Source organism: Streptomyces sp. NPDC053665, from assembly GCF_055585285.1.
Genome location: NZ_JBVJKK010000003.1, coordinates 390,803 through 446,579, shown reverse-complemented (window position 1 = coordinate 446,579; position 55,777 = coordinate 390,803). Strand labels below are relative to the sequence as shown.

53 protein-coding genes (1 of these 53 only partly in view) are annotated in these 55,777 nt (G+C 72.6%); 27 read left to right on the top strand and 26 right to left on the bottom strand.

The genetic code is table 11. The features are described 5' to 3' along the window. The first annotated feature begins 203 nt into the window (after positions 1 to 203). Positions 204 to 1,043, top strand: coding sequence for a hypothetical protein (locus ACZ6ZN_RS15020; protein WP_469646311.1), 840 nt, complete (start codon positions 204 to 206; stop codon positions 1,041 to 1,043). Positions 1,044 to 1,055: 12 nt separating this feature from the next. Here ACZ6ZN_RS15020 and ACZ6ZN_RS15015 read toward each other — a convergent pair whose 3' ends face one another. Next, a complete protein-coding gene (locus ACZ6ZN_RS15015; protein ID WP_469646309.1) occupies positions 1,056 to 2,162 on the bottom strand; it encodes an adenylate/guanylate cyclase domain-containing protein in 1,107 nt (368 codons plus the stop codon). A gap of 235 nt (positions 2,163 to 2,397) precedes the next feature. After that, a complete protein-coding gene (locus tag ACZ6ZN_RS15010; RefSeq protein WP_469646307.1) occupies positions 2,398 to 3,261 on the bottom strand; it encodes a biotin--[acetyl-CoA-carboxylase] ligase in 864 nt (287 codons plus the stop codon). A 110-nt stretch (positions 3,262 to 3,371) separates the two neighbouring features. Between ACZ6ZN_RS15010 and ACZ6ZN_RS15005 the strand changes: the two genes are divergently transcribed. The 4 genes from ACZ6ZN_RS15005 to ACZ6ZN_RS14990 all read left to right on the top strand — a co-directional run bounded on the left by ACZ6ZN_RS15005 (position 3,372) and on the right by ACZ6ZN_RS14990 (position 6,103). Further along, positions 3,372 to 4,973: an acyl-CoA carboxylase subunit beta gene (locus ACZ6ZN_RS15005; RefSeq protein ID WP_398106862.1), complete on the top strand. Its 1,602-nt coding sequence runs from the start codon at positions 3,372 to 3,374 to the stop codon at positions 4,971 to 4,973. Positions 4,974 to 4,990: 17 nt separating this feature from the next. Then, positions 4,991 to 5,200 carry an acyl-CoA carboxylase epsilon subunit gene (locus ACZ6ZN_RS15000; RefSeq protein WP_398106863.1) on the top strand — a complete coding sequence of 70 codons (210 nt, stop codon included), beginning with the start codon at positions 4,991 to 4,993 and terminating at the stop codon, positions 5,198 to 5,200. A gap of 122 nt (positions 5,201 to 5,322) precedes the next feature. Beyond that, positions 5,323 to 5,451: a morphogenic membrane protein MmpB gene (gene mmpB, locus ACZ6ZN_RS14995; protein ID WP_333932515.1), complete on the top strand. Its 129-nt coding sequence runs from the start codon at positions 5,323 to 5,325 to the stop codon at positions 5,449 to 5,451. A 31-nt stretch (positions 5,452 to 5,482) separates the two neighbouring features. After that, complete coding sequence (locus tag ACZ6ZN_RS14990; protein ID WP_451876636.1) at positions 5,483 to 6,103, top strand: Maf family protein; 621 nt, start codon at positions 5,483 to 5,485, stop codon at positions 6,101 to 6,103. Here ACZ6ZN_RS14990 and ACZ6ZN_RS14985 read toward each other — a convergent pair. Further along, positions 6,072 to 6,548 (bottom strand): hypothetical protein, encoded by a 477-nt coding sequence (locus ACZ6ZN_RS14985; protein ID WP_469646303.1) that lies wholly within the window; start codon positions 6,546 to 6,548, stop codon positions 6,072 to 6,074. The genes ACZ6ZN_RS14990 and ACZ6ZN_RS14985 overlap by 32 nt on opposite strands. 334 nt (positions 6,549 to 6,882) lie before the next feature. Between ACZ6ZN_RS14985 and ACZ6ZN_RS14980 the strand changes: the two genes are divergently transcribed. Beyond that, positions 6,883 to 8,655 (top strand): acetyl/propionyl/methylcrotonyl-CoA carboxylase subunit alpha, encoded by a 1,773-nt coding sequence (locus ACZ6ZN_RS14980; RefSeq protein ID WP_469646300.1) that lies wholly within the window; start codon positions 6,883 to 6,885, stop codon positions 8,653 to 8,655. A 481-nt stretch (positions 8,656 to 9,136) separates the two neighbouring features. On the opposite strand, the gene ACZ6ZN_RS14975 is transcribed toward ACZ6ZN_RS14980, so the two are convergent. Further along, a complete protein-coding gene (locus ACZ6ZN_RS14975; protein ID WP_398106867.1) occupies positions 9,137 to 10,114 on the bottom strand; it encodes a DeoR/GlpR family DNA-binding transcription regulator in 978 nt (325 codons plus the stop codon). Between the two features lie 167 nt (positions 10,115 to 10,281). Next, positions 10,282 to 11,730: an NAD(P)H-quinone dehydrogenase gene (locus tag ACZ6ZN_RS14970; RefSeq protein WP_451876634.1), complete on the bottom strand. Its 1,449-nt coding sequence runs from the start codon at positions 11,728 to 11,730 to the stop codon at positions 10,282 to 10,284. A gap of 95 nt (positions 11,731 to 11,825) precedes the next feature. Here ACZ6ZN_RS14970 and ACZ6ZN_RS14965 point away from each other — a divergent pair, with 95 nt between their 5' ends. The 3 genes from ACZ6ZN_RS14965 (at position 11,826) to ACZ6ZN_RS14955 (ending at position 15,103) form a co-directional block, all read left to right on the top strand. Then, positions 11,826 to 12,263, top strand: a complete 438-nt coding sequence (locus tag ACZ6ZN_RS14965; protein ID WP_398106868.1) for a gamma-glutamylcyclotransferase — start codon at positions 11,826 to 11,828, stop codon at positions 12,261 to 12,263. 104 nt (positions 12,264 to 12,367) lie between these two features. After that, on the top strand, positions 12,368 to 13,192 hold the full coding sequence (locus ACZ6ZN_RS14960) for a purine-nucleoside phosphorylase (protein ID WP_376328833.1): 825 nt from the start codon (positions 12,368 to 12,370) through the stop codon (positions 13,190 to 13,192). A 279-nt stretch (positions 13,193 to 13,471) separates the two neighbouring features. Beyond that, on the top strand, positions 13,472 to 15,103 hold the full coding sequence (locus tag ACZ6ZN_RS14955) for a phospho-sugar mutase (protein ID WP_469646296.1): 1,632 nt from the start codon (positions 13,472 to 13,474) through the stop codon (positions 15,101 to 15,103). Between the two features lie 135 nt (positions 15,104 to 15,238). On the opposite strand, the gene ACZ6ZN_RS14950 is transcribed toward ACZ6ZN_RS14955, so the two are convergent. Both ACZ6ZN_RS14950 and ACZ6ZN_RS14945 read right to left on the bottom strand, forming a co-directional pair. After that, positions 15,239 to 15,598, bottom strand: coding sequence for a DUF6204 family protein (locus tag ACZ6ZN_RS14950; RefSeq protein ID WP_451876630.1), 360 nt, complete (start codon positions 15,596 to 15,598; stop codon positions 15,239 to 15,241). A gap of 821 nt (positions 15,599 to 16,419) precedes the next feature. Next, positions 16,420 to 17,106, bottom strand: coding sequence for a PH domain-containing protein (locus ACZ6ZN_RS14945; RefSeq protein ID WP_469646291.1), 687 nt, complete (start codon positions 17,104 to 17,106; stop codon positions 16,420 to 16,422). Positions 17,107 to 17,263: 157 nt separating this feature from the next. Here ACZ6ZN_RS14945 and deoC point away from each other — a divergent pair, with 157 nt between their 5' ends. From deoC to ACZ6ZN_RS14930, 3 genes are read left to right on the top strand one after another with little or no spacing between them, the layout of a single operon-like run. Continuing rightward, positions 17,264 to 18,226, top strand: coding sequence for a deoxyribose-phosphate aldolase (gene deoC / locus ACZ6ZN_RS14940; protein ID WP_398106872.1), 963 nt, complete (start codon positions 17,264 to 17,266; stop codon positions 18,224 to 18,226). A gap of 30 nt (positions 18,227 to 18,256) precedes the next feature. Further along, on the top strand, positions 18,257 to 19,714 hold the full coding sequence (locus ACZ6ZN_RS14935) for an aldehyde dehydrogenase family protein (protein WP_469646287.1): 1,458 nt from the start codon (positions 18,257 to 18,259) through the stop codon (positions 19,712 to 19,714). Then, positions 19,715 to 20,605 carry an aldehyde dehydrogenase family protein gene (locus ACZ6ZN_RS14930; protein WP_451876628.1) on the top strand — a complete coding sequence of 297 codons (891 nt, stop codon included), beginning with the start codon at positions 19,715 to 19,717 and terminating at the stop codon, positions 20,603 to 20,605. 71 nt (positions 20,606 to 20,676) lie between these two features. Here ACZ6ZN_RS14930 and ACZ6ZN_RS14925 read toward each other — a convergent pair whose 3' ends face one another. After that, entirely contained in the window at positions 20,677 to 21,084 is a 408-nt protein-coding gene (locus tag ACZ6ZN_RS14925) for a hypothetical protein (RefSeq protein ID WP_398106875.1), read from the bottom strand. Between the two features lie 56 nt (positions 21,085 to 21,140). Here ACZ6ZN_RS14925 and ACZ6ZN_RS14920 point away from each other — a divergent pair, with 56 nt between their 5' ends. After that, entirely contained in the window at positions 21,141 to 21,845 is a 705-nt protein-coding gene (locus tag ACZ6ZN_RS14920) for a uridine kinase (protein ID WP_398106876.1), read from the top strand. Positions 21,846 to 22,018: 173 nt separating this feature from the next. Here ACZ6ZN_RS14920 and ACZ6ZN_RS14915 read toward each other — a convergent pair whose 3' ends face one another. After that, a complete protein-coding gene (locus ACZ6ZN_RS14915) occupies positions 22,019 to 22,777 on the bottom strand; it encodes a SigE family RNA polymerase sigma factor (protein WP_398106877.1) in 759 nt (252 codons plus the stop codon). A 232-nt stretch (positions 22,778 to 23,009) separates the two neighbouring features. On the opposite strand from ACZ6ZN_RS14915, the gene afsQ1 reads away from it, so the two are divergent. The 5 genes from afsQ1 (at position 23,010) to ACZ6ZN_RS14890 (ending at position 26,903) form a co-directional block, all read left to right on the top strand. Next, on the top strand, positions 23,010 to 23,687 hold the full coding sequence (afsQ1, locus tag ACZ6ZN_RS14910; protein ID WP_158101933.1) for a two-component system response regulator AfsQ1: 678 nt from the start codon (positions 23,010 to 23,012) through the stop codon (positions 23,685 to 23,687). Beyond that, complete coding sequence (locus tag ACZ6ZN_RS14905; protein WP_469646284.1) at positions 23,684 to 25,282, top strand: ATP-binding protein; 1,599 nt, start codon at positions 23,684 to 23,686, stop codon at positions 25,280 to 25,282. Before afsQ1 ends, ACZ6ZN_RS14905 begins: the two co-directional genes overlap by 4 nt. A 53-nt stretch (positions 25,283 to 25,335) precedes the next feature. Next, positions 25,336 to 25,950, top strand: a complete 615-nt coding sequence (locus ACZ6ZN_RS14900) for a hypothetical protein (RefSeq protein ID WP_469646281.1) — start codon at positions 25,336 to 25,338, stop codon at positions 25,948 to 25,950. 95 nt (positions 25,951 to 26,045) lie between these two features. Then, positions 26,046 to 26,627 (top strand): VanZ family protein, encoded by a 582-nt coding sequence (locus tag ACZ6ZN_RS14895; RefSeq protein ID WP_469646279.1) that lies wholly within the window; start codon positions 26,046 to 26,048, stop codon positions 26,625 to 26,627. A gap of 63 nt (positions 26,628 to 26,690) precedes the next feature. Next, positions 26,691 to 26,903: a PspC domain-containing protein gene (locus tag ACZ6ZN_RS14890; protein WP_369197003.1), complete on the top strand. Its 213-nt coding sequence runs from the start codon at positions 26,691 to 26,693 to the stop codon at positions 26,901 to 26,903. A gap of 88 nt (positions 26,904 to 26,991) precedes the next feature. Here ACZ6ZN_RS14890 and ACZ6ZN_RS14885 read toward each other — a convergent pair whose 3' ends face one another. Both ACZ6ZN_RS14885 and ACZ6ZN_RS14880 read right to left on the bottom strand, forming a co-directional pair. Further along, positions 26,992 to 27,345 carry an ATP-binding protein gene (locus ACZ6ZN_RS14885; protein WP_398106881.1) on the bottom strand — a complete coding sequence of 118 codons (354 nt, stop codon included), beginning with the start codon at positions 27,343 to 27,345 and terminating at the stop codon, positions 26,992 to 26,994. A gap of 139 nt (positions 27,346 to 27,484) precedes the next feature. Then, positions 27,485 to 28,642, bottom strand: coding sequence for an adenosine deaminase (locus tag ACZ6ZN_RS14880; protein WP_469646275.1), 1,158 nt, complete (start codon positions 28,640 to 28,642; stop codon positions 27,485 to 27,487). Between the two features lie 122 nt (positions 28,643 to 28,764). Between ACZ6ZN_RS14880 and ACZ6ZN_RS14875 the strand changes: the two genes are divergently transcribed. Next, entirely contained in the window at positions 28,765 to 29,523 is a 759-nt protein-coding gene (locus ACZ6ZN_RS14875; RefSeq protein ID WP_469646272.1) for an alpha/beta hydrolase, read from the top strand. Between the two features lie 7 nt (positions 29,524 to 29,530). Here ACZ6ZN_RS14875 and ACZ6ZN_RS14870 read toward each other — a convergent pair whose 3' ends face one another. Next, positions 29,531 to 30,493, bottom strand: coding sequence for a LysR family transcriptional regulator (locus ACZ6ZN_RS14870; protein ID WP_469646269.1), 963 nt, complete (start codon positions 30,491 to 30,493; stop codon positions 29,531 to 29,533). A 63-nt stretch (positions 30,494 to 30,556) separates the two neighbouring features. Between ACZ6ZN_RS14870 and ACZ6ZN_RS14865 the strand changes: the two genes are divergently transcribed. Both ACZ6ZN_RS14865 and ACZ6ZN_RS14860 read left to right on the top strand, forming a co-directional pair. Next, on the top strand, positions 30,557 to 31,828 hold the full coding sequence (locus ACZ6ZN_RS14865; RefSeq protein WP_469646266.1) for an MFS transporter: 1,272 nt from the start codon (positions 30,557 to 30,559) through the stop codon (positions 31,826 to 31,828). A gap of 148 nt (positions 31,829 to 31,976) precedes the next feature. Next, on the top strand, positions 31,977 to 32,993 hold the full coding sequence (locus tag ACZ6ZN_RS14860; protein WP_398106886.1) for a sigma-70 family RNA polymerase sigma factor: 1,017 nt from the start codon (positions 31,977 to 31,979) through the stop codon (positions 32,991 to 32,993). Here the strand turns inward: ACZ6ZN_RS14860 and ACZ6ZN_RS14855 are convergent. Further along, positions 32,877 to 33,263: an STAS domain-containing protein gene (locus ACZ6ZN_RS14855; RefSeq protein WP_451876621.1), complete on the bottom strand. Its 387-nt coding sequence runs from the start codon at positions 33,261 to 33,263 to the stop codon at positions 32,877 to 32,879. The genes ACZ6ZN_RS14860 and ACZ6ZN_RS14855 overlap by 117 nt on opposite strands. A 156-nt stretch (positions 33,264 to 33,419) precedes the next feature. Between ACZ6ZN_RS14855 and ACZ6ZN_RS14850 the strand changes: the two genes are divergently transcribed. Beyond that, a complete protein-coding gene (locus tag ACZ6ZN_RS14850) occupies positions 33,420 to 34,340 on the top strand; it encodes an AEC family transporter (protein WP_469646262.1) in 921 nt (306 codons plus the stop codon). A 66-nt stretch (positions 34,341 to 34,406) separates the two neighbouring features. Here the strand turns inward: ACZ6ZN_RS14850 and ACZ6ZN_RS14845 are convergent, their stop codons facing one another. From ACZ6ZN_RS14845 to ACZ6ZN_RS14790, 12 genes are all read right to left on the bottom strand, one after another. Continuing rightward, positions 34,407 to 35,684 (bottom strand): thymidine phosphorylase, encoded by a 1,278-nt coding sequence (locus tag ACZ6ZN_RS14845; RefSeq protein ID WP_469646911.1) that lies wholly within the window; start codon positions 35,682 to 35,684, stop codon positions 34,407 to 34,409. Between the two features lie 91 nt (positions 35,685 to 35,775). Beyond that, on the bottom strand, positions 35,776 to 36,180 hold the full coding sequence (locus ACZ6ZN_RS14840; protein ID WP_398106889.1) for a cytidine deaminase: 405 nt from the start codon (positions 36,178 to 36,180) through the stop codon (positions 35,776 to 35,778). Further along, positions 36,177 to 37,451, bottom strand: coding sequence for an ABC transporter permease (locus ACZ6ZN_RS14835; protein ID WP_398106890.1), 1,275 nt, complete (start codon positions 37,449 to 37,451; stop codon positions 36,177 to 36,179). Before ACZ6ZN_RS14835 ends, ACZ6ZN_RS14840 begins: the two co-directional genes overlap by 4 nt. Then, entirely contained in the window at positions 37,448 to 38,566 is a 1,119-nt protein-coding gene (locus ACZ6ZN_RS14830; RefSeq protein ID WP_398106891.1) for an ABC transporter permease, read from the bottom strand. Before ACZ6ZN_RS14830 ends, ACZ6ZN_RS14835 begins: the two co-directional genes overlap by 4 nt. Next, positions 38,566 to 40,137: an ABC transporter ATP-binding protein gene (locus ACZ6ZN_RS14825; RefSeq protein WP_469646258.1), complete on the bottom strand. Its 1,572-nt coding sequence runs from the start codon at positions 40,135 to 40,137 to the stop codon at positions 38,566 to 38,568. Before ACZ6ZN_RS14825 ends, ACZ6ZN_RS14830 begins: the two co-directional genes overlap by 1 nt. A 212-nt stretch (positions 40,138 to 40,349) precedes the next feature. Then, positions 40,350 to 41,399: a BMP family lipoprotein gene (locus ACZ6ZN_RS14820; RefSeq protein ID WP_398106893.1), complete on the bottom strand. Its 1,050-nt coding sequence runs from the start codon at positions 41,397 to 41,399 to the stop codon at positions 40,350 to 40,352. 295 nt (positions 41,400 to 41,694) lie between these two features. Further along, complete coding sequence (locus ACZ6ZN_RS14815) at positions 41,695 to 42,738, bottom strand: BMP family lipoprotein (RefSeq protein ID WP_469646255.1); 1,044 nt, start codon at positions 42,736 to 42,738, stop codon at positions 41,695 to 41,697. Between the two features lie 704 nt (positions 42,739 to 43,442). Then, positions 43,443 to 44,675: a M20 family metallopeptidase gene (locus ACZ6ZN_RS14810; RefSeq protein WP_451876663.1), complete on the bottom strand. Its 1,233-nt coding sequence runs from the start codon at positions 44,673 to 44,675 to the stop codon at positions 43,443 to 43,445. Between the two features lie 284 nt (positions 44,676 to 44,959). Continuing rightward, on the bottom strand, positions 44,960 to 46,102 hold the full coding sequence (locus tag ACZ6ZN_RS14805) for a hypothetical protein (RefSeq protein WP_469646253.1): 1,143 nt from the start codon (positions 46,100 to 46,102) through the stop codon (positions 44,960 to 44,962). Between the two features lie 43 nt (positions 46,103 to 46,145). Next, on the bottom strand, positions 46,146 to 47,084 hold the full coding sequence (locus ACZ6ZN_RS14800; protein ID WP_469646252.1) for an N-acetylneuraminate synthase family protein: 939 nt from the start codon (positions 47,082 to 47,084) through the stop codon (positions 46,146 to 46,148). A 14-nt stretch (positions 47,085 to 47,098) separates the two neighbouring features. After that, positions 47,099 to 48,367: a cytidylyltransferase domain-containing protein gene (locus ACZ6ZN_RS14795; RefSeq protein WP_469646249.1), complete on the bottom strand. Its 1,269-nt coding sequence runs from the start codon at positions 48,365 to 48,367 to the stop codon at positions 47,099 to 47,101. 35 nt (positions 48,368 to 48,402) lie between these two features. Next, positions 48,403 to 49,749: a DUF6716 putative glycosyltransferase gene (locus ACZ6ZN_RS14790; protein ID WP_398106898.1), complete on the bottom strand. Its 1,347-nt coding sequence runs from the start codon at positions 49,747 to 49,749 to the stop codon at positions 48,403 to 48,405. Between the two features lie 198 nt (positions 49,750 to 49,947). On the opposite strand from ACZ6ZN_RS14790, the gene ACZ6ZN_RS14785 reads away from it, so the two are divergent. The 4 genes from ACZ6ZN_RS14785 to ACZ6ZN_RS14770 all read left to right on the top strand — a co-directional run bounded on the left by ACZ6ZN_RS14785 (position 49,948) and on the right by ACZ6ZN_RS14770 (position 54,609). After that, the gene (locus ACZ6ZN_RS14785; RefSeq protein ID WP_469646246.1) at positions 49,948 to 50,934 is read left to right on the top strand and encodes a glycosyltransferase family 2 protein; all 987 of its coding nucleotides are present in this window, start codon (positions 49,948 to 49,950) and stop codon (positions 50,932 to 50,934) included. After that, positions 50,934 to 52,265 (top strand): alpha-2,8-polysialyltransferase family protein, encoded by a 1,332-nt coding sequence (locus ACZ6ZN_RS14780; RefSeq protein WP_469646244.1) that lies wholly within the window; start codon positions 50,934 to 50,936, stop codon positions 52,263 to 52,265. The genes ACZ6ZN_RS14785 and ACZ6ZN_RS14780 overlap by 1 nt, the downstream gene beginning before the upstream one ends. 178 nt (positions 52,266 to 52,443) lie before the next feature. Beyond that, a complete protein-coding gene (locus ACZ6ZN_RS14775; protein ID WP_398106901.1) occupies positions 52,444 to 53,598 on the top strand; it encodes an acyltransferase family protein in 1,155 nt (384 codons plus the stop codon). A 63-nt stretch (positions 53,599 to 53,661) separates the two neighbouring features. Further along, entirely contained in the window at positions 53,662 to 54,609 is a 948-nt protein-coding gene (locus ACZ6ZN_RS14770) for a class I SAM-dependent methyltransferase (protein WP_469646239.1), read from the top strand. On the opposite strand, the gene ACZ6ZN_RS14765 is transcribed toward ACZ6ZN_RS14770, so the two are convergent. After that, complete coding sequence (locus ACZ6ZN_RS14765; protein ID WP_451876606.1) at positions 54,604 to 55,254, bottom strand: TetR/AcrR family transcriptional regulator; 651 nt, start codon at positions 55,252 to 55,254, stop codon at positions 54,604 to 54,606. The genes ACZ6ZN_RS14770 and ACZ6ZN_RS14765 overlap by 6 nt on opposite strands. Before the next feature lie 75 nt (positions 55,255 to 55,329). On the opposite strand from ACZ6ZN_RS14765, the gene ACZ6ZN_RS14760 reads away from it, so the two are divergent. Then, positions 55,330 to 55,777, top strand: the beginning of a protein-coding gene (locus ACZ6ZN_RS14760; RefSeq protein WP_469646237.1) for an FAD-dependent oxidoreductase. It continues 956 nt past the right edge of the window; the window shows 448 of its 1,404 coding nt (coding positions 1-448); its start codon is at positions 55,330 to 55,332; the stop codon falls past the right edge of the window.

The following is a 55,777-nucleotide window of genomic DNA, read 5'->3' as shown; positions in this document are numbered from 1 at the left end:
TAACGCGGGTTAACAAGACACCGCTCCGATCATCGCAGCCGTGCCCCACCGGCGGAAGGCCCGACCCGTCCGATCCCGCCCCGGCCCGCCCACCCGTTCGAGTGAAGTCCTCGCCACTCGGGCCCGGTCACCGGGAGCAGCGCATAACGTGCGTCAGCCACGGCGCACCCGGGGGCGCGGGGCATCGGGGAGGGACCGACCGCATGACGACGAAGAGACCGGCGACACCACAGCCACGACGGAACACGGCCACCACGACGGCACAGCGCCGTCACCGCCCGGCCACCCCGCGCGAGCCCGCCACCCCGCCGACCGCACCCGCACTCGGTCACCGGCCCGTACGGGAACCCGGACACGGACGGGAACCCGCACGCGCACCGGCAGCCGCGAGCGGTCGCCTGACGGCCCGGGTGCGCGGGCGGCACCGCAAGCCCCGTCCCCGCAAGGTGCTGCTCGCCGCCGGAGGGCTCGCCCTGGCCGCCGGCGCGCTGAGCCCGCTGCGCCTGTCCTCCGAGCCGGTCCCGGACGGCACCGGTGCCCACGAGGCGGGGCCCCTCCCCGGCCCGGCCACGACCGGCGCGGACGGGACCGGCGGCACCGCCGCGACCACTCCCGCCGCGCCCGAGGCGGGCCCCTCGTCGCCCACTGCCCTCGGCGGCCTGACCCCGTCACCGTTCACGAAGGGGGCGTCACCGGCCGCGACCTCCGCCGCCACCGCCGGCGGCCCGCAGGGCGCGGAGGCGCCCGGTGCGGCTGCCACGGCCCCCGGGGCCGGGTACGGGCCCGGCACCGGGTCCACGGGCATCCCGGAGGAGCCGAACGCGCCGGACACACCCCGCGCCCCGGGCCCGGCCGCCCCGACGGGCGCCCCGGAGCCCGCCCCGGCCCCGCCCGCACCACCGGGCCGGACCACCCCCGCGCCTCCGCCGCCCCCTCGCGAGGAGCCGGAGAGGCCGGAGAGGCCGGAGAAGCCGCGGGATCCCGGGCTGTGCGTGCCGATCATCGGCCTGTGCGTCGACACCCCGCTCGCCGCCCGCCCCTGAGGGGCGGCGCGCCTACGGCGTGTCGTCCCGGCGCGTGAGCAGCCACGGCTCCACGACGCCCAGGCCACGCACGGGCCGCTGCCACATCGGCTGGAGGGCGAACCGGTACGACGGGGGCTCCTCGCCCTCCTTCTCCGCCGCCGCGGCCTCCTCGGCGGCCTCCGCCTCCGAGGACGGCGCGTCCTGCGTGCGGATGAGTTCCTCCGCGAAGGCCGTGTCGACCAGGACGGCGTCCTTGGGCGCTATCGACGTGAGCCGGGAGGCGAGATTCACGGTCGTGCCGAAGACATCGCCCATGCGGGTGGTGACCGTGCCGAACGCCATGCCGACGCGCAGCTCCGGCATGGTCTCGTCGTTCGCCATCGTCTCGATCAGGCGCAGAGCGATCTCGGCGGCCGTGCCGGCGTCGTCGGCCGCGTAGAGCACCTCGTCACCGAGGGTCTTGATCAGCCGGCCGCCGTTGGCCGCTACCAGGTCGGCGGCCGTGGTCTCGAAGGCCTCGACCAGCTCGCCGAGCTCCTCCTCCTCCATGCGCCGGGTGAGCCGGGTGAAGCCGACCAGGTCGGCGAAGCCCACGGCGAGCCGCCGGTCGACCATCTCCTCGTCGTCGGCGGCCTGCACGACCCGCCCGGCCGAGGCGGCGAGCTGCCGGCGCCAGACGTAGACGAGGAACTCCTGGAGCTCGGGCAGCAGCAGCTCGACGATCGGGTACGTGACCTCCGTGCGGGTCATGCCCGGCTCCGGCGGCTCGGTCAGCCCCTCCAGGAAGGAGTCGATCTGCCATTCGGCGAGCCGCGCGGTGGTCTGCCCGGTGGACCGGGCCACCTGCACGGCCATCGCCTCGCTCAGCAGGCCCGCCTCGACCAGACCGGCCAGGCGGCGCAGCGCGAGGACGTCCGCCTCGGTCAGGGCCTTCGCCTGGCCGATGTCGGCGAAGCCCATGGCCCGCCAGAAGCGGGAGGCCAGTTCCATGGAGACGCCGGCGCTGCGGGCCGCCTGGAACGGGGTGTAGCGGCGCTCGGCGCCCAGGATGAGCCCTTCGAGGCGCAGGGCGAGCGGATCCTCGCCGGAGTCGGCGCCCTGCGCGTCCGTGCCGGAGCCCGAGTCGTCGACGGTCACGCGTGCTGCCCTTCCGATCTGTCACGGTCAGGTATCGACCGGCCTCAACTCTACGGCAGGTGTGCGCCAGCTCACTCCGTCAGGTTCGGCCGGTGGGTGCGGGGCCGGGCCCTGTCCGGCCGGAACGCCCTCTCGTCGAGCGCCGGACGGGCCGGGCACCCCCGGCCGGCCGTTCAGCCGGTCCGCGACCCGCGGGGGCCCGAACTCGGCCCCGGCCCCGGCCCCCGGCTCCGTCTCAGGCCGGCCGCAGGTGCACGATGTCCCCGGCTCCCACCGGCTCCACGCCCGCCTCCGTCGCCAGCACCAACCGCCCGTCGCCGTCCACGGCCACCGCTTCCCCGCGTACGGCCCGGTCCCCCGGCAGCTCCGCCCGCACCACCCGCCCGAGCGTCGCGCACCCGGCGGCATACGCCTCCTGCAACCCGCTCACGCCGGGGTCGCCCTCCGCCGCACGCCACGTGCCGTACCAGTCCTCCAGGGACCGGAGGACGCCCCGCAGCAGCGGGTCCCGGTCGGTGCTCACCGCGCCGGCCAGCGCAAGCGACCCGGCCGTCGGCACGGGCAGCTCGTCCTCCCTCAGCGTGACGTTGATGCCGACGCCCATGACGACCCCGCCGTCACCGGCCCGCTCGGCGAGGATGCCGCCGGCCTTGCGCTCCTCGCCGCCCACCGTGACCAGCACGTCGTTGGGCCACTTCAGGGCCGTGTCCACGCCGGCGGCCCGGGACAGGCCGGTGGCCACGGCGACGCCCGTGAGCAGGGTCAGCCAGCCCCAGCGGGCCACCGGCACCTCGCGCGGGGTGAGCAGCACGGAGAAGAACAGGCCGGAGCGCGGGGGCGCCGTCCACTGCCGGTCCAGGCGCCCGCGTCCGGCGGTCTGCTCCTCGGCGATCAGCACCGCGCCCTCCGCCGCCCGGCCCTCCTCGGCGCGGGCGACGAGGTCGGAGTTGGTGGAGCCGGTGCGCTGCACCACGTCGACCCCGGTCCACAGCCCTCCCTCCCGCACCAGGCCCCGGCGCAGGGCGGTGACGTTGAGGGGCGGCCGGTCCAGGTCGGACCAACGGCTCCCGTTCGGCTCTGATGCATCTCGCGGCGTCATGCAAGCCACCCTAGGTGTGGTAAACGCCGCACTGCCGATGCGGAGGCACCCCACTACTCTACGGATGAGTAACCGTCCCCCCTTTTGAGCAGGCAGGGAGCCGCATCCCGATGTCCGAGCCGGAAGAGCAGCAGCCCGACATCCACACGACCGCGGGCAAGCTCGCGGACCTGAAGCGCCGCATCGAGGAAGCGACACACGCCGGATCCGCCCGTGCGGTGGAGAAGCAGCACGCCAAGGGCAAGCTGACGGCCCGTGAGCGGATCGAACTCCTGCTGGACGAGGGCTCCTTCGTCGAGCTCGACGAGTTCGCCCGGCACCGCTCGACCAACTTCGGCCTCGACAAGAACCGCCCGTACGGCGACGGGGTCGTCACCGGTTACGGCACCGTCGACGGCCGGCCGGTCGCCGTGTTCTCGCAGGACTTCACCGTCTTCGGCGGCGCGCTGGGCGAGGTCTACGGGCAGAAGATCGTCAAGGTCATGGACTTCGCGCTGAAGACCGGCTGCCCGGTCATCGGCATCAACGACTCCGGCGGCGCGCGCATCCAGGAGGGTGTGGCCTCGCTCGGCGCGTACGGCGAGATCTTCCGCCGCAACACCCACGCCTCCGGTGTGATCCCGCAGATCAGCCTGGTCGTCGGGCCGTGCGCGGGCGGGGCGGTCTACTCCCCGGCCATCACCGACTTCACGGTGATGGTCGACCAGACCTCGCACATGTTCATCACCGGCCCCGACGTCATCAAGACCGTCACCGGCGAGGACGTCGGCTTCGAGGAGCTGGGCGGCGCCCGGACCCACAACGCGACCTCCGGCGTGGCCCACCACATGGCGGGCGACGAGAAGGACGCGATCGAGTACATCAAGCAGCTGCTGTCCTACCTGCCGTCCAACAACCTCTCCGAGGCGCCGGTCTTCCCCGAGGAGGCCGACCTGGAGGTCGGCGACGAGGACCGCGAGCTGGACACGATCGTCCCGGACAGCGCGAACCAGCCGTACGACATGCACGCGGTGCTCGAGCACGTCCTGGACGACGCCGAGTTCTTCGAGACGCAGCCGCTGTACGCGCCGAACATCGTCACCGGCTTCGGGCGCGTCGAGGGCCGTCCGGTCGGCATCGTCGCCAACCAGCCCATGCAGTTCGCCGGGTGCCTGGACATCAAGGCCAGCGAGAAGGCGGCCCGCTTCGTGCGGACCTGCGACGCCTTCAACGTCCCGGTGCTCACCTTCGTCGACGTCCCCGGCTTCCTGCCGGGCGTGGACCAGGAGCACGACGGCATCATCCGGCGCGGCGCCAAGCTGATCTACGCCTACGCCGAGGCGACCGTCCCGCTGATCACGGTGATCACCCGCAAGGCCTTCGGCGGCGCCTACGACGTCATGGGCTCCAAGCACCTGGGTGCCGACCTCAACCTGGCCTGGCCGACGGCCCAGATCGCCGTCATGGGCGCCCAGGGCGCGGTCAACATCCTGCACCGCCGCACGCTCGCGGAGGCGGAGGCCGCCGGGGAGGACCTGGAGGCGGTGCGGGCCCGGCTGATCCAGGAGTACGAGGACACCCTCCTCAACCCCTACGTCGCGGCCGAGCGCGGGTACGTCGACGCCGTCATCCTGCCGTCCGAGACGCGCCGGCACATCGTCCGGGGCCTGCGTCAGCTGCGCACGAAGCGGGAATCCCTGCCTCCGAAGAAGCACGGCAACATCCCCCTCTAGGCCTGCTGGGAGCCGCCATGAACATCAAGGTCCTGCGAGGCAACCCGACCCCGGAGGAGCTGGCCGCCGCCCTGGCGGTGGTCAGGGCGCGCGCCGCGGCGGCCGCCGCGGCGCCGTCCGGCGCGCCCGCGCCGCGCGACGCGTGGTCCGACCCGTCCCGGATCACGGCCCACCGCCTGCCCCAGCCGGGGCCGGCCGCGTGGGGCCGCACCTACTGGCCGGGGTGACCCGCCCCCTCGGCCGTACGAGGGACTCACGGCAGCGGATGCGGATGCGTAGCGGAACGCGGGGCGCCGATTTGAGTACGCCTACTCAGGCGCCCCGCCCCGCTGGGCCGCACGCTGGAGTCATGCTGTGGTCCGACCCCGAGAACGAACCGCCCGAGGAACTGCGTGACATGCAGGGCATGCTGCGGCGGCTGAGCGTTCTCCTGGCGGTGGCCATGGTGCTGGTGATGATCGGGATCGGCGTGAGGTGAGCCGGCCCGCCCGGGTGACTAATCTGACGGCATGACCGCTCAGCGCAGCAGGCGACTCGTCCTCGCCTCCCAGTCCCCCGCCCGGCTCGGTCTGCTCCGCCAGGCAGGTCTCGCCCCCGAGGTGATCGTCAGCGGCGTCGACGAGGACGCCGTCACCGCCCCCACCCCCGCCGAACTGGCGCTCGCCCTCGCCGAGGCGAAGGCCTCCGTCGTGGCCGCCCGCCCGGAGGCCAAGGGCGCGCTGGTCATCGGCTGCGACTCCGTGCTCGACCTGGACGGCAAGGCGCTGGGCAAGCCCGCGGACGCCGAGGAGGCCACCGCCCGCTGGACGGCGATGCGCGGCCGGGCCGGCACCCTCCAGACGGGCCACTGCGTCTACGACACGGTCACCGGACGGTACGTCTCCGCCACCGCGTCGACCGTCGTCCATTTCGGTGAACCCACCGACGAGGAGGTCGCCGCCTACGTGGCCTCCGGCGAACCCCTCCACGTCGCCGGGGCGTTCACCCTGGACGGCCGTTCCGCGCCGTTCATCGACGGCATCGACGGCGACCACGGCAACGTCATCGGCATCAGCCTGCCCCTGGTCCGGCGGCTGCTGAAGGAACTGGGCGTGGGCATCACGGAGTTGTGGGCGCCGGCGGAGAGGTGACCGCGTCCGCGCCGCCGCCCGGGCCGTCCTCGGGCGCGGCGCCGGCGGGCCCGGCGGGACGGTCGTACGTCATCAGCAGCAGGACGATCAGGGCGAGCACCAGCACCATGAAGAGGAACGCCGGCGGGCCCACCGGGCCCCAGGTGAACGCCCCGAGCAGCCCGTGCACCACGGCCGCGCTGACCAGCAGCACCCGTCCGAAGCCGGCCGGGCGCTGGTCCCGCAGCGCCACGAGCAGGGCGACCAGGCCGCACAGCGCGAAGTAGAGGCCGAAGACGATCCCGCCGATCTTCGAGGACACCGACATCATGTGCGGGTCGAGCCCGGCCAGCGACATGTCCTGCCGGTCGACGGCGATCCCGAGGATCCAGTTCAGCGCGGCGATGCCGAACGCCTCGGCGAACAGCACGACCGCCACGACCCACGCCACCGGCCTGCGCACCACGCGCCCCCTTCCGCCGTTCGGGACACCGCGAAGGCTACTCACGGGTAAACGAGGGAACAAGGGTCCGGCGGCAAGCAAAGAATCATTGGGCCATTCGTAGGGACTCCACAAAGAAACAGAGTGGCCCGCAGCACGTGATGACAGAGACCTTGACCACAGGAGACGGCTAGGGTTTCCCGGAGGAGTACTGCGTTCTGCGGTGCGACAAGGGATTTCGCAGGTCGAGCGAGCCTCGAATCACGCTCCGTGTGGGCAAGCTCACCATTGGGGACGGGTCGAAGTGCCGTGTCGGCTGTCCCTAAACTCGGCTTGTTTCAAGGAGGGAGCCTCAATCGTGCGCAAGGTGCTCATCGCCAACCGTGGCGAAATCGCTGTCCGCGTGGCCCGGGCCTGCCGGGACGCCGGGATCGCGAGCGTGGCCGTCTACGCCGACCCGGACCGGGACGCTCTGCATGTCCGCGCCGCGGATGAGGCGTTCGCCCTGGGCGGTGACACCCCGGGCACCAGCTACCTCGACATCGAGAAGGTGCTGAAGGCCGCCCGGGAGTCGGGCGCGGACGCGATCCACCCCGGGTACGGCTTCCTCTCCGAGAACGCCGAGTTCGCCCAGGCGGTGCTGGACGCGGGTCTGATCTGGATCGGCCCGCCGCCGCAGGCGATCCGCGACCTCGGTGACAAGGTGGCCGCCCGGCACATCGCCCAGCGCGCCGGTGCCCCGCTGGTGGCCGGCACGCCCGACCCGGTCTCCGGTGCGGAGGAGGTCGTCGCCTTCGCCGAGGAGCACGGCCTGCCCATCGCCATCAAGGCGGCGTTCGGCGGCGGCGGCCGCGGCCTGAAGGTCGCCCGCACCCTCGAAGAGGTGCCCGAGCTGTACGACTCCGCCGTCCGCGAGGCCGTGGCGGCCTTCGGCCGGGGCGAGTGCTTCGTCGAGCGCTACCTCGACAAGCCCCGCCACGTGGAGACCCAGTGCCTGGCCGACCAGCACGGCAACGTGGTCGTCGTCTCCACCCGTGACTGCTCGCTGCAGCGCCGCCACCAGAAGCTGGTGGAGGAGGCCCCCGCGCCGTTCCTGTCCGAGGCGCAGATGGAGGAGCTGTACTCCGCCTCCAAGGCGATCCTGACGGAGGCCGGCTACGTCGGCGCCGGCACGGTGGAGTTCCTCGTCGGCCTCGACGGCACGATCTCCTTCCTGGAGGTCAACACCCGCCTCCAGGTGGAGCACCCGGTCACCGAGGAGGTCGCCGGCATCGACCTGGTGCGCGAGATGTTCCGTATCGCCGACGGCGAGGAACTCGGCTACGGCGACCCGGAGCTGCGCGGCCACTCCTTCGAGTTCCGCATCAACGGCGAGGACCCGGGCCGCAACTTCCTGCCCGCGCCCGGCACCGTCACCACCTTCGCCCCGCCGTCCGGCCCGGGTGTCCGGCTGGACGCGGGCGTGGAGTCCGGCTCGGTCATCGGCCCGGCGTGGGACTCGCTGCTGGCCAAGCTGATCGTCACCGGCCGTACGCGCAAGGAGGCCCTGGAGCGGGCCGCGCGTGCGCTGGAGGAGTTCCAGGTCGAGGGCATGGCCACGGCCATCCCGTTCCACCGCGCGGTGGTGAAGGACCCGGCGTTCGCGCCCGAGCTCACTGGCTCCTCCGAGCCCTTCACGGTCCACACGCGGTGGATCGAGACGGAGTTCGTCAACGAGATCAAGCCGTTCGCGGCGCCCGCGGACGCGGAGGCGGACGAGGAGGCGGGCCGCGAGACGGTCGTCGTCGAGGTCGGCGGCAAGCGCCTCGAGGTCTCCCTGCCGTCGTCGCTGGGCATGTCCCTGGCCCGTACGGGCCTCGCGGCGGGCGCCAAGCCCAAGCGCCGCGCGGCGAAGAAGTCCGGCCCCGTCGCCTCCGGTGACACACTGACCTCGCCGATGCAGGGCACGATCGTCAAGGTCGCGGTCGAGGAGGGCCAGGAGGTCAAGGAGGGCGACCTGGTCGTCGTCCTGGAGGCCATGAAGATGGAGCAGCCCCTCAACGCCCACCGCTCCGGCACGATCAAGGGCCTGTCGGCGGAGATCGGCGCGTCGGTGACGTCGGGCGCGGCGATCTGCGAGATCAAGGACTGATCCACGAGAACCACCGGCTGCGGCGCGTCCCCGACCCGGGGACGCGCCGCAGCCGTTTCCGTCGCCCCCCGTCCGGCCCATCCGGTCCCGGCCGGGCTGACGGGCGATCACGACCCGCCCCGCCGCCCGCTGACGCCGGCGCCGCCGCACGTCCGGCCTAAGGCGCGCCGCAGGTGTTTCGGCCGGCTCGGGCCGCTCGGCACAGCGTCACCGGTCACGGCCCGAGCCGGACGGCCGACTGCGGCTCGACGAGCGTCGGCGCCGCTGTCCCGCCCGCAGACGCCCGTGTCGGCTGGGCGCGCGGGTCACCCCTACCGGCCCACCGGCCCACCGGCCCACCGGCCGACCGGCCCACCGGGTGACGGGACCACCGGCCCACCGGCCCACCGGCCCACCGGGTGACGGGACCACGGGCCCCCCAGGTCACGACCTCGGTCGGCGGCCGGCCGTGACGTGCGGCGCCTCCCGGCCGGCCCCGGTGTCAGCGGCGGCGCAGGTCCGCGACCCGGGCCCGTTCGGCTCCCGGGCCCTGCTCGCCGAGCATCGCGGTGGAGCGCAGGGCGCCGCCCCCGCCGCCCGGCACCTGCCGCCGGGGTCCCGGCAGCGGCACGTCCCGGCGCTGCTGGCGCGCCGGGACGGCATCACCCCCGGAGCCTGCCGCTCCCGTGGCACCTCCCTGCCCGCCGGCCACGGCGATCTGCACGCCCTGGTCGGCAAGGGCCTGGAGCTCCGTCCCGGCGCGGTCGTCGTGCGCGGGCGGCTCGTCCGTCACGAGGCGGGTGATGAGGTCCGTCGGCACGGTCTGGAACATGGTGTCCGTGCCGAGCTTGGTGTGGTCCGCGAGGACCACGACCTCCGCCGCGGCCTGCACCAGCGCCCGGTCGACGGACGCGGACAGCATGTTGGACGTGGACAGCCCCCGCTCGGCGGTGAGCCCGCTCCCGGACAGGAACGCCCGCGACACCCGCAGCCCGTGCAGGGACTGCTCGGCCCCGCTGCCGACGAGGGCGTAGTTCGAGCCGCGGAGTGTCCCGCCGGTCATCACGACCTCGACCCGGTTGGCGTGGGCCAGTGCCTGCGCCACCAGCAGCGAGTTGGTGACGACGGTCAGGCCGGGCACCCGGGCGAGCCGGCGGGCCAGCTCCTGGGTCGTCGTACCCGCCCCGACCACGATCGCCTCGCCCTCTTCCACGAGATTCGCGGCGAGGTCGGCGATGGCGGTCTTCTCGGCGGTCGCGAGGTGAGACTTCTGCGGAAAGCCGGACTCCCGCGTGAAACCGCCCGGCAGTACCGCACCGCCGTGCCGGCGGTCGAGGAGTCCTTCTGCCTCCAGCGCGCGCACGTCCCGCCGTACGGTCACTTCGGAGGTCTGGACGACGCGGGCGAGCTCACGGAGCGACACGGCCCCGTTCGCTCGCACCATTTCGAGGATCAATTGGCGACGTTCTGCAGCGAACACGAAACTGACAGTAACGCCAGCGACCGTCTGCTTTCAGCAGTTTGCGCTGAATAGCAGAAGATGTTCGCAGCGGACCCCGCGCAGTGGTATAAGGCCTAGTCCCGCCGCCTATGCCGTCCGCACGGTCGGACACTCCTCGTGAGCGGCGACGGGACGGAACCGGCCTCTCAGCCCTCCGCAGACTCCTTGCGCGTGTGCAACTGCCGTGCCACCTCGGCGATCGAGCCCGACAGGGACGGGTAGACGGTGAAGGCGTTCGCGATCTGTTCGACCGTCAGATTGTTGTCGACCGCGATCGAGATGGGGTGGATCAGTTCCGAGGCGCGCGGGGCCACGACCACGCCGCCGACGACGATGCCCGTGCCGGGGCGGCAGAAGATCTTGACGAAGCCGTCGCGGATGCCCTGCATCTTGGCGCGCGGGTTGCGCAGCAGCGGCAGCTTCACGACCCGCGCGTCGATCTTCCCGCCGTCGACGTCGGACTGCGTGTAGCCGACGGTCGCGATCTCCGGGTCGGTGAAGACGTTCGAGGAGACGGTCTTCAGGTCCAGCGGCGCCACCGCGTCACCCAGGAAGTGGTACATGGCGATGCGCCCCTGCATGGCCGCGACGGACGCGAGGGCGAACACCCCGGTCACGTCACCGGCCGCGTACACGCCGGGAGCGGTCGTGCGCGAGACCTTGTCGGTCCAGATGTGCCCGGAGTCGCGCAGCCGGACACCGGCCTCCTCCAGCCCCATGCCGGCGCTGTTGGGCACGGCGCCGACGGCCATGAGGCAGTGCGAGCCGGTGATGACCCGCCCGTCGGACAGGGTCACCTCGACCCGGTCCCCCACCCGCTTGGCCGACTGCGCGCGGGTACGGCCCATCACGTTCATGCCGCGCCGCCGGAAGACGTCCTCCAGCACGGCGGCGGCGTCCGGGTCCTCACCGGGCAGCACGCGGTCGCGCGACGACACGAGCGTCACGCGGGAGCCCAGCGCCTGGTAGGCGCCGGCGAACTCGGCGCCGGTCACACCCGAGCCGACCACGATCAGTTCCTCGGGCAGCTCGTCGAGGTCGTAGACCTGCGTCCAGTTCAGGATGCGCTCGCCGTCGGGCTGGGCGTCGGGCAGCTCGCGGGGGTGCCCGCCGGTGGCGATGAGGACCGCGTCGGCCGTGAGGGTCTCCTCGCTGCCGTCGGCGGCGCGCACGACCACCTTGCGCGACCCGTCGAGGGCCTGCATGCCCTCCAGCCGCCCGCGCCCGCGCACGACACGCGCTCCGGCACGCGTCACGGAGGCCGTGATGTCGTGCGACTGGGCGAGCGCGAGCCGCTTCACACGCCGGTTGACCTTGCCCAGGTCCACGCCCACCACCCGGGCGGCCTGCTCGATGTGCGGGGTGTCGTCGGCGACGATGATCCCCAACTCCTCGTACGAGGAGTCGAAGGTGGTCATCACCTCGGCCGTGGCGATGAGAGTCTTCGACGGGACGCAGTCGGTCAGCACCGACGCCCCGCCCAGGCCGTCGCAGTCGACGACGGTCACCTCCGCGCCGAGTTGAGCGGCCACCAGCGCCGCTTCGTATCCGCCGGGTCCGCCACCGATGATCACGATCCGAGTCACGTACTCCATTGTCCCGCACCCAACAAGGGGACACCGCCCGGGGGCCCGCCGACGGGCCTGTCGTTACCCGAGTGACGCCGGAGCACCTGCCGTACCCTTCCCCCATGTCGCTCTACGCCGCGTACGCCGGCAACCTCGACGCGCGGCTGATGTCCCGCCGCGCCCCGCACTCGCCGCTGCGCGCCACCGGTTGGATGAACGGCTGGCGGCTGACGTTCGGCGGCGAGCACATGGGCTGGGAGGGCGCGCTGCCGACGATCGTGGAGGACCCCCTCTGCCAGGTCTTCGTCGCGCTGTACGACATCGCCCCGATGGACGAGGAGTCGCTGGACCGCTGGGAGGGCGTGGGGCTGGACATCTACCGCCGGACTCGGGTCAGGGTGCACACCCTGGACGGCGAGGAGTCCGCGTGGGCCTTCACCCTGAACGCGTACGAGGGCGGGCTGCCCTCCGCCCGCTACCTGGGCGAGATCGCCGACGCGGCCGAGTCGGCCGGGGCCCCGCACGACTATGTGATGGAGCTGCGCAAGCGCCCCTGCTGAGGGCCGACCCGGGCCGCGCTCGTCGGAAACGACAAGACAACGATCGCCACCCCGTGAGCTATGACATCTACGCGCGTAGGCAATCAGCGGCTACCCTCATGCGCGTGAACGCATCTCTTCTTCCGGACGACATCCAGGGCGACCCGCACGCGGCCGCCGACGCCGCCGCGGCCCGCCTGCGCGAACTGACGGGCGCCGAGACCCACGACGTCGCCCTCGTGATGGGCTCCGGCTGGGCCCCGGCCGTGGACGCGCTGGGCGCCCCCGAGGCCGAGTTCCAGGTCACCGAGCTGCCCGGCTTCCCGCCGCCGGCGGTGGAGGGCCACGGCGGCAAGATCCGCTCGTACCGCATCGGCAACAAGCGGGCGCTGGTCTTCCTGGGCCGTACGCACTACTACGAGGGCCGCGGCGTGGCGGCGGTCGCGCACGGCGTGCGCACCGCGGTCGCCGCCGGTGTCAAGACGGTCGTGCTGACCAACGGCTGCGGCGGCCTGCGCGAGGGCATGCGCCCCGGCCAGCCGGTCCTGATCAGCGACCACATCAACCTCACGGCGACCTCCCCGATCGTCGGCGCGAACTTCGTCGACCTGACCGACCTCTACTCCCCGCGCCTGCGCGCCCTGTGCAAGGAGGTCGACCCCACGCTGGAGGAGGGCGTCTACGCCCAGTTCCCCGGCCCGCACTACGAGACCCCGGCGGAGATCCGCATGGCCCGGGTCATCGGCGCGGACCTGGTGGGCATGTCGACCGTCCTCGAGGCGATCGCCGCACGCGAGGCGGGCGCGGAGATCCTCGGCATCTCCCTGGTGACGAACCTCGCCGCCGGCATGACGGGCGAGCCGCTGAACCACGAGGAGGTCCTCCAGGCGGGCCGCGACAGCGCCACCCGTATGGGCTCCCTGCTGGCCCAGGTCCTGGGCCGCCTCTGAGGGACGCTTCCGCAGGTCGTCCGGCGGCTGCGGGCATCGGGACGCAGCCGCATCCGCCGGACGACGCAAGGGGTCGCGTCGGGGGGTGTCCGCCCGCAGCGGTCGGCGCGTCGACGGACGGTTGGTCGGTATCCGACCCCATCGCGCCGTTCCGAGGACGGACACCCCCCGGGGCGGCCCCGACCCACCACCCGGCGCCACGCGCGACGCGCACATCCCCCGAAGCGGCACAGGCCGCCGCAGGCACACCACACACGACGGAGAGGCCGACACCGAACCGTGTACGAAGAACTCATCGCACAGGCCCAGACCTGGCTCACCGAGGACCCCGACCCGGACACCCGCGCCGAACTCGCCCGCCTCATCGACGCCAGGGACGAGACCGAGCTCGCCGCCCGCTTCGCCGGCACGCTCCAGTTCGGCACCGCAGGCTTGCGCGGTGAGCTGGGCGCCGGCCCCATGCGCATGAACCGCACGGTCGTCATCCGCGCCGCCGCGGGCCTGGCCGCGTACCTCAGGAAGCAGGGCCACGGCGACGGCCTGGTCGTCATCGGCTACGACGCCCGCCACAAGTCGGCCGACTTCGCGCGCGACACCGCCGCCGTCATGACCGGCGCCGGCCTGCGCGCGGCCCTGCTGCCGCGCCCGCTGCCCACGCCGGTGCTCGCGTTCGCGATCAGGCACCTCGGCGCGGTCGCGGGTGTCGAGGTCACCGCCAGCCACAACCCGCCCCGCGACAACGGCTACAAGGTCTACCTCGGCGACGGCTCCCAGATCGTCCCGCCCGCCGACGCGGAGATCGCCGCCGAGATCGAGGCGATCGGCAGCCTGACCGACGTCCCCCGGCCCGACGGCGGCTGGGACACACTCGACGACGGCGTCCTCGACGCCTACCTCGCCCGCACGGACGCGGTCCTGGCCGAGGGCTCCCCGCGTACCGCCCGCACGGTGTACACGGCGATGCACGGCGTCGGCAAGGACGTCGTGCTGGCCGCGTTCGCCCGCGCCGGCTTCCCGGAGCCGGTCCTCGTCGCGGAGCAGGCCGAGCCGGACCCGGAGTTCCCGACCGTCGCGTTCCCCAACCCGGAGGAGCCCGGCGCGATGGACCTGGCGTTCGCCAAGGCCCGCGAGACCGGCCCGGACCTCGTCGTCGCCAACGACCCGGACGCGGACCGCTGCGCCGTGGCCGTGCAGGACGGCGACGGCTGGCGCATGCTCCGCGGCGACGAGGTCGGCGCGCTCCTCGCCGCCCACCTGGTCCACCGCGGCGCGACCGGCACCTTCGCCGAGTCGATCGTCTCGTCGTCGCTGCTCGGCCGCATCGCCGGGAAGGCCGGCCTGCGGCACGTGGAGACCCTCACCGGGTTCAAGTGGATCGCCAGGGCGGAGGGCCTGCGCTTCGGCTACGAGGAGGCGCTGGGCTACTGCGTCGACCCCGAGGGCGTGCGCGACAAGGACGGCATCACGGCCGCCCTGCTGACCACGGAGCTGGCGTCCCGGCTCAAGGAGGAGGGCCGCACCCTCCTGGACCTGCTGGACGACCTCGCGGTGGAGCACGGGCTGCACGCGACGGACCAGCTGTCGGTCCGCGTCGAGGACCTCTCGGTGATCGCGTCGGCCATGACCCGCCTGCGCGAGCACCCGCCGACACGGCTCGCGGGCCTGCCGATCACCCGCACGGAGGACCTCACCCGGGGCACGGAGTCCCTCCCGCCCACGGACGGTCTGCGCTACACCCTGGACGGGGCGCGGGTGATCGTCCGCCCGAGCGGCACGGAGCCGAAGCTGAAGTGCTACCTGGAGGTCGTGGTCCCGGTCGCCTCCCGCACGGACCTCCCCGAGGCCCGGGCGAAGGCCACGGAGGTCCTGGAGGCCGTCAAGCGCGACCTCGCGGCGGCCGCGGGCATCTGACACGGCAGGGCGCCCGGCCACCGCCGGGTGCCCGACGGCCGTGCCGGCTCCGGGCACTCCCCCGGGAGCCGCCCGGCGCAGTGCCTGCCGGCCCCGGCGGCCCCTCGGCCACCGGGGCCGGCAGGCCCCGAACCCCTACGCCCCCTTCTTGGCGGCCTCCCGCCGCTGCCGCTTGCCCAGGGGCGCCTGGGAGAGGTCCTCGGCCGAGGACCGCAGCTTCTTGTAGCCGTACCCGCGCTCCTCCAGCCACGACCGCGCGGCGTTCTCGGCCCGCTCGGTGGCCTCCAGGATGTCCTCCTCGGCGTCCCCGGAGTCCAGGAACCGGAAGGTGAACGCGGGGCGCGCGGCCACGTCGTAGGAGAGGTGCCCCTCGGGCGTGAAGGCCGCGTGCAGCATGTCGTGCTCCGCGGCGCGCTCCAGCAGCGCGGCCCGTTGCTCGTCGCTCAGCCCGTCGAAGACGCCGCGCACGGTGACGCGGAAGGTACGAGTACTCATCCCCCGAACCTAGGCTCACCGCCCGGCCCGCTCCACTGCTTTTCGGCGGGGCACAGGCCCTCCCGGGCAGCCGAGCGGGCAGGCCCACACGCGGCGAACGACCCACCCGCCAAGTGAGCCGCTCCGCAGAACCGGCGACGGGCAAAGCAACCAGCCCACCGGGCAGCCCCGCCCACGCCGACCGCCTACCCGCAAGGCCCACGCCTCAAGGCGGCAGCCCGCGCGCCCCCGGCCCGAGCGGCCCCGCAGGGACACACCAACAGCTGTCCGCCGGACCGCAGCTCCCCGCCTCGCAGCCTCCGCCGCACAGAACTGGCAACCGGCACAGCACCCGGCCCACCGCAGCCGCCCATGCACCCCCACCCCGAGCGGACCCGCCGGATACACAACAGCTGTCCGACCGCCACCCCGCCTCGGAGCCTCCGCCGCACAGAACTGGCAACCGGCACAGCACCCGGTCCACCGCAGCCGCCCGTGCACCCCCAGCCCGAGCGACCCGCAGGGACACACAACAGCCGTCCGCCGGACCGCCGCCCGACGTGGAACCGCCGCCGCCGCACAGAACTGGCAACCGGCACAGCACCCGGCCCACCGCAGCCGCCCATGCGCTCCCAGCCCGAGCGGACCCGCCGGGACACACAACAGCTATCCGCCCGACCGCCACCCCGCCTCGGAGCCTCCGCCGCACAGAACCAACCACCGGCAAGCAGCCGGCCCACAGCGCGGGTATCCGGGCAGTCGGCCACCGGTCCTCAAGGCCGGCCGGGCCATGCGCACGCTTCGCCGCCCAGCAGGCCGCAGCGGCCCCGTCGGCCGGTGAGTCAGCCCGCCGCCAGCAGGATCAGCACCAGCACCGCCCCCGCGAGCGCCGGGCCCATGATCTCGTAGGCCCACCGCACGGTGACCTCGCCCTGCGCCGACGCGGACCCGTGCCGGTCCTCGCGCAGGGCCCGCAGGTCGTCCATGATCCGGTCGGTCTCGGCCCGCACCGGCCCGTCGGACATGGTCCCGCCACCGCGCCCGGCCGCGAACCCGAGCGCACCGCCGCCGTCCTGGCCCAACTGCCGCCGGGCCTGCGCCGTCGCGCGCATCTCGCGCCGCCTGGCCCGCTTGCGGGCCCGCAGCGAGACGGGGACGGCCCACAGCTGGTACTTCGTGCCGGACTCGGTGAGGACCTCGTTCGAGTAGGCGGACTTCAGCGCGGCCACCTGTCCCCAGGGCAGCACGATCACGCGGAAGGGGTTGCGGATCCGCAGCCGGTCCTCCCCGGCGTACACCGCGGGCCGCAGCGTGAAGGCGACGACCAGCGGCACGACGAGGAGCAGCACGGCGAGCGCCAGCCAGGGGGTGCGGCCGTCCCCGTTGACCACCGCGTCGATGCCGATCCACGCGGCGATGGCGAGCAGCATCACGCCGCCGGCGATGGCCGGAACCGACCGGTGGACCCGGTCACCGGACGGGGAGTCCGGGGGCTGCGGCGCGGGCGACTGGGAATCGGGGCTCGTCATGCCTCGATTCTGCCGGACCCTCCCCGCTCCGGACTCCCGGGCCCACCCGGGCCCGTCCGGGCCCCGCCCGGCACCCGCACCCGCGGCTCCGCCGGCCTTCGGGAACATCCGGGGGCTGTACAGCCGCTACGCGCGTAGATATGCTCGTCTGGTGACCATGCCCAGTTCTGCACTCACCGCAGCTCACCCCCTCAAGGACGTCGCCTCGTCCGACAGCGCGCTGCGCCGCTTCCTCCACGGGCTCCCCGGCGTCGACGCGGTCGGACTCGAGGGGCGTGCGGCCTCCCTCGGCACCCGCTCGATCAAGACGACCGCCAAGGCGTTCGCGATCGACCTCGCCATCTCGATGGTCGACCTGACGACGCTGGAAGGCGCGGACACCCCGGGCAAGGTCCGGGCGCTCGGCGCGAAGGCGGTCAGGCCCGACCCGACCGACCGTACGACGCCCACGACGGCCGCGGTCTGCGTCTACCCCGACATGGTGGGCGTGGCCAAGGAGGCCGTCGCCGGCTCCGGCGTGAAGGTCGCCTCGGTGGCCACGGCATTCCCGGCCGGCCGCGCCTCGCTCGACGTGAAGCTGACCGACGTCCGCGAGGCCGTCGCCGCCGGCGCCGACGAGATCGACATGGTCATCGACCGCGGGGCGTTCCTCGCGGGGCGATACTTGAAGGTGTACGACGAGATCACCGCCGTGAAGGAGGCCTGCGGCACCTCCGCGCGCCTGAAGGTCATCTTCGAGACGGGCGAGCTCTCGACGTACGACAACATCCGCCGCGCGAGCTGGCTCGGCATGCTGGCCGGCGCGGACTTCATCAAGACCTCCACCGGAAAGGTCGCGGTCAACGCGACCCCGGCGAACACGCTGCTGATGCTGGAGGCGGTGCGCGACTTCCGCGCCCAGACCGGCATCCAGGTCGGCGTGAAGCCGGCCGGCGGCATCCGCACGTCGAAGGACGCCATCAAGTTCCTCGTGCTGGTCAACGAGACGGCGGGCGAGGACTGGCTGGACAACCACTGGTTCCGCTTCGGCGCCTCCTCGCTGCTCAACGACCTGCTGATGCAGCGCCAGAAGCTGGCCACCGGCCGCTACTCCGGTCCCGACTACGTGACGGTGGACTGAGACCCCATGAACCCCATGAACATGGACAACGTGTCTTCGGTATTCGCATACGCCCCCGCCCCCGAGTCCCGCTCGATCGTCGACATCGCGCCGTCGTACGGCCTGTTCATCGACGGCGAGTTCGTCGAGGCGGCGGACGGCAGGGTCTTCAAGACCGTCTCGCCGTCCTCCGAGGAGGTCCTCTCCGAGATCGCCCGGGCCGGCGCCGAGGACGTGGACCGCGCGGTCAAGGCCGCGCGCCGCGCCTTCGGGACGTGGTCGGCGCTGCCCGGCTCGGAGCGCGCCAAGTACCTGTTCCGCATCGCCCGGATCATCCAGGAGCGCAGCCGGGAGCTGGCCGTCCTGGAGACGCTGGACAACGGCAAGCCGATCAAGGAGACCCGCGACGCCGACCTGCCCCTGGTCGCCGCGCACTTCTTCTACTACGCGGGCTGGGCCGACAAGCTCGACCACGCCGGCTTCGGGGCGAACCCCCGGCCGCTCGGTGTCGCGGGCCAGGTCATCCCCTGGAACTTCCCGCTGCTGATGCTGGCGTGGAAGATCGCCCCGGCGCTGGCGACGGGCAACACCGTCGTCCTGAAGCCCGCCGAGACGACCCCGCTGTCCGCGCTGTTCTTCGCGGACATCTGCCGCCAGGCGGGCCTGCCCAAGGGCGTCGTCAACATCCTGCCGGGCTTCGGCGACTCGGGCGCGGCGCTGGTCGCCCACCCGGACGTGGACAAGGTGGCCTTCACCGGGTCCACGGCCGTCGGCAAGGAGATCGCCCGCACGGTCGCGGGGACGAAGAAGAAGGTCACGCTGGAACTGGGCGGCAAGGGCGCGAACATCGTCTTCGACGACGCCCCGATCGACCAGGCCGTCGAGGGCATCGTCAACGGCATCTTCTTCAACCAGGGCCAGGTCTGCTGCGCCGGCAGCCGCCTGCTGGTGCAGGAGTCGGTCCAGGAGGAGCTGCTCGACTCCCTCAAGCGGCGTCTGTCCACGCTGCGCCTCGGCGACCCGCTGGACAAGAACACCGACATCGGCGCGATCAACAGCGAGGAGCAGCTCACCCGCATCACCTCGCTCGTCGAGCAGGGCGAGGCGGAGGGCGCCGAGCGCTGGTCGCCGTCCTGCGAACTGCCCGAGAGCGGCTACTGGTTCGCCCCGACGCTGTTCACGAACGTCACCCAGGCGCACACCGTCGCCCGGGACGAGATCTTTGGCCCGGTGCTGTCGGTGCTGACGTTCCGCACGCCGGACGAGGCCGTCGCCAAGGCCAACAACACGCCGTACGGCCTGTCCGCCGGCATCTGGTCGGAGAAGGGCTCGCGCATCCTGGCGGTGGCGAACAAGCTCCGCGCGGGCGTCGTGTGGGCCAACACGTTCAACAAGTTCGACCCGACCTCGCCGTTCGGCGGCTACAAGGAGTCGGGCTCCGGCCGCGAGGGCGGCCGTCACGGCCTGGAGGCGTACCTCGCCCCGTCGAGCCCGGAGGGCGAGCGCTAAATGAGTGCAGTTGACCGTCTCAGTGTCTTCAAGACCTACAAGCTGTACGTCGGCGGGAAGTTCCCGCGTTCCGAGAGCGGCCGGGTGTACGAGGTGACCGACGCAAAGGGCAACTGGCTGGCCAACGCTCCGCTGTCCTCCCGCAAGGACGCCCGGGACGCGGTCGTCGCGGCCCGCAAGGCGTTCGGCGGCTGGTCGGGCGCGACGGCGTACAACCGGGGCCAGGTGCTCTACCGCGTCGCCGAGATGCTGGAGGGCCGCCGGGACCAGTTCGTGCGCGAGGTGGGCGACGCGGAGGGCCTGGGCAAGTCCAAGGCCGCCGCGGTCGTCGACGCGACGATCGACCGCTGGGTCTGGTACGCGGGCTGGACCGACAAGATCGCCCAGGTCGTCGGCGGCGGAAACCCGGTCGCGGGCCCGTTCTTCAACCTGTCCTCCCCGGAGCCGACGGGTGTGGTGGCGGTGCTGGCGCCCCAGGAGTCGTCCTTCCTGGGGCTGGTGTCGGTGCTCGCCCCGGTGATCGCCACCGGCAACACCGCCGTCGTGGTGGCCAGCGAGAAGGCCCCGCTGCCCGCGCTGTCCCTGGCCGAGGTACTGGCCACCTCCGACGTCCCCGGCGGCGTGGTCAACGTCCTGTCGGGCCGCACGGCGGAGATCGCGGCGCCGCTCGCCGCCCACCAGGACGTCAACGCGATCGACCTCGCGGGCGCCGACGAGGCGCTGGCGAAGGAGCTGGAGATCGCCGCGGCCGACAACCTCAAGCGCGTTCTCCGTCCACAGCCTGTGGATTACGTCCGGACGCCCGGCACCGACCGCATGACGGCGTTCCTGGAGACCAAGACGGTCTGGCACCCCACGGGTTCGCTGGGCGCGTCGGGTTCCAGCTACTAGGCGCCCTCGCAGCCGAAGCCCCGGCCCTCCTCCGTCCGGGAGGGCCGGGGCTTCTCGCGTGCCCCCCTTCGCTACTGCTGCGACAGCAGTCCGGCCGCCTGCCCCACCACCGGGATGCCCGCGATCGACTGGGCCTGCGCGACCGGCCCCGTCAGCGCCTGGGACGTCAGCGGCCGGAAGTCGCCGAGCTGGGTGCCCACGCCGTTGTCCAGCGGGTCGACTCCCGTGCCGGCGAGCGGATTGGGCTTGAGACCGGCGACGGGGCCGGTGACGTAGCCGACGGTGCCCGTGGCGGCCTGGAGGCCCGACTGCGGGTCGATCTTCCCGAGCGAGGTCGGGCGGGTGTTGACCATCCCCAGGATCGACGTCGTGTCCGCCGCGGCCGACGCCGTGCCCGCGCCGAGCGCCACGCCCGCGGTCGCGAGGACGGCCAGGGCCCGCTGGGCGGTCGGCTGCTTGGGAGAGTCGTGTCGGGCCATGACTGCCACCTTCTGATGCACTGGGTAATCGATTCGGGACTGAGGGTAGTTGAGGTGTGACGCGCGCATCAAAGACGACCCGCAGGGTCGTACGGCGCCCGGTGGATGCCTCACACTGGTGTCCCGTGAGTTCCCCTCTGCCCATACAGACCCGAGTCGTGCTGCTCTGCGGCCCCTCCGGCTCCGGCAAGTCCCTCCTCGCGGCCCGCTCCGGGCTCCCGGTGCTGCGGCTCGACGACTTCTACAAGGAGGGCGACGACCCGACCCTGCCCCTGGTGGCGGGGAGCTCCGACATCGACTGGGACCACCCGGACTCCTGGGACGCGGACGCGGCCGTGGCCGCCATCGTCGACCTGTGCGGCACCGGCCGCACGGACGTCCCGGTCTACGACCTGTCGCTGAGCGCCCGGACCGGCGCCGAGACGGTCGAGATCGGCCCGACCCCGCTGTTCATCGCCGAGGGCATCTTCGCCGCGGAGATCGTCACACGGCTGCGGGAGCTGGGTGTGCTGGCCGACGCGCTGTGCCTGAGCCGCGGGGCGGTGAAGACGTTCCGCCGCCGCTTCCTGCGTGATCTGCGGGAGGGCCGCAAGTCGGTGCCGTTCCTGCTACGCCGCGGCTGGCGGCTGATGCGGCAGGAGCGTTCGATCGTCGCCCGCCAGACCGCACTCGGCGCGTACGCCTGCGACCGGGACGAGGCGATGGGCCGTCTGGCGTCCGCGGCGGCGGGCCACTGCGCGGACCTGCGCACGGCGGCCTGAGGGGCACGCGGCAGGGAGCGCGCACGAGAACGGGGCTGGACGGACCCCCCGGCCCTCCAGCCCCGCTTCGGTGCTCCCCCGTGTCCCCCACTCTCCCGAAGCGGACGCCCCCCAGCGTCCCCTCCGGTCTCCCCCGTGGGCCCCACCCCTTGTGGTGCTCCCCCCCCGTACCTTCAGGCGACGAGCTCGCCGAAGGCGTCCTCCTCGTCACGGCCGAAGCTGAGGACCTCGTCCTCGCGCAGCCGGCGGAGCGACCGCCAGATGCTGGACTTCACCGTGCCGACACTGATGTCGAGGATCTCCGCGATCTCCGGGTCCGTGCGGCCCTCGTAGTAGCGCAGGACCAGCATGGTGCGCTGGAGTTCGGGCAGCCGGGCCAGCGCCTGCCACAGGACCGCGCGCAGCTCGGTGCCGCGCATCGCGTCCGTGTCGCCGGCCGTCTCCGGCAGTTCCTCGGTCGGGTACTCGTTGAGCTTGCGGCGCCGCCAGGCGCTGATGTGCAGGTTGGTCATGGTGCGGCGGAGGTATCCGCCGACCGCGGCCTTGTCGCTGATCCGGTCCCACGCCCGGTAGGTCGAGAACAGCGCGCTCTGCAGCAGGTCCTCGGCCTCGAAGCGGTCACCGGTCAGGTGGTAGGCGGTTGCGTACAGGGAGGCGCGGCGCTCCTGGACGTAGGCGGTGAACTCCGCCTCCGTCAGCGAGCTGCGCTCCCCCGAGCCCTCCCTGTACGCGGCTCCCCCGTGAGCCGCCCCCGTCCCCTTGTCCTCCCCCGTGCGTGCGTCGACCACCGTCATGAACCCGGTGTGCTGACGCCCCGTACCGCGAGCGCACCCCCGTGCCCCCCCGAGCTCGCGGCTGCGGTCGGTGCCCCGGTTCACGTCGTGCAGACGCGTGATCACTGCGCTGGTGCTGGTGCCGTGCAGCGTGTTCATCTCGCGCCCCCCGTCGTGGACTTCCGGTGTGCGGCCCGCCGGAGCGGGCTGCCTTCCCTGTGCCGAAAAGCTTGCCGCGGCACTTTCATCGCCGTGTCCGCCGACTGTCACAGACCTGTCACAGGGGTCGGCCACAGGAAGAGCACACTCTTCACAGGAGTCGCCGGTGCCGGAGCAACCGTGTGCGCCCCACCGGTCGAACCCCGGGCCCTCCATGGGCCAGAATGAGCCCGTGCCTTCCCTGTTGCTGATCGAGGACGACGACGCCATCCGGACGGCCCTGGAGCTCTCTCTGACGCGCCAGGGCCATCGCGTGGCGACCGCTGCCAGCGGTGAGGACGGTCTGAAGCTCCTGCGCGAGCAGCGGCCGGACCTGATCGTGCTGGACGTGATGCTGCCCGGCATCGACGGGTTCGAGGTGTGCCGGCGCATCCGGCGCACGGACCAGTTGCCGATCATCCTGCTGACCGCGCGCAACGACGACATCGACGTGGTGGTCGGGCTGGAGTCCGGTGCCGACGACTACGTGGTGAAACCGGTGCAGGGACGGGTGCTGGACGCCCGTATCCGGGCCGTGCTGCGCCGCGGCGAGCGGGAGTCCAACGACGCGGCCACGTTCGGCAGCCTGGTCATCGACCGTTCGGCGATGACCGTGACGAAGAACGGCGAGGACCTCCAGCTCACGCCGACCGAGCTGCGGCTGCTGCTGGAGCTCAGCCGGCGGCCGGGGCAGGCGCTGTCGCGGCAGCAGCTGCTGCGGCTGGTGTGGGAGCACGACTACCTGGGCGACTCGCGGCTGGTGGACGCCTGTGTCCAGCGGCTGCGCGCCAAGGTCGAGGACGTGCCGTCGTCCCCGACGCTGATCCGTACCGTGCGGGGTGTGGGCTACCGGCTGGATCCGCCTCAGTGACCCAGCAGCACCCAGGGGGGAACCGCGGCTGGACCGCGGAGCGCAAGGGAGTTCTGTCGCGGCTGCGTTTCACGAGCCTGCGGCTGAGGCTGGTCCTGGTCTTCGCACTGGTGGCGCTGACGGCGGCCGTGTCCGCGTCCGGCATCGCGTACTGGCTCAACCGGGAGGCCGTGCTCACCCGTACCCAGGACGCCGTGCTGCGGGACTTCGAGCAGGAGATGCAGAACCGGGCGGGCGCGTTGCCCGAGCGGCCCACGCAGGACGAACTGCAGCACACCGCGGGCCGGATGGCGGGCAGCGACCAGCGCTTCAGTGTGCTGCTGGTCGCCGAGAACCCCGACGGCCGGACCGTCTACGGCAGCTCCGGCGGGCTGAGCGGCTTCTCGCTGCGGGACGTGCCCGCCTCGCTGCGCACGGCGGTCAACAGGACGCAGAAGGTCGACGGCGCCAACAAGTACCCGCACCACCTGTACTGGCAGCGGATAGTCCACCACGACACCCCGTACCTGGTGGCCGGGACGCGGGTGATCGGCGGCGGTCCGACCGGCTACATGCTCAAGTCGCTGGAGCCGGAGGCCAAGGACCTCAACTCGCTGGCCTGGTCGCTGGGCATCGCCACCGCCCTGGCGCTGATCGGCTCGGCGCTGCTCGCGCAGGCCGCCGCGACGACCGTGCTGAAGCCGGTGCAGCGGCTCGGGGCGGCGGCCCGGCGGCTCGGCGAGGGCAGGCTCGACACCCGGCTGAGGGTGTCCGGCACCGACGAACTGGCCGACCTGTCACGGACGTTCAACAACGCGGCCGAGGCGCTGGAGAAGCGGGTCGCGGACATGGCCGGGCGCGACGAGGCGTCCCGGCGGTTCGTGGCGGACATGAGCCACGAGCTGCGCACGCCGCTCACCGCCATCACCGCCGTCACGGAGGTGCTGGAGGAGGAGCTGGAGGCCGAGACCGGGAGCATGGACCCGATGATCGAGCCGGCCGTGCGGCTCGTCGTCAGCGAGACGCGGCGGCTGAACGACCTGGTGGAGAACCTGATGGAGGTCACCCGCTTCGACGCGGGCACCGCCCGGCTCGTCCTGGACGACGTCGACGTGGCCGACCAGATCACCGCCTGCATCGACGCCCGGGCCTGGCTGGACGCGGTGGAGCTGGACGCCGAGCGCGGCATCCACGCGCGGCTGGACCCGCGCCGCCTGGACGTCATCCTGGCCAACCTCATCGGCAACGCGCTCAAGCACGGCGGTTCGCCGGTGCGGGTGTCGGTCCGGCTGGCGGACGACTGGGTCGTCATCGAGGTGCGGGACCACGGCCCCGGCATCCCCGAGGACGTGCTGCCGCACGTCTTCGACCGCTTCTACAAGGCCAGCGCCTCGCGCCCGCGCTCGGAGGGCAGCGGGCTGGGCCTGTCCATCGCCCTGGAGAACGCCCACATCCACGGCGGCGAGATCACCGCGGCCAACTCCGACGCGGGGGCGGTGTTCACGCTGCGGCTGCCGCGCGACACGTCCACGTCCCCGGACGAACCGGCCGGGGACAACCCGGACTCGGGGGACGACGGCCCGCAGCGGGGCCCCGACGCCGAGGGGGACGCGTGATGCCCGTACGACGCCCAGGGGCCCGGGGCGCCGCCCGGGTCGGAGACGGCCCCGTGGCCCCGCGGCGGGGTGCCGTCCGCCTCGCCGCGCTTCCCGCCCTCGCCCTGCTGCTCGCCGGCTGCGGGATCCGGGCCACCGAGGTGCCGACGAACTTCGGGCCCGCGCCCTCACGGGTGCAGTGCTCGCTGTCCGAGGCCGACACGGCGACCCAGGCCGCCCGCGGCCTGCCGGTCCGGGTGTTCCTGCTGTGCGGGTCCTCGCTGGTGACCGTCGACCGGACCGTGCGGGTCGCGGACGGCGCGGCCGACTCCGAGCGGCGCCTGCTGGTGGCGCAGGGGCTGCTGGACCAGCTCGCGACGCCGCCGTCACCGGCCGAGAAGGAGGCCGGCTACAGCACCGACGTCCGTGAGGGCATCACCGCCGGCGGGCCCCGGCCCGGCGACCCGGAGGACACCCTGCGGCTGAGCACGGCCCCCGACAGCCTCACCTCGTACGCCCTGGCGCAGATCGTGTGCACCTTCTCCGACTCGGCGGCGGCCCAGGGCGACGGCTCGGTGGTCCTCGGCGGACCCGGCGCCGTTCCCCCGCGCCGCTACGAGTGCACCGAGGAGGTCCGGGCCCGTCCGGGCAGCAACGAACCGCCGTCGAAGGACGCGGCCGGGGAGTGAACCGGCCGGGCCCCGCCGGGCTGTGGCGCATGCCTCACCGCTGCGCGGAGGCCCGGCGCGGAACCGATCCGGCCGGACGCGGCGTCTTGGGGGGCGTGCAGCGTCAAGGCTCCATCGGCGGCAGCGCCGCGTTCCGCATCCGGGTGACAGGAGGTGTCCTCCTCGTCGCACACCTGGCGTTCGTCGCCTGGTTCACGCTGCGGCCGCTGGACGTGCCCTGGGTGATGCCGGCCAATCTGCGGCCGTTCGACGGGGTCAGGGCCGATCTCGTCCTGGGCTGGCCCGCGGCGGCCCGCAGCATCGGGGAGAAGCTGGCGCTGCTGGCGCCGCTGGGCGTGCTGCTGCCGCTGGTGGCCGGCAGGCTGACCGTCTCCCCGCTGGCGTCCCTGCTGCGCACGGTCACGGCCGGGGCCCTGCTGTCGACCGTCATCGAGCTGCTGCAGACCGGGGTTCCCGGTCAGGTCGTCGACGTCGACTCGCTGTTCCTGAACACCGCGGGTGTCGCCCTCGCGCACGTGGCCCTGGTTCCGGCCGGCCGCTCCTGGCTGCGCCGCCACGCGGTACGTCCGGGCCGCGCGACCCCGGTCATTCCGGAGCCGGCTCAGGGTCGGACCCCGACGATTCCCAGGGTCGGGATCGCCCCGTGGAGCGACGCTTTGCCCCCTTCGTCTCCGTAGTGTCGAGGGCAGATGGGGTACTCGCACCGGAGACCTCACCGCCCGACGCTGAAGGAGACGCACATGTCCCGCCTCGCCCGCCCCACCCACGGCCGCATGATCGGCGGAGTGTGCGCCGCACTGGCACGGCGCTTCGGCACGTCCGCGACGACGATGCGGGTGATCTTCCTGGTCTCGTGTCTGCTGCCCGGCCCGCAGTTCCTGCTGTACATCGCCCTGTGGATCCTGTTCCCCTCGGAGAGCAAGGTGCAGAGCAAGGCGCAGACGGCCTGGTGACGCCGCCGTCGCGCGAACGCCGATGGGGCGCACCCCCGTTGCGGGGGTGCGCCCCATCGGCGTGTGGTGTCCGCCCGGGCGGGAGGGCTCAGCCCACCGGCACGCCGTTCACCGGCAGGCCGTGGGTGGGCAGGTTCTGCACCGGCAGTCCGCCGAGCAGCTTGGCGGCCGGGCCGGTCGGCCCCTCGGCGAGCAGCTGCTCGGCGACCGGCTGGGCGGCGGCGAGACCGGCACCGGCCGCCGTCTGTCCCTGGCCCAGCGCCTCGGCCGAGCCCGGCAGCGTCTGGGAGAGCTGCTCCGCCGGGAGCGCCGTGGTGACGGTCTTCAGCGCCTGGGCGGTGTCGGGGAGGGAGGAGGCCGCGTCGGCGGCACCCGCACCGGTGGCGGCGAAGGCGGCACCGAGCGCGGCGACACCGAGGGACTTGACAGCAGACTGCTTCATGAAATGCGTCCTCGAAAAGGGATGACGGGGATGTGAGCGGTCCAGCGACGTTAAACACCGCGCGCCGCATGCCGCAAACATCGAAATGCGGACGAATGGTGAACGCGTTCCGCACTCCTCGGCCCCGGCACCCCGCGCATCACTTCCCCGAAGGCGCAGAACCGCTGGTGGAAGCCGTCTGCCGGAACAGCCATTCGGATTTCAGCTCGGCATATCCGGGCTTGATCACGTCATTGATCATCGCCAGTCGTTCATCGAAAGGAATGAACGCTGATTTCATCGCATTGACGGAGAACCACTGCATGTCGTCGAGCGTGTAGCCGAAGGCCTCGACAAGGTGCTCGAATTCCCGGCTCATGCTGGTGTGGGACATCAGGCGGTTGTCCGTGTTGACCGTGGCGCGGAAGTGCAGCCGGCGCAGCAGCCCGATGGGGTGCTCGGCGTACGAGGAGGCCGCCCCCGTCTGGAGGTTGGAGCTCGGGCACAGCTCCAGCGGGATGCGCTTGTCCCGGACGTAGGAGGCCAGCCGGCCGAGTTCGACGCGGCCGTCCTCGTGGACCTGGATGTCGTCGATGATGCGGACGCCGTGCCCGAGCCGGTCGGCGCCGCACCACTGGAGCGCCTGCCAGATGCTGGGCAGTCCGAAGGCCTCGCCGGCGTGGATGGTGAAGTGGTTGTTCTCGCGCTTGAGGTACTCGAAGGCGTCCAGGTGCCGGGTGGGCGGGTAACCGGCCTCGGCGCCCGCGATGTCGAAGCCGACGACGCCCAGGTCCCGGTAGCGGTTGGCCAGTTCGGCGATCTCCAGGGCGCGGGCCGCGTGCCGCATGGCGGTGAGCAGGGCGCCGACGCGGATGCGCGCGCCGTTGTCCCGGGCGCGCCGCTCGCCTTCCCGGAAGCCCTCGTTGACGGCCTCGACGACCTGCTCCAGGCTCAGCCCGCCCTCCAGGTGCTGCTCGGGGGCGTAGCGCACCTCGGCGTAGACGACGCCGTCCGCGGCGAGGTCCTCGGCGCACTCGGCGGCCACCCGCACGAGGGCGTCGCGAGTCTGCATGACGCCGACCGTGTGGGAGAAGGTCTCCAGGTACCGCTCCAGGGAGCCGGAGTCGGCGGCCTCGCGGAACCAGAGGCCGAGCTTGTCCGGATCGGTGTCGGGGAGCTGGGTGTATCCGGTGTCACGGGCGAGTTCCACGACCGTGGCGGGGCGCAGTCCGCCGTCGAGGTGGTCGTGCAGCAGAACCTTGGGCGCCCGCCGGATCTGGTCCGGTGTCGGGGTGTTCGCGATGGTCTGGCTCGTCATTTCCGCACTCTAACTCCTACGCGCGTAGAGGGCGCGTGCTCGTCGCTTGACGTTTTCGCCGATACGTAACGGTGACCCCGAGGACGGGTGGCGTACACCCGCCCTTCTGACACTGTTCTGTCATGGCAGACCAAGCGACGCCGGCGCGCAGGGCCCGGCTGGGAAGGGCACTGGGCCCGGAGCCGGAGGCGGTGAGCGGTGCCGTGCTGCTGCTGCCCGGGGGCGAGGAGGTCTCCGGCCGCAGACCGTCCCCGCTGCTGGCGACCGCGTCCGTCCGCGCCCTCGGGCGCAGGCTGGCCCGCGCGGGCCGGGAGGACGGCCTCGCCACGCACGTGGTGCACTACCGCCTGCGCGGCTGGAACGGCGACGAGGCCGATCTCGCGCGGGACGCCGCCTGGGCGGTGGACGAGGTGGTGCGGCGGTACGGGGACGTCCCGGTGTGCCTGGTGGGACTCGGCATGGGCGGGCGGGCCGGGCTGCGGACGGGCGGACACGAGGCCGTCAACTCCGTGGTGGCGCTTGCCCCCTGGCTTCCCGCGGAGGACGTGGCGGCGCCACCCGAACCGGTGAAGCAGCTGGCGGGGCGTCAGGTGCTGATCGTGCACGGCACCCACGACGCGCGCACCGACCCGGAGCTGTCGTTCCGGTTCGCGGCGCGGGCGAAGAAGGCGAACCGGGACGTGTGCCGGTTCGAAGTCCACGCCGACGGGCACGGGTTGACCCAGTACCGGGACGAAGTGCTGGCGCTGACCGAGGACTTCGTGATGGGCGCGCTGTTCGGCAGGCCGGTGTCGCGGCCCGTGCGGGACGCGCTGGCCGCACCGCCGCCGCTGGGGTTGCGGATGCCGTTGGCCGCGGGGTTCAGCCCCGCCCGGCGGTAGCGCCCCTTCAGGTGGGGAGCAGGCTGCCCCTCCTGGAGAGCAGGAACTTCTTGAAGGCCGCCACCGGGGGTGTGTCCGGATGGCCCTGGAGCCAGGCGACACCGATCTCGCGGACGGCTCTCGGGGCCGTGACGGTCAGTTCGACGACACCGGGGCGGGGGACGGCCGGCGGAGGCAGCAGGGCGACCCCGAGACCGGCCGCCACCAGACCCCGCAGGGTCTCGGCCTCCTCCCCCTCGAAGGCGATCCGGGGCCGGAAGCCGGCCTCCTTGCAGAGGTCGTCGGTGATGCGGCGCAGGCCGTAGCCGGGCTCCAGGGTGACGAACGTTTCCTCGGCGGCCTCGGCCAGGCGGATGCGGCGGCGCCCGGCCAGGGCGTGGTCGGCCGGGACGACCAGGCGGAGCTTCTGCTCGTCCAGGCGGCGGGCCACCAGGTCGGGCGCGTCGGGCACCGGGGACGTCAGGCACAGGTCGAGTTCGCCCGCCCTGAGACGTTCGAGCATGGCCTCGCCGTAGTTCTGGACGAGACTGAAGCGGACCCGGGGGTGGTCGGCGCGGAAGGCGTGCAGGAGACCGGGGACCGTCTCGGCGCCCATGGTGTGCAGGAACCCGAAGGCGACCTTGCCGCTGGTGGGGTCGGCGTCGGCGCGGACCTCCTCGGCGGCCCGCTCGATCTCGGCCAGGGCGCGTTCGACGGAGGTGAGGAAGGTGCGGCCGGCCGGGGTGAGGGAGACCGTGCGGCCGCGCCGGGCGAACAGGTCGACCCCGAGGTCCTGTTCCAGACGGGCCAGGGACCGGGACAGGGTGGACTGCGGGACGCCCATCTCCTGGGCGGCCCGCGTGACGTGCTCGGTACGGGCCACGCCGGCGAAGTACGCCAGGCGCGGGGCCAGCACCCTGGACATCTCCGCGGTGTCTTCTGTGTCACTGGACGGTGACAGGCGCCGCCCTGAACTCGCTTGATGCACCATGGGAATGATTATGACCGTTCCATGCATTGGACGGATCAGTACGGCGGTCCGTACGTTCGAGGCATGTCTCCCGCCAGTACCGGGGCGTCCACCGTCGTGGGCGCCGATGCCGCTGTCCCTGCCGCCGACTCCCGCATGGTCCCGGGCGGGCCCGGGTACCGCCGGATGAGCTTCGCCCTCTTCCTCGCCGGTGTCGCGACCTTCGCGCTGCTGTACTCGACCCAGGCCCTGCTCCCGCTGATCTCCGGCGAGTTCGGGGTGGCGGCGAGCGACGCGAGCTGGACGGTGGCCGCCGCGACGGGCGGGCTGGCGCTGTTCGTCCTGCCGATGAGCGCGCTGTCGGAGCGTTTCGGACGGCGCACGGTCATGACGGCCTCGCTGGCCGTGGCGGTGACCGTGGGCGTGCTGGTGCCCCTCGCCCCCTCCCTCGGCGCGCTGATCGCGCTGCGGGCGCTCCAGGGCGCCGCCCTGGCGGGGCTGCCCGCGTCGGCGACCGCGTACCTCGCGGAGGAGGTGGGTCCCAGGGCTCTGGTGACGGCCATCGGGCTGTTCGTCGCGGGCAACAGCGTCGGCGGGATGAGCGGCCGGGTCATCACCGGCTGGGTGGCGCAGGAGTGGGGCTGGCGGATCGCCGTCGCGGTGATCGGCGTGATCGCGGTGGCCTGCGCGGTGGCCTTCCGGCTGCTGCTGCCCGCCCCGCGGCACTTCCGGGCCGGCTCCCTGCGCCCGCGCGTCCTGGCGCGGACCGTCCGCGACCACCTGTCCGACCCGCTGCTGCGCCGGCTGTACGCGATCGGCGCGCTGTTCATGACGGTGTTCGGCGGGGTCTACACGGTCATCGGCTACCGGCTGACCGAGGCGCCCTTCTCCCTGCCCCAGGGCATCGTCGGCTCGATCTTCCTCGTCTACCTCGTCGGCACGGTCTCGGCGTCCACGGCGGGGCGCCTGGTGGGCCGGCTGGGCCGGCGCGGCGCGCTGTACGCGGGCGGCGCCACGACGGCCGCGGGCCTGCTGCTGTCCCTGGCCGGGTCGCTGCCCCTGGTCCTGCTGGGCCTGGTCCTCATCACGGCGGGCTTCTTCGCGGGCCACGCGGTGGCCTCCTCGGCGGTGAGCAGGACCGCCGCGCACGGCCGCGCCCAGGCCTCCGCGCTGTACCAGTCCGCGTACTACATCGGCTCCAGCGTCGGCAGCACGGCCGGCGCGGCCGCCTTCCACGCGGGCGGCTGGGCCGGGACGGTCGGGGTCGGTCTGCTGGCCGTGCTCGGGGTCGTGGCGATCACCGTCCTCGGCACCCGGGCCGCCCGCGCCGAGCGCCGGCTCGCCGCGGCGGTGTGACGCCGGGAGGCTCCTGCGGCGTTCCGGATCACCTGCTCCGAGCTGCGCTTTCCTGCGCTCGGGGGGCCGTTGTCAGTGGGCTGCGGTAGCTTCCGAAGTGCTGGGGCGCAATGGCGCGTGAACAGAACGTCCACAGGGGTGGGTGGAGATGGCGAACAGCACGGCGGCACCGACGGACCTGGACACCAGGCTGGAGGCACACCGCACCGAGCTGACGGGTTACTGCTACCGGATGCTCGGCTCCTCCTTCGAGGCCGAGGACGCGGTGCAGGACACGATGGTCCGCGCCTGGCGCAGCTACGACAAGTTCGAGGGCCGCTCCAGTCTGCGTTCCTGGCTCTACCGCATCGCGACGAACGTGTGCCTGGACATGCTGACCGCGGGCAACAAGCGCGCCCGGCCCATGGACCTGACCGAGTCCACCCCGCTCGCCCGGGCGGCCCTCTCGCCCCGCCCGGACAACACCTGGCTGGAGCCCATGCCGGACGCCCGTGTGCTGCCGACGACCGACGACCCGGCGGAGGCGGCCGTGGCCAAGGAGTCCGTGCGGCTGGCGTTCATGGCCGCCCTGCAGCAGCTCCCCGCCAAGCAGCGGGCCGTGCTGATCCTGCGCGAGGTGCTGGCGTGGCGGGCGAGCGAGGTCGCCGAGCTGCTGGGCACGTCCGTCGCGTCGGTCAACAGCGCGCTGCAGCGGGCCCGCGCCACCCTCGCCGAGCGGCAGCAGCCGGGCGCCGACGCGGCCGTCTCCGACCCGCTGGACGAGGACCAGCAGAAGCTGCTGGACCGCTATGTGGCGGCCTTCGAGGGCTACGACATGACGGCGCTGACCGCGCTGCTGCACGAGGACGCCATCATGACGATGCCGCCGTTCGACCTGTGGCTGACCGGCGCCGACGACATCACGGGCTTCATGACCACCCTGGGTGCGCCCTGCGCGGGCTCACGACTGGTGCCGGTGCAGGTCAACGGCCTGCCGGGCTTCGCCCAGTACAAGCCGGACCCGGAGAAGGGCGGCTTCACCCCGTGGGCCGTCCAGGTCCTGGAGGTCTCAGACGGCCGGATCACCGGATTCCACTGCTTCCTCGACACCCAGCGCTGGTTCCCCCTCTTCGACCTGCCCCTCCACCTCGAAGCGGAGGCCGACCAGGTCGAGCAGGGCGCATAGCGCCGGATCCGGATCGCGCAGCCGTATCCGCCCCCCGGCGCGCCGGGCGGCCAGCTGCAGGCGCGCCAGCAGGTCGACGGCGGCCAGACCCGGCGGCCCGAGGCCCCCGACGTCACAGACCACGACCCGGGCACCGCCGCCCCGCAGCAGTGCCCGCACGTCGTCGCTCAGCCCCCTCACCTCGTCCCGGTCGACGGGGCCGGGCAGTACGAGCACGGGCGGTGTCATGGCGTCCACGAGCGGTAGACCGGGCGGGGGGCGGTAACTCATCGCGGCAGGCCTTCCTCTGAGCGGCGCACCGGCCCCGTGCGCGCTGTGAACATCACATTGACCTCGGCACGGCCCGCCCCGGAGGGTTGGCTGTATGCCCCATGCATCTGCCCCGCCCGCGCCGACCGATGCCCGTCGCACCGGTGAGGCGGTGCCGTGCAGGGAGTGCTGAGCGGCTTCGCGGTGATCGCCGTCGTCATCGGCGTCGGCTATCTGATCGGCCGCCGGGGGTATCTGGGCAGCGGCGGACGCGAGGTGCTGACGAAGCTCGCCTTCCACGTGGCGTCCCCCGCCCTGCTCTTCACGACCCTGGCCGGGGCCGACCTGTCGGTGGTCTTCTCCGACCGGCTGCTCGTCACCGCCCTGAGCACGGCGGCGGTGGCCGGCGTCTTCGCGGCGGCCGGTGCCGTACGGGGCTGGGGTGTGGGCCGGACGACGATCGGCGCGCTGTGCGCCGGCTACGTCAACTCCGGCAACCTCGGCATCCCGATCGCCGTGTACGTGCTGGGCGACGTGTCGCTGGTGGCGCCGGTGCTGCTGTTCCAGCTGGTCGGCGTCACCCCCGTCGCCCTCACCGTCCTGGACCTGGCGAGCGGCGGGCACAGGCGGCCCCTGTGGCAGCGGCTGCTCACGCCCCTGCGCAACCCGATCGCGGTGGGGTCGCTGGCGGGCGTGGCGGTGTCGGCGTCGGGGCTGCCGGTGCCGGGCCCGCTGCTGGACCCCCTGACCCTGATCGGCAACATGTCGGTGCCGGCGGTCCTGCTGGCGTTCGGCATCTCCCTGCGGGGCAGCACCCTGCCGCTGCGCGGCGCGGAACGCGGGCCCGTCCTGCTCGCGGTGGCGCTCAAGGCGGTCGTCCAGCCCCTGACGGCCTGGGCCCTGGCGGTGGGCGTCTTCGGCCTGCACGGGGCGTCGCTGCTGGACGTGGTGGTGACGTCGGCCCTGCCCGCGGCCCAGAACCTCTTCACCTACGCGAGCAGCTACCGGGTGGGCGAGGTGCTGGCGAGGGAGGCGATCCTGCTGTCGACGGTGGCGGCGGTGCCGGTCCTGGTGGTGGTGGCGGCCGTGTTGGGGTGACCCGGAACAGGAACGGGACCGGCGGGGGTCCACCGGTCCCGTTCACCCCGAAGGGAAACCGCCTGGTCAGGCGATGCGCTCCAGGACCACCGGGGAGGCGCTGAAGTCCGTGCCCGGGGCCGCCACGTCGTAGGAGCCCTCGACCGCCTGGAGGGCGTAGTCGAAGCGCTCGGGGGTGTCCGTGTGGAGGGTCAGCAGGGGCTGGCCCTCGGTGACCGTGTCGCCCGGCTTGGCGTGCATCTCGACGCCCGCGCCCGCCTGCACCGGGTCCTCCTTGCGGGCGCGGCCCGCGCCCAGGCGCCACGCGGCGACGCCGATGTCGTAGGCGTCGAGGCGGGTGAGGACACCCGAGGCCGGGGCCTTGATCACGTGCTGCTCGCGGGCCACCGGCAGGGCCGCGTCCGGGTCGCCGCCCTGGGCCGCGATCATGCGCCGCCAGATGTCCATCGCGGAGCCGTCGGCCAGGGCCCTGGCCGGGTCGGCGTCCTTCACGCCGGCCGCGTCGAGCATCTCGCGGGCCAGGGCGACCGTCAGCTCGACCACGTCCGCCGGGCCGCCGCCCGCCAGGACCTCCACGGACTCGCGGACCTCCAGCGCGTTGCCCGCGGTCAGGCCGAGCGGGGTGGACATGTCGGTGAGCAGCGCGACGGTCCGCACGCCGTGGTCGGTGCCCAGGCCGACCATGGTGGAGGCCAGCTCGCGGGCGTCCTCGATGGTCTTCATGAAGGCGCCGGTGCCGACCTTCACGTCCAGCACGAGCGAGCCCGTGCCCTCGGCGATCTTCTTGGACATGATCGAGGACGCGATCAGCGGGATCGCCTCGACGGTGCCGGTGACGTCGCGCAGCGCGTAGAGCTTCTTGTCGGCGGGGGCCAGACCGTCACCGGCGGCGCAGATGACCGCGCCGGTGGTGTCGAGGACGTCCAGCATCTCCTCGTTGGACAGCAGGGCGCGCCAGCCGGGGATGGACTCCAGCTTGTCCAGGGTGCCGCCGGTGTGGCCGAGGCCGCGGCCGGACAGCTGCGGGACGGCCGCGCCGCAGGCCGCGACCAGCGGGGCCAGCGGCAGGGTGATCTTGTCGCCGACACCGCCCGTGGAGTGCTTGTCGGCGGTCGGGCGGGACAGGGACGAGAAGTCCATGCGCTCGCCGGAGGCGATCATCGCGGCCGTCCAGCGGGCAATCTCGCGCCGGTTCATGCCGTTGAGCAGGATCGCCATGGCGAGCGCGGACATCTGCTCGTCGGCGACCTCCCCGCGGGTGTACGCGTCGATGACCCAGTCGATCTGCTCGTCGCTGAGCTCGCCGCGGTCCCGCTTGGTGCGGATGACGGAGATGACGTCCATGGCCATGGCTTGGCTTCCTTCCGAGGGTTGCAGAAACCGCACGGCCCCCCTGAGCCGGTCGCTTGGGCAACTCAGGGGGGCCGGGCGGGCGTTACTTGGCGAGGTGTTCCGGGCCGAAGGCCTGGGGCAGCATGCGGGACAGCGGCAGGATGCCCTCCGGGGTCTCCAGCAGCAGGTCCGGGCCGCCGAACTCGTGGAGCAGCTGGCGGCAGCGTCCGCACGGCACGAGCGTGGCACCGTCGCGGTCGACGCAGGTGAAGTGCGTCAGCCGGCCCCCGCCGGTGTTGTGCAGCTCCGAGACCAGGCCGCACTCGGCGCACAGACCGAGCCCGTACGAGGCGTTCTCGACGTTGCAGCCGGAGATGATCCGTCCGTCGTCGACCAGGGCCGCCACACCGACCGGGTAGCCCGAGTACGGGGCGTACGCCCGGGACATGGCGTCCCGGGCCACCGCGCGCAGCTTCTCCCAGTCGGCGGCGGGGCCGGCCCCGGTCACTTGCCCTGCCCCTTCCGGTACGGCAGTCCGTCCGCCTTGGGCATCCGCAGCCGTTGCGCGGACAGCGCGAGGACGATCAGCGTGATGACGTACGGCGTGGCGGAGACGACCTGGTTGGGGACCTCGTCGGTGGTGGCGTACCAGGCGAACACCAGGGCGGCGACCACCGCGGTGATGATCGACGGGGCGTACTTCTTGCGGATCACCAGCCAGATCGCGCCGATGATCAGCAGCAGCGCGCCGAGCAGCAGCAGGGCGTGCACGTTGGCGGAGCCGCCGCGCAGGTTGAGGCTGTCGGTGTAGCCGAACAGGCCGGCGCCGAGGGCGAGGCCGCCCGGCATCCAGTTGCCGAAGATCATCGCCGCGAGGCCGATGAAGCCGCGGCCGCTGACCTGGCCCTCCAGGTAGAAGGGGTTGGCGACGATGGACAGGAAGACACCGCCGAGGCCGGCCAGACCGCCGGAGATGACGACGGCGATGTACTTGTACTTGTAGACGTTCACACCGAGGGACTCGGCGGCCACCGGGTTCTCGCCGCAGGAGCGCAGCCGCAGGCCGAAGGCCGTGCGCCACAGGATCCACCAGGTGCCTGGGATCAGCGCCACGGCGATCAGGGTCAGCCAGGACACGTTGGTGACCAGGCCGCCGAGCAGGCCGGCGATGTCGGAGACGAAGAACCAGCCCTGGTTGTTGAGGTCGCGCAGGGCGTCGGACAGGCCCGGCACCGTGAAGTGGCCGAGGGACTCCACCGCCGGGGACTGCTTGGCCGAGCCGCCGGTGTGGCCCTCGAAGGCGAGGGGCGCGAGGTAGCGGGTGGCGCCGAGGGCGAGGATGTTGATGGCCACACCGGAGACGATGTGGTTGACGTTGAAGGTGACGGTGACGAAGGCGTGCAGCAGGCCGCCGATCGCGCCACCGAGGATGCCGACCAGGACACCGGTCCACGGGCCCCACTGGAAGCCGGCCCAGGCGCCGAACCAGGTGCCGAGGATCATCATGCCCTCGAGGCCGATGTTGACCACGCCCGCGCGCTCGGCCCACAGACCGCCGAGCCCGGCGAGGCCGATCGGCACGGCGAGCTGGAGGGCGGTGGACATCTGGCTGACGTTGGTGATGCCGTCGGCGCCGGTGATCAGGCGCACGATCGAGGTGAGCGCCAGTCCGCCGGCGATGATCAGCAGCAGGACGGGCCACGACAGGCGGCGGCCGGTCGGCGCCGCGGGCTGCAGCGTGGGCTGGTTGACGTCGATCGCCGAGGTAGGAGCGGTCATCGGCCAGCCACCTCCTTCGTGTTCTGGGCGCCGAGGACGTGGCCCGCGGCGAGTTCGGCGCCGACGCGGCGCTGCTGGCGGCGCAGGCCCCATTCGCGGACGGCCTCGTAGGAGACGACGACGGAGAGGACGATCAGGCCCTGCATGATGACCGCGATCTCCTTGTCGTAGCCGTGGAAGTCCAGCTCCGGGGAGGCCTTGTCGAGCCAGGCCCACAGCAGGGCGGCGAAGGCGATGCCGACGGGGCTGTTGCGGCCGAGCAGGGCGATGCCGATGCCGAGGAAGCCGATGCCGGTGGGGAAGTTCAGGCTGTAGGTGTGGGTGTCGCCGAGCAGGATCGGCAGGCCGGCCAGGCCCGCGATGCCGCCGGAGATCAGCATGGCGCTGAGCACCATGCGCCGGGGGTCCACACCGCTGGCCGCGGCGGCGGTCTGCGAGGCGCCGGAGGCGCGCAGGTCGAAGCCGAAGCGGGTGCGGTTGAGGACGACCCAGTAGCCGATGCCGAGCAGCACGGCCAGCAGCACCAGGCCGTAGATCTCGCCGGCGTCGCCCATCGGGATGCCGGGGATCCAGCCGGACTCGTGCATCTCGCCGGTGGTGTTGTTGTTGCCGACCTTGACGCCGAAGACGTCCGGCAGCCACAGATAGGCGATCACGGAGGTGGCGATCGCGTTGAGCATGATCGTGGCGACGACCTCGCTGACCCCGCGGGTGACCTTGAGGACACCGGCGATGCCGGACCAGAACGCGCCGGTGAGGACGGCCGTCAGGAGCAGCAGCGGGACCTGGAGCGCGGCGGGCAGGTTCATGTGGGCGCCGACGACGGCGGCCATCATGGCGCCGAGCTGGTACTGGCCGTCGACGCCGATGTTGAACAGGTTCATGCGGAAGCCGATGGCCACCGCCAGGGCCGCGATGTAGTACATCGAGGCCTGGTTGATGATCAGCACCTGGATGTCCGAGAAGCCGATCTGCTCGAACATCAACGCGAAGGGCTCGACGGGGTTCTTGCCCGACGCGATCAGCACGATCGCGCTCAGGACGAAGGCCACGGCGAGCGCGATGACCGGCCCGGCCACCGCCAGGAGCACGCGCTCCTTGTCGAACTTCTTCATCAGCGGGCCTCGTCTTCCGGAGACTCGGGGGCGTCTGCCTTCGAGATCTCGGGGGTCTCGTCGTGCGCGAGGTGCCCGGTGGCGGCACCGGTCATGGCCGAGCCGAGCTCCTCGGGGGTGATGGTGGCCGGGTCGGCGTCCGCGACCAGCTTGCCGTTGTAGATCACGCGCAGCGTGTCGGACAGGCCGATCAGCTCGTCGAGGTCGGCGGAGATCAGCAGCACGGCCAGGCCCTCGCGGCGGGCCTCGCGGATGTGGTCCCAGATGGCGGCCTGCGCGCCGACGTCCACGCCGCGGGTGGGGTGGGCGGCGATGAGGAAGCGCGGCTTATGGCTCATCTCGCGGCCGACGATCAGCTTCTGCTGGTTGCCGCCGGACAGGGAGGCCGCGGTGACGTCGATGCCGGGGGTGCGGACGTCGTACTCGGTGACGATCCGGCGGGTGTCCTCCTGGGCCGCCTTCGGGTCCAGCCAGACGCCCTTGGCGAGGGGCTTCTCGGTGACGTGGCCGAGGATGCGGTTCTCCCAGAGGGGCGCCTCCAGGAGGAGGCCGTGGCGGTGGCGGTCCTCGGGGATGTAGCCGATGCCCTGCTCGCGGCGCTTGCGGGTGGGCCAGGCGGTGATCTCCTCGTCGGCGAGCCGGATCGTGCCGCTGTCCGGGGACCGCAGGCCGATGAGCGCGTCGACGAGTTCGGTCTGCCCGTTGCCCTCGACGCCGGCGATGCCGAGGACCTCGCCGGCGTGGATGGTGAAGCTGATGTCGTCGAGGAGGGCCTTGCCGCCGGGGGCCGCGAGGCGCACCCGGTCGACGGTGATGACCGGGCGGTCGGTGACCGTGGACTCGGCCGTCTCGGGCGTGGGCAGCTCGCTGCCGACCATCATCTCCGCGAGCTGACGGGGCGTCGTCTCGGACGGGACGGCGGTGCCGACGGTGGTGCCGCGGCGGATGACGGTGATCTCGTCGGCGACGGAGAGGACCTCGCCGAGCTTGTGCGAGATGAAGATGACCGACAGGCCCTCGGACTTCAGTTCGCGCAGGTTGGCGAAGAGGGCGTCGACCTCCTGCGGCACGAGGACCGCGGTCGGCTCGTCCAGGATGAGGGTGGTCGCGCCGCGGTAGAGGACCTTGAGGATCTCCACGCGCTGGCGGGCGGCGACACCGAGCTCCTCGACCATCCGGTCGGGCTCGACGCCGAGGCCGTAGCGGTCGGAGAGCTCCTTGATCTTGCGGCGGGCCTTGGCGCCGATGCCGTAGAGCTTCTCGCTGCCGAGCGCCACGTTCTCCAGGACCGTGAGGTTGTCGGCGAGCATGAAGTGCTGGTGGACCATGCCGATGCCGCGGGCGATGGCGTCGGCCGGCGACGAGAAGGCGACCTGCTGCCCGTCGACGGCGATGGTGCCCTCGTCCGGCTTCTGCATGCCGTAGAGGATCTTCATCAGCGTCGACTTGCCGGCGCCGTTCTCACCGACGAGGGCGTGCACGGTGCCCTTGCGGACGCTGAGGTGGATGTCGTGGTTGGCCACGACACCGGGGAAACGCTTGGTGATCCCGGCGAGCTCGACGGCGGTCACCGAATCGTTGACCGCCGCTCCGGCCGGAGGGCTGCTGGACGCGTTGATGGCGCACTCTCCTGGGGACGGGGGCCGTCTACGCGCGTAGCGCCCCTACGGCATACAAAGGGGTCGGCGACCCGCGGCGACGGGGCACGAGGAGCGGCCTCCCCGTACCCCGTCGAGCGGACGCAACCCCCGGGGGTTACCGCCTGCTGCGAGGCAGTCGCTCGTCAGCTGCTCTTGACCTTGATCTCGCCGCTGATGATCTTCTCCTTGGCCGTCTTGATGGCTTCCTGGAGCTCGGCGTCGTCCGCGAACTTCGGGTTGGAGTTCGACAGGCTCACCTCGCCGGTCTTCAGATCGCCACGAACGATACCGGTCTCGGGCTTGCCGTCCTCGACCGACTTCGCCAGGTTGTACACCGCCTTGGCGACATCCTTCATCGCCGAGGTCAGGATCGAGTCCTTGTACTTGGCGAGGGCTTCCTGCTGGTACTGGTCGGAGTCGACACCGATGGCCCACACCTTGTTGGCGGCGGCGGCCTCGATGACGCCCTGACCGGACAGGCCGGCGGCCGCGTAGACGACGTCCGCCTTCTTCTCGATCTGGCCCTCGGCGGCGGTCTTGCCCTTGTCGGGGCTGGAGAACCCGCCCTCCTCCGCCGTCTGGGTGAGGTACTGGGAGAGGACCTTGGCCTTCGGGTTCGTGTCCTTGACGCCCTGCGCGAAGCCCGCCTGGAACTTGTGGATCAGCGGGATGTCCACGCCGCCCACGAAGCCGACCACGTTCGACTTGGTGCTCTTGGCGGCGGCGACGCCGGCCAGGTAGGAGGCCTCCTCCTCGCTGAAGACCAGGTCCGCGACGTTCTTGGCCTCGATGGTGGAGTCGTCGACGATGCCGAAGGTGGTGTCCGGGAACTTCTCGGACGCGCCCTTGATGGCCGCGGCGTACGCGTAGCCCACGCCGATCACCGGGTTGTAGCCCTGCTTGGCCAGGGACGCCAGGCGCTGCTCCTTGTCGGCGTCCGTCTCGCCCTCGGTGGGCTCCAGGTCGGCCGTCTTGTAGCCGAACTCCTTCTTCGCCTGCTCCAGGCCCGCGAAGGCGGCGTCGTTGAAGGACTGGTCGCCCTTGCCACCGACGTCGTAGGCGATGGCGAGGCCCTTGTCGCCGCCCTTCGACTCCGAGGACCCGGAGGTCGAGGTGCCGCCGCAGGCGGAGAGCGCGAGGGCCAGGGAGGCGGTCGCTGCGCCTGCGACCGTGATCCGGGAAATCCGGCGCATGTGTGGGTGCTCCTGTCGTACAACCGAGGTCGCACAGCGCCGGGACGGTTCAGCTTCAGCGCTGGCTTCGCCGCAGATTAACGCGCGTAGACCTGCCTGAAAACCCCTTCTGTCCACCTTGTTATCCGCCCGTGCCCAAGCCATCACCGGGTCCCGGCCCCGGTGTTGCCGACCGCAAACGGGGGGTGGCGCTGGGTGATCCGGTGCCCGGTTCCGCGGCTCCCGGCCGCCGGCACGCGAAGCGGGCGGGCACCAGGGGTGCCCGCCCGCTCCATGTGCTGCGTCTACGGCGTCGTCACTCGGTGTTGACCTTGATCGAGCCGTCGTCGATGCCTTCCTTGGCCTTGGCCACGGCGTCCTTCAGGCCCGGGACCTTCGCGTACTCCGGGTTGGACTCCGACAGGCCCACGCCGTTGACCTTCAGGTCGAAGGTCTGGGTGCCGGTCAGCGGCTTGCCGTCGTGGACCGACTTGGACAGCGTGTAGACCGCACCGCCGACGTCCTTGAGCGCGGAGGTGAGGATGTAGTTCTTGTACGGCGCGAGAGCGGCCTGCTTGTACTGGTCGGAGTCGACGCCGATCGCCCAGACCTTCGCCTTGGCGGCGGCCTCGATCACGCCCTGGCCGGACAGGCCGGCCGCGGCGTACAGCACGTCGGCCTTCTTCTCGATCTGGCCCTCGGCGGCGGCCTTGCCCTTGTCGGGGCTGGAGAAGCCGCCCTCCTCCGCCGTCTGCGTCAGGTACTGCGACAGGACCTTCACCTTGGGGTTGGTGTCCTGCACGCCCTGCTTGTAGCCGGCCTCGAACTTGTGGATCAGCGGGACGTCGACACCGCCGATGAAGCCGACCACGTCGGACTTCGTCGCCTTGGCGGCCGCGACACCGGCGAGGTAGGAGGCCTGCTCCTCGGCGAAGACGAGGGAGGCGACGTTCTTGCCCTCGACGACCGAGTCCACGATGCCGAAGGTGGTCTTCGGGTACTTGGCGGCCACCGCCTTCATCGCCGGGCCGTAGGCGAAGCCCACGCCGATGACGGGGTTGTAGCCCTGCTTGGCCAGCGACGCCAGGCGCTGCTCCTTGTCGGCGTCCGTCTCGCCCTCGGTGGGCTCGATGTCGGCCGTCTTGTAGCCGAACTCGTCCTTGGCCTTGGTCAGGCCCGCGTAGGCGGCGTCGTTGAAGGACTGGTCGCCCTTGCCGCCGACGTCGTAGGCGATGGCCACGCCGCGGTCGTTGCTGTCGCTGTCGTTGCTGTCACTGCTGGTGCCGCCACACGCCGTGGCGACGAGCCCGAGCGACGCGACCCCCACCGCGATTCGGGCCATCCTGGAAATCCGACGCATCTGAAGTTCCCCATTCTCCAAAGCCCCGCAGTGGGTGCTCGGTTCGGCGCACATTAACGCGCGTAGACACTCCTGGGAACGGTTCGCCGCGGGGCCGTTATCCATTCGTGCCGATGGCCGGTTACGCCCTTGTGAACCACGGGTTCGAACGGGGTCGAAAGGTGTACTCGGGCACACGGCGCGTGCCTGCTCGTCACGGGCACCAGGCTGCCCCCGGGGTGCGGGGGGCGCAACCGGGGGCTGTGCGTGGGGTGACGGGCGGTCCCCGGGTGGGGGTCGTCCTGTGCGGCGGGGTCGTGGCCGGTCGCGCAGTTCCCCGCGCCCCTTGTGGGGCATGGCGTGTGCCCGGGGCGCGGGGCGTTGCCGTGGGTCGTCGTCCTTGTGCGGCTGCGTCGTGGCTGGTCGCGCAGTTCCCCGCGCCCCTTGTGGGGCATGGCGTGTGCCCAGGGCGCGGGGCGTTGCCCGTGGGTCGTCGTCCCGGTGCGGGGGCGTCGTGGCTGGTCGCGCAGTTCCTCGCGCCCCTTATGGGGCATGGCCACCGCCCGGGCTACGGGGTTCGGGGCGTCCCCGGGTGGTCGTCGTCCCGGTGCGGCGGCGTCGTGGCTGGTCGCGCAGTTCCCCGCGCCCCTTATGGGGCGGTGCAGCACCGCGTGCGCCCAGGCGGGGCGGGGGCGCGTGGGGCCCGCGCCCCTGGTGGGGTCGTGTCAGCGCAGGGCGTTGACCAGGGCCGCTGCTGTGAAGAGTTCGACGCCTACCGTGATGGCCGACTCGTCGACGTCGAAGTCGCCCTGGTGCAGGTCGCGGACGTGGCGCTCGCCCGGGGTGCGGACGCCCAGGCGGGCCATCGCGCCGGGGACGTGCTCCAGGTACCAGGAGAAGTCCTCGCCGCCGAGGCTCTGCTCGGTGCTCTCGACGGACTCGACGCCGCGCCGGGCGATCATGGCCTCGCGCAGCAGCTCGGTCACGCCCGGCTCGTTCACCACCGGCGGGACGCCGCGCACGTAGTTGATCTCCGACTTGGCCCGGTGCAGGTTGGCGATCTCGTCGATCGCGCCCACCACCACGTCGGGGGCCTGCCGCCACGCCTCGAGGTCGAGGCACCGGACCGTGCCGGAGAGCTCGGCGTGCTGCGGGATGACGTTCGGGGCGTGGCCCGACTCGATGCGGCCCCAGGTGATGGCGAGTCCGCTGCGGGTGTCGAACCGCCGTCCGACCAGGGCGGGCACGTCGGTGACCACGCGGGCCGCCGCCGTGACCAGGTCGGTCGTCAGGTGCGGGCGGGCGGTGTGGCCGCCCGGGCCGTCCAGGCCGATCTCCAGCCGGTCGCAGGCGGAGGTGATGGGGCCCTCGCGCAGGCCGATCCGGCCCGCGTCGACACGGGGGTCGCAGTGGACCGCGATGATCGCGCCGACCCCTTCCAGCGCACCGCACTTGATGGCGTCGGCGGCGCCGCCCGGCAGCACCTCCTCGGCCGGCTGGAAGATCAGCCGGACGGGGCGCGGCAGTTGGCCCCGCCGGTGCAGCTCGGCGAGGACCAGACCGGCGCCGAGGACGACGGTGGTGTGCACGTCGTGGCCGCAGGCGTGGGCGCGGTCGGGCACGGTGGAGCGGTACGGGCAGTCCGCCTTCATGTCCGGGATGGGCAGGCCGTCGATGTCGGCGCGCAGGGCGAGCATGCTGGGTCCGCCCTCCCACTGGTCGCCCTCCAGGCCGATGTCACAGACCAGGCCCGTCCCCACGGGGAGGACGCGTGGCCTGAGGCCGGCCCGCTCCAGCCGCTCCTTGATCGCGGCGGTGGTGCGGAACTCCTGGTTGCCCAGCTCCGGGTGCATGTGCAGGTCGCGCCGGAACGCGATGAGCTCGGCGCGCAGAGCGTCGGGCAGCGCGCCGGGGAGCTCGGCTCCCCCAGGAAGATCGACCTCGGACTCCAGTGACATCAATTGCTTCACCCTTTGAAGGGTAGGGCGCCAGGGCGGTCTGCTGACCCTCGATCACAAAAACTTCAACCCGTTAGGGGAGGAAAATCTGACCGCCGGACGCATAGGTATCAACTGAGATGGGTAACCTGCCTGCCTTTTGGGCCCCGCGGGTGCACGCCATCCCACGGAGTGTGACATCCCGCACTCGTGCATCACTCCGGTATCCCTCCATCCTCTTCCACGTCTACCACGCCCCGCGCGCCGAACACCGCCGTCTTTCACCGACCGGACGCAGTTCCGGATCAGGAGGCCGCCAGTCCGACCTGGCCCTGCCTCGCGGTGACGGTGCCGGCGCCGCCCCCGGCTTCGGCCGGGCCCGGGCGGTCCCGGCCCGCCGGAGGGAGGCGGTGGGCGTCGCGGGCCGAGTCGGTGACCCCGGTGAGGAAGCCCTGGGCCCGGGGGGAGGCCGTGTCGGTGAGCCAGGCCGGGTCGATGTCGCAGACCGCGACCCGCACGCCCGTGCCGGAGAGGGCGAGCGGCAGGGTGTGCACGACCGTGGAGGGGAAGCTGACGACGGTGCGGCCGATGGGGCCGCGCCGGGCGATGAGTTCGAGCGGCAGTTCCGGGCGGACGATCTCCAGGCCCGTCTCGACCGCGAGGCGGTGCAGCTTCTCGGTGCTCTCGCGGCGGTGGGCGAAGTAGCGCGTGGCGCCGTGGGCGGCGGCCAGGGCGCGGACCGCCTCCAGGTAGCGGCCGTCGTCGACCACTCCCGTCTCCACCAGGGACGTGCCCACCATGTCCGCGCCCTTGGTGATGCGGGGCGGACCGAACCGGGCGCGGGTCCAGGCGAAGGTGTGGGCGCTGACGGTCACGCCCGGGGGGACCTGGGACATCGGCATGGAGGAGAAGATCTCCACCCGGCGTCCGCCGCCCGGGGTCAGGCGGCGCCGGGCGGCGGACGACACCGGGGCGAGGAGCACGTCCCGGGGGCCGGGGCGGCCGCCCTTGCGGTGCCAGCGCACCAGCCGTTCGCCCCGGGCCAGCTGGCCGACGAACTCCATCGTGGCGGTGCCGTCGTCGACGACGACCAGGTCGCGGGCGCGGGCGATCGTCAGCAGCAGCTGGACGTAGCGGGAGAAGGGGTCCCCCAGCACGATCCGGCGGGCCCGGCGCAGCAGCCCGGCCAGGCCGCCGATGGTCTGGAAGGGCGCCAGCGGGCCGCCGCGCGCCTCCTCCCAGCGGACCTCGTGCCCCTCGTCGCGGGCCAGGTCGGACATCCGCCGCAGCTGGCCGCGCGTCATCGGGTCGACGGGTGACAGCACCACGAGGGTGAGCCCCACGCCGGGCGCGTGCGCGTGCGCCCACTCCAGCACGTTCAGCAGCTGTACCGGACTCTCGACGAAGGCGAGGGTGTGGGGGCCGGCGTTCCCGGCGCGGGGGCTCATCGACGTACGACCGTCCCGTCGTAGGGGGTGGTGGGGTGGGTGCTCAGACGCCGACCGGCTCGCCCGCCGCCGTGGCGATCTCCGCCTCGGCGACCACGCCGGCGACCCGGCGCAGCTTCTTCATCGGGGCCAGCTCGGAGTCGTAGACCTTCTTCACGCCGTCGCCGAGGGAGGCCTCGATGGTGCGGATGTCGCGGACCAGGCGGGTCAGGCCCTGCGGCTCGACGGAGGCGGCCTGGTCCGAGCCCCACATGGCGCGGTCGAGGGTGATGTGGCGCTCGACGAAGGTGGCGCCCAGGGCGACCGCGGCGAGGGTGGTCTGCAGGCCGGTCTCGTGGCCGGAGTAGCCGATCGGGACGTTCGGGTACTCCTGCTGGAGGGTGTTGATCACGCGCAGGTTGAGCTCCTCGGCCTTCGCCGGGTAGGTCGAGGTGGCGTGGCACATCAGGATGTTGTCCGAGCCGAGGACCTCGACGGCGTGGCGGATCTGCTTCGGGGTCGACATGCCGGTGGAGAGGATCACCGCGCGGCCGGTGGCCCGCAGGGCGCGCAGCAGCTCGTCGTCGGTGAGGGAGGCGGAGGCGACCTTGTGGGCGGGGACGTCGAACTTCTCCAGGAAGGCGACGGCCTCGGTGTCCCACGGGGAGGCGAACCAGTCGATGTTCTTGGACGTGCAGTACTCGTCGATGGCGCGGTACTCGTCCTCGCCGAACTCCACGCGGTGGCGGTAGTCGATGTAGGTCATCCGGCCCCAGGGGGTGTCGCGCTCGATGTCCCACTGGTCGCGCGGGGTGCAGATCTCCGGCGTGCGCTTCTGGAACTTCACCGCGTCGCAGCCGGCCTCGGCGGCGGCGTCGATCAGCTTGAAGGCGTTCTCGAGCTCGCCGTTGTGGTTGATGCCGATCTCGCCGCAGACGTAGACCGGGCGGCCCGGGCCGACCTCGCGCGAACCGAAGGTGCGGATGCGGGAGTTGGTGCTCATGGCGTGGGGTGTCCTTACCTGGTGAGGGAATCGAGAGAGGGGCCGAGGATCCAGCTGGCGATCTCTCGGATCGCGCCGTCGCCACCGGGGACGGTGGTGACCGCGCGTGCGGCGCCGCGCACGACGTCGTGGGCGCTCGCGACCGCCACGGGCCAGCCCACGAGGGCGAAGCACGGGAGGTCATTGACGTCGTTGCCGACGTAGAGCACGCGCTCCGGCGCGATGCCCTGCTCCTCGCACCACTGCTTCAGCGCGAGGTCCTTGCGGTCGATGCCGTGCAGCACCGGGAGCCTGAGCTTCCGGGCCCTGGCGGCGACCACCGGGTTCTGCTCCGTGGACAGGATCAGCATCCTCAGGCCGCTCCTGCGGAGGGCCGCGATGCCGAGTCCGTCCCCGCGGTGCACGGAGACGAACTCCCGTCCGTCGGAGTCGATCAGCACCCGGTCGTCGGTCTGGGTGCCGTCGAAGTCGAGGACGACCGCGTCGATGTCGTCGGCGGTCGGGAGGGCGCCGGGCCGCTCCGCGTCGAACAGCGGCGCGAGGGCCCGGGCGCGGGCCAGGTCGTGCGGGTCGTCGATCTCCAGCACGCGGGCGGGGTCGGTGCGGACCAGCTCGGTGCGGCCGAAGAAGCGGTGGCCGTGCTCGCGGAACCCGGCCGCGTCCATGGCGTAGGCGGCGCCGGTCTCCAGGAGGTCCTGGGGGCGGTCCTGGCGGCGGGGCCGGAAGGACTTGTCGTGGTTGACGCCGTAACCGCCGCCCACGGCCGCGTCGTTCTCCGCGACGGGGCCGGCCGCGAGCTCGTCGTCGGCGTCCCGCCAGACGAACCCGTGGAAGGGCGCGACGGTGACCGCGGTGTCGGCGCCGTTCACGGCGACCGCCCCGGCGACCGAGTCGATGTCCTCGCGGACCAGGAACGGGCTGGTGCACTGCACGAGCAGGACCACGTCCACCGGGGCGCCGTGCAGGGCCTCGTGGGCGTCCATGGCGTGCAGGACGGCGGCCTCGGAGGTCGCGGTGTCCCCGGCGATGGCGGCGGGGCGCAGCACCACCTCGGCGCCCGCCTCGCGGGCGGCGGCGGCGATGGCCTGGTCGTCGGTGGAGACCACGACGTCCGTCACGAGCCGCGCGGAGCGGCACTCGCGCACCGCCCGGGCCACCAGGGGCACGCCGCCGACCGGGAGGAGGTTCTTCGCGGGCACGCCCTTGGAGCCGCCGCGCGCGGGGATCACCGCGAGCACCCGGCGTACCGCCGGGGCGGCCGGGCCCGCTTCCGAGTGGGACATGGATTCAGCTCCTTGACGTGGGGCGGGGCGGCGGCTCACAGCTCGCCCATCCGCCGGATGACGGGGGCCACGCGCTGCACGCCGTGCCGGTAGGCGCCGCGGGCCGCCCGGCGCACGATCTGCCGGACCGGTCCGGGCTCCCGGTCGGCGGTGGGCGCTCCGGGCAGGGGCGCGCCGTCGGGGCCGAGGTGGTGGCGGGCGAGGACGCCGGGCAGGTAGCCGGGCGCGGTGGCGGGGGTGTAGTACGGCGCGAGCGGGGGCAGCCCGCCGGGCCGGCCGAGCAGCTCGGCGATGCGTTCCCGGGCGGTGTCGAAGGCGGTGCCGTACGAACCGTCCGCCCGCACGCCCTGGCGGGCCACCCACTCCTCGTCGGGGACGGGCCGGTGCCCGGCGTCGAGCTGGTCCCAGGAGGCGAGGCAGCCGGAGCCGACGAAGTGGTGGTTGCCGAGCGACTCGCGCACGCCGAGGTCGGTGAGGACGACGGTCGGGATGCGGCGGTGCAGCGACTCCAGGGCGGCCGTGGAACTGACCGTCACCAGCAGGTCGGTGCGGTCCAGAACCTCGCCCATGTTGCCGTACACCAGGCGGAAGTTGTCCGGCGCGTCGAGCCGCTGCACCAGCTTCTGGTACGGCAGCTCCTCGATGTGGGTGGTGTGTTCGCCCGGCTTGGAGCGCAGCTTCAGCAGGACCTCGCGCCCGGGGTGCCGGCGGGCGTGCCGCACCAGCCGGTCCAGCAGGTAGGTACGGTCCCGGCGGCTGTCGGGCACCGAGGGCTGGGCGGCGAAGACGACCCGGTAGGGGTCGTGCTCCCCGGCGTAGGGCGCGCCGCCCAGGAACGGCAGGGCGACCTCGGTGACCGACGCGGCGTCGGCGCCCACTCCCGCGTAGACGGCGCGGAAGCGGTCCGCGTCCTGGCGGGAGTTGGCGAGGACCAGGTCGGCTCCGTGCCGCAGCAGCAGGCCGTCGGCGAGCTTCTCGTAGACGACGCCCACGTAACCGGTGACGACGACGGGACGCGAGGTGCGGTCCGACCAGGCGTGCCGCAGGCCGTGCAGCATCGCCTGCACACCGCCGCCGACGAGCGCGAGGACCAGCACGTCGTAGGTCTCCTCGCCCATGACGCGCAGGAACTCGGCCGCGGTGACCTCCCGCAGGGAGTCGGCGCTCACACCCACTTCGCGCAGCTGGCGCGGGGTGGGTGTGGCCCGGCCGCGCAGCAGGAACCCGTCGAGGACGGGTCCGGGTTGCGCGGCCCGGTCCCCTGCGGTTTCCATGGACGGTCCGGGGACGATGCGGTGCGCGGTGAGGGCACCCCATTTCCATCGGGTGTCGGAGTCCGCGAGAACCGCGATACGCGGTCGCTTCGGTGTACTTGCTGGCACGTCGATGACGCTAGGAAGCGAATCCGAGGTACGGCGGAACCGGGACTCAACGAAAAGTTAACAACACCCCACCGCGAGCCGAACTGGCCCGCCGGAAAGCGGGAAGTACACGGGGTGCACCGTTCTGACACATGGAGTTCACCCGGTGTACGCGCATCGGAAAGTTGCCCTGCCGGGCGGCCTCCTAACGTTTTGCGGGTGCCTAAGCTTTCCGTGATCGTGCCGTTCTACAACGTGCAGCAATATGCCCCGGACACCCTCAGAAGCCTTCGGCTGAACGCCGATCGGGATTTCGAGTTCGTCCTGGTCGACGACCATTCGAAGGACGAGACCCCGGCCATTTTGGAACGGGCCGCCGAGGAGCTCTCGGATGTCGCGCAGGTGCGTTACATCCGACACGAGCGCAACGGGGGTCTGGCCACCGCCCGCAACACCGGACTGGACGCGGCTCAGGGCGAGTACCTGACGTTCCTGGACGGCGACGACTGGCTGGCCCCCGGTTACCTCACCGAACTGGTGTCCGCCATGGACCGGTTGGGCTGCGACTTCGTGCGCACCGACCATGTCCAGGCCACCGCGCGCGCCCGGTCCGTGCACCGGGTGCCGGTCGGGCGCCGCTGGGAGGCGTTCGACCCGCGCGAGGCGATCCTGCCCGCGCACCGCTCCACCTCCGTGGACTACGCGTACGCGTGGGCCGGCGCCTACCACCGGCGCCTGGTGGACCGGGGTTTGCTCCACTTCACCGACGGGCTGCGCACGGCCGAGGACCGGCCGTGGATCTGGAAACTGCACCGGGAGGCGCAGTCGTTCGCCGTGGTGAGCCTGCTGGGCGTGTTCTACCGGCGGGGGGTCGCCTCGTCGCTCACCCAGATCGGTGACGTCCGCCAGCTCGACTTCATCCGCGCCTTCGACCAGGTGATCGAGGAGACGGCCCGGGACCGCGAGGCGGACCGGCTGCTGCCCAAGGCGGTGCGGACCTACTGCGCGATCATCGCCCACCACCTGTCCCAGGAGGACCGGTTCGAGCCGTCCGTGGCCCGGCAGTTGCGCTCGATGAGCGCGGCGGCCGTCAGGCGGATGCCGCAGGACGCGCTCACCGACGCACTGGAGGCCATGGACATGGACCGCTCTGCCCGACTGCGGCGTCTGCGCCGCCGGGTCACCACGACGGGAGCGGCCGCCTGATGCCCGGGACCACCCAGATCTTCTGCGCCTCGACGCTGTACGGCGTCGCCACCCTGGCCGCCGCGATCGACTCCGACCTCTTCGAGGAGCCGGACCGCCGGGTGCTGCTGGTGTTCAACAACTCCGCGACCCCGGAGGTCACCCCGGCCCTCGACGAGATGCCGGGCTTCGAGCCGCTGCGCTCGCACTTCGACGAGGTGCTGTCCTGGAACGAGGCCATCCGCCCCTTCCACCCCGGGGCGTGGGCGCCGCGCGCCGACGACGTCCCCCTGTTCGAGCGCCATCTGCGGCTCCTGTGGGGCCTCGGCGACGACCGGGTCAGCCTGGTCCTGGAGTCCCTCCAGGTCGCACCGGCGCTGACGGTGGCCCAGCTGTTCACCGACGCCCCCGTGGACGTCTACGCCGACGGCCTGATGAGCTACGGCCCCACGCGCAACAAGCTCGACCCGCTGGTCGGCACGCGGGTGCGGCGGCTGCTGCACCTCGACCTGGTGCCGGGCCTGACACCGATGCTGCTCACCGAGTTCGGCGTGCCCGCCCGCCTGGTGCCGACGCCCGCCTTCCTCAAGGTGCTCGGCGAGGTCGCCGCGGCCGCCCCCGGGCTGCCGGAGGTGCCCGGCGACGCGGCGCTGCTGCTGGGCCAGTACCTGTCGGCGCTGGACATCCTCTCCGCCGAGGAGGAGGAGGACCTGCACGTGCGGATGCTGCGGGGCGCCGTCGCCCGCGGCCACCGCACGGTCGTCTTCAAGCCCCACCCGACCGCCCCGGCCCGCTACAGCCGCGCCCTGGAGACCGAGGCCGGCGAACTCGGCGTGGAGCTCACGGTGCTGGACACCCCCGTCCTCGCCGAGGTCCTCTTCGACCGCGCCCGCCCGGCCCTGGTCGTCGGCTGCTTCTCGACGGCGCTGTTCACCGCCTCCGCCTTCTACGACCTGCCGGTCGCCCGCGTCGGCACCGAGCTGCTGCTGGAGCGGCTGACGCCCTACCAGAACAGCAACCGCGTCCCCACCACGCTGGCGGACGCGGCCCTGCCGGACCTGGACGACGCGCACGATGGTGATGTCCTGCCGGCGGAGCGGCTGCCCGGACTCCTCACGGCCGTCGGTTTCACGATGCAGCCGCAGATCTACCCCGACCTGCGCCCGCAGGCGGAACAGTTCCTGGCCCGTCATCTCGGACCGCGCACCCGGCGCTATTTCAAGAAGCGCCGGCTCACCGCGCTCGGCCTGCCCGGCGGAATTCCGCAGCGGCTGGCGTTTCTCCCGCGCAATTCCACGGCCCGCCGCGTCGTACGGCGGGCTCGGGCCCTGCGCAAGGCGGTCCGCGGCTGAATGCCGCGGGCCCCGGCGGTCCGCCCGGGCGACGTCCGGATGAACCCCTGGAAACGGACAGGCGAAGCCTGTCATCTTCGAACGTGATTGCGTCAATTCACGCCCTAGGGTGACAGGCGCCCTGCCCGCCTCCAGGCGGCTCAGGTAAGGACGGACGAGCCACACAAAGGTTTCCAGCGTGACCGAGACGGTCGTCAGCACCCGCCGGCCCCGGCCCACCGCCGCGAGCCCGGCCGAACCACCGGGCGTCCCGCTCGCCCCGCGGCGCCGCGAGCGGTCCGGGGGCCGGCTGCGCGCCCTGGACGGACTGCGGCTGCTGGCCGCCCTGATGGTGGCGGCGTACCACTACGGCGGGCGCGACGGCGAGATCGCACGGGCCTGGGGCACCTCGCCGAAGGAGCAGTTCCCCACCCTGCACGAGTACTTCGCCTACGGCTGCCTCGGTGTGCAGGTGTTCTTCGTGATCAGCGGGTTCGTGATCTGCATGAGCGGCTGGGGCCGGCCGCTGACGTCGTTCTTCGCCTCCCGCGCCTCCCGGCTGCTGCCCGCCTACTGGGTGGCGGTGCTGCTCGTGACGGCGGTGTTCGCCCTGCCGGTGGTCGCCTACCGGGCGGTGTCGCCGAGCGACGCGCTCGTGAACCTGACGATGTTGCAGACGCCCCTCGGTGTGGACCGGGTGCTCGGGGTGTGCTGGACGCTGTGGGCGGAGGTCCGCTTCTACGCCCTGTTCGCCCTGTGCGTCGTGCTGCCCGGGGCCACCCGCCGCCGGGTGATCATGTTCTGCGCCGGCTGGACGCTGGCGGCGGCGATCGCCGACAACGCGCACCTTCCGCTGCTCGACATCGTCGCGATGCCGGAGTACGCCCCGTTCTTCGTCGGCGGTGTCGGCCTCTACCTGGTCCACCTCGACCGGCGGGACGTGTACGGCTGGGGCATCGTCGCCGTCTCCTGGGCGATCGGGCAGCACCACGCGGTGCAGGGGCTGTGGCACGCGCCGGACGCGGGCGGCTTCTCCCACCGCACCTCGCTCGGGATCGTCCTCGTCGTCACCGTCGGCTTCCTCGCCGTCGCGGCGATCGCCCTGGGTCTGCTGAACCGGGTGAACTGGCGCTGGCTGACGGTGGCGGGGGCGCTGACGTACCCCTTCTACCTCGTGCACGAGCACCTCGGCTGGGTGGTGGTGCAGGCACTCCACCAAGGGCTGCGTCTGCCATCAGGGGTGACCTTCGGGCTGACGGTGCTCTCAATGCTGCTGCTGGCGTGGCTGCTGAACAAGTATGTGGAGGAACCGCTGACACCACGGCTGCGGGCCGCTCTGGCCAAGGGCCGCTGAGCTGTCCACGGGACGTTCACCCATCCGCCGGTTCGGGCACCGCCCGGGGAGAAGGCTCGCCTCATGACCAACGCACAAGCCCCCACCGACCAGCACCCCGGCGAACTGGCCGACGTGCCCGGCTGGTTCCCGGCGCTGGACCAGATGCTGTTCACCTGGTTCCTGGAGCGGCAGCGCGCGCGGGGCGACCGGGGCGACCTGCTGGAACTGGGCGTGTACCTGGGCAAGAGCGCGATCCTGCTCGGCCGGCACCTCGGCGAGGACGAGACCTTCACCGTCTGCGACCTGTTCGAGGGCGAGGCCCCGGACGGCGCCAACCAGGTGGAGACGGCCCAGTCGTACGCCACGCTCACCCGCCAGGCGTTCGAGCGGAACTACCTCTCCTTCCACGACAGCCTGCCGGCCGTCATCGCGGCCCCCAGCTCCGTGGTGACCGAGCGGGTCGCCCCCGGCTCCTGCCGGTTCGTGCACATCGACGCCTCGCACCTGTACGAGCACGTGCACGGCGACATCGGGGCGGCGCGCGAGCTCCTCCAGCCGGGCGGCGTCGTCGTCCTGGACGACTTCCGCTCCGAGCACACCCCGGGCGTCTCCGCCGCCGCCTGGGAGGCCGTCCTGAACCGGGGGCTGAACCCCGTCTGCCTGAGCACCCAGAAGATGTACGGCACCTGGGGCGACCCCGAGCCGCTCCAGGAGGAGCTGCTCGCCATGCTGCGGGAGCGCACGGACTGCTCGGTGAGCGTGCAGCAGGCGGCCGGCCACCGGCTGGTGCGGGCCCGGTCCCGGGGCATGAAGCCGCCCGCCTTCCCGACCTCCCGGCACTACGTGGCGCCGGTCCCGGCGCAGGCCCCGGCCCCGGCGGCACCCGAGCCCCCGGCTGCCGCGCGCCCCGCCCGGCCCGTGCCCTCCCGGGCCCGCCGGCTCGCCAGGGACCTGCTTCCGCCGCTGGTCACCCGCGCCGTGCGGCGGGCCCGCGGGCGGGGGAAGCGGGGAGCGGCCGCGGTGTCATGAGACGCCGTAGCGGGCCGCGATCCCGTCGACGACGAGGGCCAGGCCCTCCTCGAAGTGGCGTCCGTAGTCCTCGAAGATCTCCGCGCCCGCCCGGGCCGACAGCGGGAAGTCGGCCAGCAGGCGGGCGCGTTCGTCCATGTCGTAGCCCTCGCGGCGTTCGCCGGGCAGGGGGTGCACGCCCTGCTCCTCGGTGACGAACCCGAGGGTGTACAGGTAGACCGTGGTGAACGCGCGGGCCGCCTGCGGGAGCGTGAACCCGGCGGCCGTGAGCAGGCGCAGGTTGTCCTCCATCTGCGCGGCGTGCACGATGCCGGTGAAGCGCGAGCCGCTGAACACCTTCGCGCCGTCCCGGTAGCCCAGCAGGGCCGTGCGCAGCCCGCGGTTGGCCTTCACCAGCCGCTCCCTCCAGGTGTCGGCGGGATCGAGCGCGGTGTCCGCGACCATCCGCCGGTACATCTCCGTCGCCATCTCGTCGAGCAGCGCCTGCTTGTCCCGGAAGTGCCAGTAGAGGGCGGGCGCCTTCACGTCCAGTTCCCGGGCGATGGCGCGCAGGCTCAGGCCGTCCAGGCCCACCTCGTTCAGCAGCCGCAGGGCGGTGTCCGCGACCCGGCGGCGGTCCAGCGGCGGGCGTCGTTCCGTACTCACGCTTGACAACTTAACACCGTTAAGGCGACCCTCGTGGGCACAGCGGCACTTAACAGCGTTAAGGAGTGGGTGGCGATGGAGACGGACGTCCTGGTGGTGGGGGCCGGCCCGACCGGGCTGGCGCTCGGCGTCGACCTGGCCCGGCGGGGGGTGTCCGCGCTGGTCGTGGAACGGGCGGGGACGCTCTTCCCCGGCTCGCGGGGCAAGGGACTGCAACCGCGGACGATGGAGGTGTTCGACGATCTGGGGGTGCTCGGCGCGATCCGCGCCGCGGGCGGCCCCTACCCGGTCGGGATGGTCTGGCAGGACGGCCGGCGCGCGGGCGAGCACCGGATGTTCGAGCCTGCCGAGCCGAGCGAGGAGGCGCCCTACGACGAGCCGTGGATGGTGCCCCAGTGGCGGACGCAGGAGATCCTGCACGCGCGGCTGGAGGAACTGGGCGGGCGGGTGGCCTTCGGCCGGGAGCTGACCGGTCTGACGCAGGACGCGGCCGGGGTCCGCGCGGTCTTCGCCTCGGGCGCGG

Excerpts from the sequence above, each read along its gene's own strand:
- ACZ6ZN_RS15020 (WP_469646311.1), top strand. The coding sequence starts at position 204 with ATGACGACGAAGAGACCGGCGACACCACAGCCACGACGGAACACGGCC.
- ACZ6ZN_RS15010 (WP_469646307.1), bottom strand. The coding sequence starts at position 3,261 with ATGACGCCGCGAGATGCATCAGAGCCGAACGGGAGCCGTTGGTCCGAC.
- ACZ6ZN_RS15005 (WP_398106862.1), top strand. The coding sequence starts at position 3,372 with ATGTCCGAGCCGGAAGAGCAGCAGCCCGACATCCACACGACCGCGGGC.
- ACZ6ZN_RS15000 (WP_398106863.1), top strand. The coding sequence starts at position 4,991 with ATGAACATCAAGGTCCTGCGAGGCAACCCGACCCCGGAGGAGCTGGCC.
- mmpB (WP_333932515.1), top strand. The coding sequence starts at position 5,323 with ATGCTGTGGTCCGACCCCGAGAACGAACCGCCCGAGGAACTGCGTGAC.
- ACZ6ZN_RS14990 (WP_451876636.1), top strand. The coding sequence starts at position 5,483 with ATGACCGCTCAGCGCAGCAGGCGACTCGTCCTCGCCTCCCAGTCCCCC.
- ACZ6ZN_RS14970 (WP_451876634.1), bottom strand. The coding sequence starts at position 11,730 with ATGGAGTACGTGACTCGGATCGTGATCATCGGTGGCGGACCCGGCGGA.
- ACZ6ZN_RS14965 (WP_398106868.1), top strand. The coding sequence starts at position 11,826 with ATGTCGCTCTACGCCGCGTACGCCGGCAACCTCGACGCGCGGCTGATG.
- ACZ6ZN_RS14950 (WP_451876630.1), bottom strand. The coding sequence starts at position 15,598 with ATGAGTACTCGTACCTTCCGCGTCACCGTGCGCGGCGTCTTCGACGGG.
- ACZ6ZN_RS14945 (WP_469646291.1), bottom strand. The coding sequence starts at position 17,106 with ATGACGAGCCCCGATTCCCAGTCGCCCGCGCCGCAGCCCCCGGACTCC.
- deoC (WP_398106872.1), top strand. The coding sequence starts at position 17,264 with ATGCCCAGTTCTGCACTCACCGCAGCTCACCCCCTCAAGGACGTCGCC.
- ACZ6ZN_RS14930 (WP_451876628.1), top strand. The coding sequence starts at position 19,715 with ATGAGTGCAGTTGACCGTCTCAGTGTCTTCAAGACCTACAAGCTGTAC.
- ACZ6ZN_RS14925 (WP_398106875.1), bottom strand. The coding sequence starts at position 21,084 with ATGGCCCGACACGACTCTCCCAAGCAGCCGACCGCCCAGCGGGCCCTG.
- ACZ6ZN_RS14915 (WP_398106877.1), bottom strand. The coding sequence starts at position 22,777 with ATGAACACGCTGCACGGCACCAGCACCAGCGCAGTGATCACGCGTCTG.
- ACZ6ZN_RS14890 (WP_369197003.1), top strand. The coding sequence starts at position 26,691 with ATGTCCCGCCTCGCCCGCCCCACCCACGGCCGCATGATCGGCGGAGTG.
- ACZ6ZN_RS14885 (WP_398106881.1), bottom strand. The coding sequence starts at position 27,345 with ATGAAGCAGTCTGCTGTCAAGTCCCTCGGTGTCGCCGCGCTCGGTGCC.
- ACZ6ZN_RS14880 (WP_469646275.1), bottom strand. The coding sequence starts at position 28,642 with ATGACGAGCCAGACCATCGCGAACACCCCGACACCGGACCAGATCCGG.
- ACZ6ZN_RS14875 (WP_469646272.1), top strand. The coding sequence starts at position 28,765 with ATGGCAGACCAAGCGACGCCGGCGCGCAGGGCCCGGCTGGGAAGGGCA.
- ACZ6ZN_RS14870 (WP_469646269.1), bottom strand. The coding sequence starts at position 30,493 with ATGGTGCATCAAGCGAGTTCAGGGCGGCGCCTGTCACCGTCCAGTGAC.
- ACZ6ZN_RS14865 (WP_469646266.1), top strand. The coding sequence starts at position 30,557 with ATGTCTCCCGCCAGTACCGGGGCGTCCACCGTCGTGGGCGCCGATGCC.
- ACZ6ZN_RS14860 (WP_398106886.1), top strand. The coding sequence starts at position 31,977 with ATGGCGAACAGCACGGCGGCACCGACGGACCTGGACACCAGGCTGGAG.
- ACZ6ZN_RS14855 (WP_451876621.1), bottom strand. The coding sequence starts at position 33,263 with ATGAGTTACCGCCCCCCGCCCGGTCTACCGCTCGTGGACGCCATGACA.
- ACZ6ZN_RS14845 (WP_469646911.1), bottom strand. The coding sequence starts at position 35,684 with ATGGACGTCATCTCCGTCATCCGCACCAAGCGGGACCGCGGCGAGCTC.
- ACZ6ZN_RS14835 (WP_398106890.1), bottom strand. The coding sequence starts at position 37,451 with ATGACCGCTCCTACCTCGGCGATCGACGTCAACCAGCCCACGCTGCAG.
- ACZ6ZN_RS14830 (WP_398106891.1), bottom strand. The coding sequence starts at position 38,566 with ATGAAGAAGTTCGACAAGGAGCGCGTGCTCCTGGCGGTGGCCGGGCCG.
- ACZ6ZN_RS14820 (WP_398106893.1), bottom strand. The coding sequence starts at position 41,399 with ATGCGCCGGATTTCCCGGATCACGGTCGCAGGCGCAGCGACCGCCTCC.
- ACZ6ZN_RS14815 (WP_469646255.1), bottom strand. The coding sequence starts at position 42,738 with ATGCGTCGGATTTCCAGGATGGCCCGAATCGCGGTGGGGGTCGCGTCG.
- ACZ6ZN_RS14810 (WP_451876663.1), bottom strand. The coding sequence starts at position 44,675 with ATGTCACTGGAGTCCGAGGTCGATCTTCCTGGGGGAGCCGAGCTCCCC.
- ACZ6ZN_RS14805 (WP_469646253.1), bottom strand. The coding sequence starts at position 46,102 with ATGAGCCCCCGCGCCGGGAACGCCGGCCCCCACACCCTCGCCTTCGTC.
- ACZ6ZN_RS14800 (WP_469646252.1), bottom strand. The coding sequence starts at position 47,084 with ATGAGCACCAACTCCCGCATCCGCACCTTCGGTTCGCGCGAGGTCGGC.
- ACZ6ZN_RS14795 (WP_469646249.1), bottom strand. The coding sequence starts at position 48,367 with ATGTCCCACTCGGAAGCGGGCCCGGCCGCCCCGGCGGTACGCCGGGTG.
- ACZ6ZN_RS14780 (WP_469646244.1), top strand. The coding sequence starts at position 50,934 with ATGCCCGGGACCACCCAGATCTTCTGCGCCTCGACGCTGTACGGCGTC.
- ACZ6ZN_RS14770 (WP_469646239.1), top strand. The coding sequence starts at position 53,662 with ATGACCAACGCACAAGCCCCCACCGACCAGCACCCCGGCGAACTGGCC.